Origin of the sequence: Oribacterium sp. C9 (genome assembly GCF_002007235.1) — a bacterium.
Lineage (GTDB): Bacteria > Bacillota > Clostridia > Lachnospirales > Lachnospiraceae > Oribacterium.
On record NZ_MUHW01000001.1, the window covers coordinates 173,014 to 228,839 of the forward strand.

Sequence of the window (55,826 nt, forward strand, 5' to 3'; positions counted from 1 at the left end):
ATCAGCTGCCGGATAATTTTTTGGAGGACATTAGCTTTATGAATATCACTATGATCGGTATGCCGGCATGTGGAAAATCAACCATCGGAGTCATGCTTGCCAAAAGATTCGGAATGAGCTTTGTGGATATAGACATTTTGATTCAGGAAAAGACCGGAAAGCTATTGAAGGAAATAATCGCTTCAGAAGGAAATGAGGGCTTTTTGAAGATAGAGGGAGATATAGCTGCAGAACTCAATGTGAAAAATTCTATTATCGCTCCGGGTGGTTCTATCTGCTATGAAGACTGGGCGATGGATCACCTCAAGGAAATAGGCAAGGTGGTCTATCTCAAGGTTTCGTATGAGGAAATGGAGAAACGGATCGGTAATGTCGTAGACCGTGGGGTTGCTATACCTGAAGGGTATACATTGAAGGATCTTTATGACGAAAGAACTGCACTCTATGAGAAATATGCGGATGTTACTATAGATGAAGAGGGAAAAAATCCGGCGGAAATAGTGAACGAACTTAAGCAGTGGATCGAGAAGCAGAAATAAATATCAGGTGTTAACATGTGATGATCTTAATGAAGGTTTATTCCATTTGGAATACATACCTGGATCATCACTTTTTTGTTATACACAATTTTGGTTCTGATACATGAAGTATGCTATCATAGTGAAGTGTAAAAAAATGACCAAAATCGGGAGGATACATTTTGGAGGAAAAGTTAAAGAAACGTCTGGTAATAGGAATACTGGCTCACGTTGATGCAGGTAAGACAACATTGTCCGAAAGTATCCTTTTTGAATCGGGAAAGATCAGAAGTCTGGGACGTGTAGATAACGGTAATGCTTATCTCGATACAAATCATATGGAAAAGGAAAGAGGAATCACCATTTTTTCAAAGATGGCAGCCTTTGACCTTAAAGATATAGCGGTATCCCTGCTGGATACCCCGGGACATGTGGATTTTTCAGCAGAAATGGAAAAGACACTTAGCGTACTTGACTATGCCATACTGGTGGTGAATGGCGCCGATGGCGTTCAGGGTCATACAGAGACCCTTTGGAGGCTGCTGGAGAGGTATAGTATACCGGTATTTATATTTGTCAACAAGATGGATCAGCCCGGAACAGATAAGGAAGAGCTTCTCAGAGATCTGGAAAAGCATTTTGGAAATTCCGCAGTTGATTTCAGCGATGCGGGTGTGTATTCCATGTCTGAAACTCTGAAGGAAAATATAGCCATATGTGACGAGCGGATCATGGAGAAGTATCTGGAGAAGGGAGAGCTGGATCCTAAGGATGTTAGAAATATGATATGGGACAGAAAGCTGTTCCCTGTATATTTCGGTTCGGCACTGAAGAATTTCGGAGTGAAAGAATTTCTTGACGGTATTTATACCTTCACAGAGATCCCGCTTTATCCAGATGCCTTTGGGGCAAAGGTTTTCAAGATAGCCAAGGATGATTCCGACAGAAGACTTACCTATATGAAGATAACAGGTGGAGAACTGAAGGTTAGAACCGAGATAGTACCTGATGAAAAGGTATCAGAGATAAGGATATACAGCGGTTCCAGGTATGTTAATGTTGACACCGCGGAGGCAGGCACTGTATGTGCAGTCCTTGGAGTCGGAAGCCTCAAGACAGGAGATTCGGTAGGATGTGAACCGAAGGGAAAGGAAATGTCCCTGAAGCCTGTCCTGGATTATCAGGTGGTTTCCCGGGATGTGGATTCTCTGGAGCTTTACAGGAAGCTTATGACCATCTCTGATGAATTTCCGGAGCTTCATATAAGCTGGGACAACGCTCTAAAGGAAATACACGTTCACCTCATGGGTGAAGTTCAGATAGAGATCCTAAAGAGAGTTGTGAAGGAACGTTTCGATATTGAGCTGGAACTTGGAGAAAGCAGGATACTCTATCTTGAGACCATAGCGGAGCCTGTTCTCGGAGTGGGACACTTTGAACCACTTAGACATTATGCTGAGGTGCTTCTTCTTATGGAGCCGCTTCCGAGGGGATCGGGGCTTCAGTTCAGGGCTGATTGTTCAACAGACGAGCTGGCGGTCAACTGGCAGAGACTTGTGCTCACACATCTCCGGGAAAAGGAGCATGTGGGAGTACTTACGGGAAGCGGAATTACAGATATAAGATTTACACTTATCGCAGGAAGAGCTCATAACAAGCATACAGAAGGCGGTGACTTTAGAGAGGCTACCTACCGTGCTGTAAGACAGGGCTTAAGAAAGGCGGTCAATGTTCTGCTGGAGCCCTACTATGCCTTCACCCTGGAAATTCCACAGGAATATGTTGGAAGGGCCATGACGGATCTTTCCAATATGAATGCTAAATTTGCCCCGCCTGAAATAAAAGATGACAGCTCGGTGATAGTTGGAACAGCGGCTGTAAAGGCAATGAGAGATTACCACAAGGAGGTAATGGTCTACAGTAAGGGAAGAGGGCATCTTTTCCTGAGGTTCAGCGGATATGACAAGTGCCATGATGCGGAATCTGTGATTCTTAACAGTGGCTATGATCCGGATGATGATATTCTTAATCCGAGCTCCTCAGTATTCTGTGCCCAGGGATCGGGTTATATAGTTCCTTTTGATCAGGTGGAGAGCTACATGCACGTGGAATCTCCTGTAGACCTTTATGAGGATGTGGAGAAAAGGGATTTTGAGGCCGATGCTGTCCGGATGGAGAGAAGTCGTGAAAAGAAAAGCGATCAAAAATATAAAAACGGTGGACAATATATAGCGGATCAGGAGCTTGAGGAAATATTCATACGTACATTTGGCCCTATAAAGAACAGGGCAAAGGAGGTCAATCTCGCCAGTGCGAGAACCATACGAGCCAAAGAAAAAGAGGCAAACAAGGCTCAGAACCATCGTGAGATAAAGACTTCCGAAAAGAAAAAAGAGTATCTTCTTGTGGATGGATATAACATCATATTTGCCTGGGATGATCTCTGCGAGCTGGCAAAAACAAATATAGACAGCGCCAGAAGTAAGCTTTTAGACATAATGTCTAACTATGCAGGATTCACAGGAAAGTCTGTGATAGTTGTATTCGATGCATATCGTGTGGCAGGACATCAGGTTGAGCAGATAAAGTATCATAACATCTTTGTTGTGTATACAAGAGAAGCCATGACTGCTGATGAGTATATTGAGGAAGAAACGCATGAACTGAAAAAACAGTATGATGTGACTGTTGCCACTTCGGATAAGGTGGTTCAGGTCATCACATGGGGTAAGGGTGCCGTGATACTTAGTGCCAAAAATCTTTTGGAAGAGGTTGAGCGTATTGACAGTATAGTGAGAAACGAACATCTCGGAAAGGATCCTGCAGCCGGCCCCATAGGGACAAGACTGGAGATACCTAAGGAAATCAGTGAAGATATCTAGAGAAAGGTAGCGGAAAACTATGCTTAAAAAGATATGGCTCAGGCTTTCCATAGACAGAAAGGTAAGGAGCTTTGCTCTTGTTGTCATAGTTATCATACTTGTATCCTCCGGCTTTTCCATGCTCACCATGGGATTTTCTTTGAAGGATTACAGCGAGATACTGGATGAAAATAAAATATGCCAGGAGTTTATGGATGCCATGGAGTCGGAGGGCAATGCTTTTCATTCGTACATAGCCCAACGTTCAGATACCAGCAGAGAAAACCTGGACAATGCTATAGCCCGTACAGAAAGAAGTGTCAATGAGCTGCCCTTTGATTATGAGATCATAGGTTCGGAAAGGTACGCCAGAACATGGAATATAAAGAGCGCATATGAGCAGTATAAGGCTTTCAGAGACGATATGATGAGTATCGGTGTCAACAAGCCCGGATTTGTCATGAGGCTGAGCGAATACAACAGGCGGGAAAAGTACCTGGAGCAGTATTCCAGGCGTCTTTTGCAGCTGACTGTTGAGGCCGGTTCGGATGCTTATACTGAAAAGCTGCCAACATTCAGGCTGCTTCCTTTTATACTGGCGAATTTTACCCTCATAATGCTTTTCATAGTATTCAGCGTAAGCCGTGCCATGACTGAGTCAATAGTAGTTCCGGTACTGAAGCTGTCACAGGAGGCGAGACGCATAGGACAGTCGGATTTCAGCGGTGAAGACATCAGCATAGAAAATCAGGACGAGATAGGAGATCTGGTAAAGATCTTCAACGGTATGAAGCATGCCACTGAGGATAATATCAACACTATCCGGGAGAATCACCGCATGACTGAACTGCTGCAGCAGGAAAAGATGGAAAATATCGAGATGGAAAAGCGCCTCGATATGAACAGGCTTGAGCTTTTGAAAAGTCAGATCAATCCCCACTTTCTGTTCAATACACTCAATATGATAGGTTCCATGGCGGAGCTTGAGGAGGCTGACACAACAGTGAAGATGACTCATTCTCTGGCTCAGCTTTTCAGATATAATCTGAGCACCAAGGAACAGGTGGTTCCTATAGAATCCGAGCTTATGATAGCTGAAAACTATATGTATCTTCAGAAGATGAGATTCGGCAGCAGGGTACAGTATGAAGTTATCAGACCGGAGGACGTAGGCAGTATAAGGATTCCTTCTTTTACCATGCAGCCTCTGGTGGAAAATGCTATAGTTCACGGAATATCCAAAAAGGAGCAGGGTGGAAAGGTAAGTGTAGACATTAGCATGAAGGATAAGGGGATGGTGGTCATCACCATATCGGACGACGGCCTAGGAATGAAAAAAGAGGTGCTTGAAGGGCTTTTGGAGAGGCTGAGGGAGCCGGATGAGAACCGCACTGCGAAAGTAGGAATAGGACTGGGAAATATCTACAGACGTATAGATACACTGTACAAGGGACAGGGTGGACTTGAAATCGAATCGGAGGAGGGCAAAGGAACAAGAATAGTTCTAAGTATCCCTCAGGAGGCAACATAATGTACAGAATACTTGTGGCAGATGATGAGAACATAGAGAGAAAGGTGCTTCTTAAAAAATTAAGAGCGAAATATGATGGGGTGGCTTTGTTTTATGAAGCGGAAAATGGAAGAGAAGCTCTTCAGAAATACAGAGAGGAGGCTGTAAAGATCCTTATACTTGATATCGAGATGCCCGGAGTTACAGGACTTCAGGCGGCTCAGGAAATAAGAAAGGAAGATAAGAATGCGGTGATAATATTTCTCACCGCATTCGATGAATTCAGCTATGCAAAAAAGGCGGTTTCTGTTCATGCTCTCGATTATCTTCTAAAGCCCTACGATGATAAGGAGCTTTTTTCATCTGTGGATACGGCCATGCACTATGTGGATGAAATAAGTCAGGGAAAGCTCAGATCGCTTCCTGTAAGCAAGGAAGAGTCTGGATATGCTATACCGGGAGAAACCGTAAAGTCAGGAGCTGTACAGGATAAGTCATCCATCATGAATGGTCATAAGCTTATGATGGATTATGTGGAAAAGCATTATACTGAGGATATCTCTGTCCAGGATATAGCAAAGGCACTGAACTATAGTGAGGCTTATTTCTGTAAGCTCTTTAAACAGAATTTCGGAACAAATTTCGTTTCCTTTCTTTCAGAATACCGCATAACCAGAGCCAAAGAACTGCTTTCAAGGACCTATGTTAACATAAAAGATATTGGCAGATCTGTGGGATACCCCGATTCCAATTATTTCGCGAAGGTATTTAAAAGAGTCACCGGAAAAAGTCCTTCTGAATACAGGACAGAGCTAATAGGAGAGTGATACTTTTGCTGCATGAATTAAAGACAAATGTCAGGGCATGCAGGCATGCGGACCATCCGTTTATTTAAAAATGTTAGATATGAAATACTATAGGAGCAGCTTTCTGTGCAAGGACAGAAGGCTGCTCTTTTGTTTAATTTGTACACATGGTAATTAAAAAAATAAATAAAATAGAAATGATAAGAAAATGTGCACAATTGAATGGCCATATATTTGTGCAAATGGCGAATTATACATAAATAAAACTCATAAGAGGACAAAATTCTTCTACAAATGCAAAAAATTTACCATCGAACAATGAAAGTGCTTACCATATAATTTTATCAGATAAACAAAGTGCCTGGGAGATAGGGCACAGGTTGAATAATGGAGGAAGTAACAGTATGAAGAAGAGAATTTTAAGTTCAGTTCTTGCGGCAACAATGGTAGCTACATCACTGGCAGCATGTGGCGGATCACAGAAGCCTGCAGAAACAGCAGCAGAGACAAAGGCTGAGGCAAAGGCCGAGACTAAGGCTGCTGAGGAGACAAAGGCAGCAGAAGAGACTAAGGCCGCTGAGGAAACCAAGGCCGAGACAGAGGCTGCAAAGGACGGAGAGTACAAGGTAAATGAGGCAGCAGCAGCTGACCCTGCAGTAGTTCTTACTATGGCAGAGGTTAACCCTGTAGATGATACTATCTGCGGAAAGATGGATAAGAAGTTCATCGAGGCGGTTGAGGCTATGTCAGGCGGATCTATCACCATTGATCTTCAGGGCTCAGGCGTACTTGGAAGTGAGTCTGATGTACTTGATTCCATGCTTGGCGGTGGCGGAGACATCGATATCTCACGTATCTCAGCATTTGCACTTACATCATATGGAGCTAAGAAGTCAGTACTTCTTTCTCTTCCATATACATTTGAATCAAGAGATCACTACTGGAATTTCGTAAACAGTGACCTCGGTAAGGAGATCCTTGATGAGTCAGAGAAGGAAGGCATCGGCGTTAAGGGCCTCTTCTATGGCGAGGAAGGTTTCAGACATTTCTTTACAGTTAAGGACAAGCCTGTTTCATCAGTAGAGGATCTTAAGGGAATGAAAATCAGAGTATCCAATGACCCTATCATGGTAAAGATGGTTGAGTCACTTGGTGCTACAGCTACATCTGTTTCCATGACAGAGCTTTATTCAGCACTTCAGACAAATACTGTAGATGGTGCAGGTCAGCCTATCGTTAACTACGCTTCAAACAGATTTGATGAAGTTGGTCCAAACCTTACACTTGACAGTCACACACTTGGTGCCATCGAGGTTGTAATCGCAGAGGATTCATGGAACAACAAGCTTACAGATAACCAGAGAGCTGTAATCGAAGAGGCTTCGAAGATCGCATCTGACTACTGCCATACAATCGCTGTTGAGACAGAGGCTAAGGTTCTTGAAGAGCTCAAGGCTCGTGGATGCAATGTAATCGAGATCACAGACATGGGTCCATGGGAGGAAGCTTGTAAGGCTATCGCTGAGGAGAATGCACAGGGAGATCTTGCTGACGTATATGCAAAGATCAAGGCTCTTGCATAATCTCTGAAACGTATTAAACAGCATGAGTTAAGGTGCTCTGCGACATATACATATGTCGGGAGCACCTTTTTTAAGAGAGGTGGCAAAAGTCTATGAAAACTTCGAATGCTGCGTCAGTTGTTGAGAAGGTCAGCACTGACGTTTCCAAATCAGAAGGAGGCTCTATGGCAGCAATACTGGAATTTTTAAAGAGAGCAAAACCTGTATATGACATGGTATATAAGACTACTATGCTCATATGCAAGCTGCTGTTGGTGGCAGACATTATAATCATGACATGGGTCGTTATAGCTAGATATCTGACATTCTTCCCTGCACCAAACTGGGGTGAGGAAGTTATACTTACGCTTATGGCATACATGTCGGTACTTTCCGCGTCACTTGCTATACGGCGCAATGCTCACATCAGGATGACTACCTTTGACCGTTATCTTCCTGTCGGTCTCGTTAAGTTCCTTGATCTCCTGTCAGATCTGTTCGTAATGGGACTTGCGCTTGTGATGCTTGTGGTAGGCTGGAAGTATGCTACAGGAATAGGCGCAAAGGGAACCTATATTTCCATGCCATGGCTCAGCAAGACATGGATGTACATGCCTATCCCTCTTGCAGGAGTTGCGATGATCTTCTTTGAGATCGAGAGGATCGTTGTAGATGTGGAACATATCCTTGATAAGAATTATGTACCTGATCTTGGATTTACACTTGATGAAAAAAAGGAGGATAAATAACTATGACAGCTAATACGATGGCGATAGCAGTTTTACTGGTATCCTTCTTTGTGATGATACTTCTTCGTTTTCCTATTGCTTATGCAGTTGCGTTATCATCTATCTTTTGTCTGACATATCAGGGGATACCGCTCAATACAGTTGCACAGCAGATGGTTAAAGGAATTTCTTCCTTCTCGCTTATGGCAGTACCTTTCTTTATCACCATGGGCGTACTCATGGGTACCGGTGGAATATCCGAAAAGCTTCTGGATCTTGCGGACGCATGCGTAGGCTGGATGACGGGTGGACTTGCCATGGTTAATATCGTGGCATCCTATTTCTTCGGTGGAATCTCAGGCTCTGCATCCGCAGATACAGCATCACTCGGTTCTCTTGAGATCCCGATGATGGTGGACAGAGGCTATGATGTGGATTTTGCGACAGCTGTAACCATTGCTTCCTCAGTAGAAGGAATGCTGGTTCCTCCATCACACAATATGGTAATCTATGCCACAACAGCAGGCGGAATTTCCATAGGCGCACTTTTCCTGGCAGGATATCTTCCGGGAGCTGTCCTCGCGATCTCACTTATGATAGGCTCATATATTATTTCTCTTGAGAGACATTATCCAAAGGGAGAGCCTTTCTCGGTAAAGATTCTTTTCAGACAGCTCACTACATCACTCTGGGCACTTCTTTCCATACTTATCGTAGTGGTTGGTGTAGTTGCAGGTATCTTTACCGCTACAGAGTCAGCAGCTATAGCAGTTATCTATTCACTTTTTGTATCTCTCTATATTTATAAGGGAGTTACCTGGAAGGGAGTATGGAAGTGCCTCAATTCATGCATTGATACATTATCCATAGTGCTTATCCTTATTTCCACATCTTCTGTATTCGGATACTGCCTTACGAGACTTCATGTACCTGATCTTGCAGCGAACCTTATCACCGGTGTTTCAGATAACCCTGTAGTGATAGCTATCCTGCTCAATATCATCCTTCTGGTGCTTGGATGTATAATGGATATGGCGCCTATCATCCTTATCTCAACACCTATCCTTCTTCCTATAGCACAGTCAATAGGTATAGATCCTGTTCAGTACGGAATCCTTCTTGTGCTTAACTGCGGTATCGGACTTCTCACACCGCCTGTTGGGGCAGTGCTTTTCATCGGTTCAGCCATTGCACACAGACCTATAGAAAAGGTTGTTGTAGCCATGGTACCGTTCTATGCAATGATGGTGATAGCCCTTCTTTGCATTACATTCATCCCGGAGGTATCACTCTGCATACCTAAGCTTTTTGGTTATGTCCAGACCGGAGCCGGAATCCTTGCTTCCATGGGATAGTGGAAAAGCGGCATATGCCATGAAGCATATTAATTAAGTGTACTAACTTTTTTTCATAAAAACTTCTCAGACAGGGCAGCGGATATATATATATATATATATATATATATATATATATATTCGCTGTCCTGTCGCGTTTTACGCTGCTCGATCTTCACAAACGATAATAAGGTGAGCACAACAAAAAATAGTGGTAGAATGTTCGGGGAATCTCGATGCACTTTTCTGCCCGCTGATCATAAGCAGCGATCAGAACAGCGTCTGTGAATAAGTGATTGCAGCCGAAACCGACTGTAATATAGGAGAGAAAATATATGGATAGATATTGGCGATACAATTTTCGGAGGATGGGAGCAGTGGTGCTTTTGCTTCTGGGTTCTGTGTTAATGACTTCGGCCTGCCAGATATCATCCTCCCGGTCAGGCGATTCGGACAAAAAATCAAAGGGGACACCGGAGTATGTGTTTACATATGCTGAGAATCAGACCAGTGATTATCCAACTACACAGGCTGCAAGATATTTTGCCGGGCTGGTCAATGATAAAACAGAAGGCCGCATAGAGATAAGGGTCTATCCGGGAGCGGAACTGGGAGATGAGGTATCTACTATGGAGCAGATGAAGTACGGAGGCATAGATTTTGCCAGAGGCTCACTATCGAGCCTTGCTGACTACAGTCCTGAATCAGTGGTGCTCCAGATGCCATATCTCTATCAGAATGCAGATCACATGTGGAGGGTTCTGGACGGAGAGATCGGGGCGGAGATAATGAGTTCATTTCAAGGCTCAGGACTCAAGGCTATGGCATGGTTCGACGCAGGAGTGAGGAATTTTTACACCATAGATAAGCCTATAAGCAGTCTGGAGGATATGAGAGGACTTGAAATACGAGTTCAGGATTCAAGTCTTGCAAAGGATATGGTAAGAGCACTTGGAGCAACCCCTGTACCTATCGTCTATGAGGATGTGGGAGACGCTCTTCAGACCCATGAGGTAGACGGAGCTGAGAATAACTGGTCGTCCTACGAAGCCATGAAACATGATGCATATGCCAGATATTACAGTCTGGATGAACATATGAGGATTCCGGAGCTCCTCATAATGAGTGAAGTCACCTGGGAAAAATTACCGGCAGAGGACAGAGATATCATACTTAAATGTGCTGTTGAAGCCGGAGAATATGAAAGAAGGCTCTGGAAAATGAGAGAGGACAGCTCAAGGCAGAAATGCATAAAGTCAGGAACGATTGAAATATCACTTTCCGACAGAGAAAAGCAGAGGTTCAGAAACGAGATGAAGGAGCTGTATGAGAAGTATTGCGGTGACTATATGGATATTCTGGAAAAGATAGCTTCCGCAGCCTCCCTTGCGTAATGCTGACCCCGATGATATAATCTGTAAATTATGACAGCGGCGTTGCTGCCAGAAAAATCATTTATTAAAGTACGGAATATCATACACTTCGTGCTTAAAACACTTTCACAGTAAGAAGGTATATATATGTATCAGATAAAATTCGATGAGCCTGTACATGTTCATTTTATTGGTATCGGCGGTATATCCATGAGCGGTCTTGCAGAGATCCTTCTTTCAAGACATTTTAAAATTTCCGGCTCGGACAGCAAGGAATCAGAGCTTACACAGAAGCTTGTGAGAGAAGGCGCTGTAGTTAACTACCCTCAGAAAGCCGAAAATATTACAGATGATATAGATGTGGTTGTTTATACAGCTGCTATCCATCCTGACAATCCGGAGTTTGCTGCGGCAAAGGATGCAGGTATTCCTATGCTCTCAAGAGCCGAGCTTTTAGGAGAACTCATGCGTAACTTTAAGCAGGCTATCAATGTTTCCGGCACACATGGAAAGACTACCACTACTTCCATGATAACGGAGATCCTTCTTGAGGCAGAGGCGGATCCTACAGTATCTGTAGGAGGCATGCTGAAGGATATAGGAGGAAATATCCGTGTCGGAGGACAGGATACTTTCGTTGTGGAGGCATGCGAGTATACCAACTCGTTTCTATCATTTTTTCCTACAATAGAGGTCATACTGAACGTCGAAGCAGATCATCTTGATTTCTTCAAGGATATAGATGATATACGCCACAGCTTCAGGCTCTTTGCCGAAAAGCTTCCTGAAGATGGTCTTTTGGTCATAAACAGCGACATAAAGCATTATGACTACTTTACTACAGGATTAAACTGCAGATGCATAACCTACGGTCACGATAAGGATTCAGACTATACAGCCAACTTCATAAGCTATGATAAATTGGCGCATCCGACTTATACACTTTTCTATAAGGGCGAGGAAATTGCCAAGGTTGAGCTTGGCGTCACAGGAGAACACAATATCTATAACTCCATGGCCGCAATTGCGGTCTGCAGAGATCTCGGTATAGATATGGACACCATTTTGAGGGGACTTCGCCGTTTCACAGGAACAGACAGACGTTTCCAGAAAAAGGGCAGCGTTAACGGATTCACAATTATTGATGATTATGCCCATCATCCTCAGGAGATAGCGGCAACCATTGAAGCTGCCAAGAAGTATCCTCACAGAAAGCTCTGGATAGCATTCCAGCCTCATACCTACAGTCGTACAGCGGCACTTCTTGATGACTTTGCCGGAGCGCTGAGTCAGGCGGATGAGATAGTTCTGGCGGATATCTATGCGGCTCGAGAGAAGAACACCATCGGTATAAGCTCTGATGATCTTCGTAAGCATATGCTGGAACAGAATACCAATGTATATTACATTCCTGAATTTGCTGATATAGAGAAGTTCCTTCTCGAACGTGTTAAGGAAGGTGACGTTCTCATCACCATGGGAGCAGGTAATATTTATGAAGTAGGAGAAGATCTCCTTAGACTGCCGGGTGCGGTTGTGGAGTAGTGATGATTGATCCTCGTATATAGATGGAAGCGGCTTATATGCCGCTTCTTTTTTTGTGTCCATACGTATCTATGTGTAAAAGTATATAATCCACAAATAAATTTTTTGACTTAAAAAAATGGTTAAAATATATGTAATTTTGGGATATAAGGTAAAAAAACGCATAAAAAAGATTATTTTGCCACCACTATAAGTGCTTTTTGAAAATAAAATAAATTTTTTTATTTCTGAAAATAAAGGAAATCCACCGTCTTGATGTGGATAACTAAGCATTGTACTTTTAAAATACAATTACACAAGGATATTGACATTGATTTTGCGTGTTTTTACACATTGTATTTAAATTGTGAACAAATTAAAATGATTGTAGGGCACTTGACATTTTAGTAGTGCACATTATCCACAGCAATGTGGATAAATATGGTGGATAAAGTTGTGGACTGGGATTATTGAAGCCCCATTTTTAGTGTGTTAATATCTAGGCACTGATGAGGGAGCAGTGTCTGTATTGCAGTGCAGGCACGTATGCTCGTGCGTTTTTGGGGGTTATGAGATGGGCACAAATATTGTTGATAATCTTGCGGTTCGAGCGACATGCATATCAGATGATTTTCTGGATAAGTATCTCGGAACTGCCAATGGAGACTATATTAAGGTCTATTTATATATATTGCGTCATAGGGGTGAGAAGTATTCTCTTGAGGAAGCTGCGGATTCACTGAATCTTACAGATAATGATATTGAGAGAGCTGTGAGATATTGGGAGAAGCTCGGTGTTTTCAAGAGCTCTGAAGGAGTAGCGGTTTCAGAAGAGGATGCAGCAGAAAAAGCTGAAGAGCATGCAGCATCCATGGAGCAGGTTGAGGACCAGTTCTTTAAGGCACAGGAGGCCATTGAGCATATCGAAGGCACAGTGGATGATATTCAGGATGACGAAGAGTTTAAGGGAATTCTTTTTGTAGCCAAGCACGTTCTTCCTACACTTCCGAGTATCAGACAGATAGAAGCTCTTGAGTATATGTATAAGGATCTCAACATGTCTGCAGATGTTATAGAGTATCTTCTTGAGTACTGTGCAAGTATAAAGAAGACTACATATAAGTACATGCAGGCTGTGGCTATAAACTGGCATGAGCAGGGAGTTGTTACACTTCAGCAGGCCAGAGAGCTGGTTAAGTCCTTTGAAGAGAAGGCTGTAAAGAAGGCGGCTCCGAAGCCGGTGGCAAAGACCAACAAATTTGTTAATTTCACTCAGCGTGCGGATGACCTTGATGGTCTGGTACAGACACGCCTTTTGAACAGGATGAATCATGTCATTGACTAATGCACAGTACAATCAGATTATGCGTGTCTACGATGAACGCCGGATGGAAGATAACAGAAATCTGGAGATGAGACGCAGCATGGTATATCGGAAGCTTCCGGAGCTTAAAGCCCTTGAGGATTATGTCCGTACGGAGTCTCTTAAAACCTTTCATCTTATGAAGGAGGGCAGAAAGGAAAAGCTGTCCGAGCTTAAAGCTTCCATAGAAAAGGTCCGTCAGCGTAAAAGAGATATACTGTCGGAGCATGGACTTCCTGAAGATTATCTGGAGCTTCATTACAGATGTCCTGATTGTAAGGATACGGGATTTATAAACGGCAGGAAGTGCCACTGCTTTATAGAGATGCAGATGAAGTATCTGTATCAGCAGTCAAACATCGATAAGATAGTTGAGAAACAGAATTTTGATTATTTTGATATCAACAGATACGATGATCAGGTGCCTATACTTGCAGATGGCAGGACCAACAGGGATTATATGAGAGAGATTCACAGGTCACTTCTTCAGTGGGTCAGAGACTTCGATAAAAAGGGAGGAAGTCTTATGTTCACCGGAAGTACCGGAACCGGAAAGACCTTTCTTATTAACTGTGTTGCGAAGGCTTTGATGGACAGCTTTCATTCTGTCATATATCTCACAAGTACGGATCTGTTTGAAAGCTTCTCCAAAGCTATGAGAAAGGATGATGAGGATCAGCAGGAAATTCAGGATGCTATATTGAATTGTGATCTTCTGGTCATAGACGATTTAGGGACAGAATTAAATAATAGCTATACAACATCAAAATTGTTCTATGTGCTTAACCAGCGTATGGTTTTTCACAAATCTGTGATCATTTCCACTAATCTGAGCTTAAATATGATCAGAGATTTGTACACGGAACGTATATCTTCACGAATTATATCCGATTATTACATCATTCCTCTATATGGAAATGATCAAAGACTGTATTGACAGCAATCAAACGATGAAGTAATTTATCTAGTGGTCATCAGAAAGATAGTAGATAAAAACTATGGTTTTTGTTGATTTATTTATAAAATGACAGATGTATACAGTTAGGACAGTTCTTAAGGAGGAGAAAAAGAAATGTCAGATTCCAGAACTTCAGAGTTTATTGAGCGTATTCCGGTTGGACCTCTTGCACTTATGCCACTTGACTCAATCATGCCTCTCGGACAGAGAGTAGATGAGTATTTATCAAAATGGCGCGGTCAGCGTGAGAGCGAGCATAAAGAGACTATCGCTTTCAACGGTTATCAGAAGGACAGCTACATCGTTAAGTCAAAGGTTTCCCGTTTTGGCTCAGGTGAAGCAAAGGCTAACATTTTAGAGACAGTTCGTGGTGTTGACCTCTACCTTATGGTTGATGTTATGAACTATTCACAGACATACAGCCTCTTCGGACAGATAAACCATATGTCTCCGGATGATCACTATGCTGATCTTAAGAGGGTGATCGCGGCAACAACAGGAAAGGCAAAGCGTATCAATGTTATCATGCCTTTCATGTATGAATCACGTCAGCATAAGCGTACAGGCCGTGAGTCTCTGGACTGTGCTATCATGCTTCAGGAGCTTCATGAGATGGGTGTTGAGAATTTTATCACATTTGATGCTCATGATCCTAGAGTCATGAATGCTATCCCTCGTGACAGCTTTGATAACATCTCATGTTCATATCAGTTCATCAAGGCTATCCTCAACAGCATCGATGATCTGGATATCGACAAGGATCATATGATGATCATTTCCCCTGATGAGGGTGGTATGGGAAGAGCTATCTACTATGCCAACGTTCTCGGAATCGACATGGGTATGTTCTACAAGCGCCGTGATTATGCACAGGTTGTAAACGGACGTAATCCTATCGTTGCTCACGAGTTCCTGGGAACAGACGTTGAAGGTAAGGATGTATTTATCATTGATGATATGATCTCCTCCGGTGAGTCATTGATCGATACAGCCAAGGAACTTAAGGAGCGCAAGGCCAAGAGAGTATTCGCATGCTGCACATTCGGTCTCTTCACTTCAGGATTTAACAAGTTCGATCAGGCGTATGCAAACGGCACACTTAACGGCGTTTACACCACAGATCTTATCTATCAGCAGCCTGAGCTTCTTACCAAGCCATGGTACAGAAGTGTAGACATGTCAAAGTATATTGCACTTCTTATTGATAGTCTGAATCACGATATGAGTATTTCTCCTATCCTTGATACTTCAACAAGAATCAACCAGAAGGTTGCTGCTTACAGAGAGCATCGTGCAGGTGTGAACAAGCAGATGGAACTGTCATTTGATTAAAATTGTTATATAATAGTACGAGACCATGGATTCTATATGATAAGGAAACACTTGGGTTTGTACAGAGATGAAGGGTCGTCCGGAAAGGACGGCCTTTTATTGTTTATGCCATAAGGCTTTCTGGCAGGCGTGCTGCTTGCATTAGAGAACGTCTGAAAAGTCTGAGTGGAATAGTGCGGCAGCAGATCTGCTGCGCGGATGTTACGATAAAGCTTGATTTTTTAAAGGAAAAGTTTTGACGAAGAACAGTTTTTCTAACAAGGTATATGTATTTACATTTCTTATGAGTGTGCTGGTGGTGTTGGTGCATTCCGTGAATTTTGCATCGGACAACAGTACTCTGCTCTTGATGATCCAGTCTTCTGATCTGAATAATATCGATCTCGGCGGGATGACAGGAATCGCTGCCCATATCGAGAACTTTTTTTCCAATGCCCTGGGACAGGCGGCAGTACCCGGATTCTTTATGCTTTCGGGATACATGTTTTATAGGACTCTGGGCGGATTTAGAGACATTGTCAGAAAATGGAAGAGCAGGTTCATGACACTTCTGGTTCCCTATGGGGCGTGGAACGTTATCTACTATATAATATATATTGTGATGGGGAGAGCTTCGGTAAGCATAGCGGAGCTAAACGCGGCGGTAACGAACTACAAGTACAATCCGGTGTTTTGGTACCTGTATCAGCTTATACTACTGACTGCTCTTGCCCCGGTTTTTTATCTGCTATTAAAAAGAGGGGTAGTAGCAGCTCTTGCGGGAGTCCTTTATATATGCTTTCTTATCAATGGAGGAGATATTCCGTTAATTAATGAAGACGCCTTGATTTATTATTTTACTGGGGGAGCACTTGCATGCTTCTTCGGCAGCTCTTTTGAAAATAGTAAAAAAACGGGACGCGTAGTTGGAGTGTTGCTTATAGCTCTAGTGTGGATCTCGCAGATATTTACAACTGTGGGGATGCAGAATTTTGTTGTGTCACCTGTGGACACAGGTCTCATGAATCAGCTTTCCTATTGGTATTTTGGTGGAGACATTTCCGTATTTATGAGTGGAGTGCTTGCTAAGCTCCCTAAAGATGTGTTAATTGATATTCTGTCAACGGGAGGACAGCTTGTAGTGAGCTCGTTGCGCCGTCTGCTGCTCTGCATCGGTATCTGGTTAGTGCTGCCTGAAAGGATGCCTGATGCCCGTGAAATCATGAAAAACAGTTTCTTTTTGTATGCAGTACATTTCCCGATTGCCAGAGGGGTGATATTTATGTTAGAGTACATGAACGTTGGCTATCATGGGTTTGCTGAAGAGGCATTCAGACTGGCGGCGTACTTTGCCACACCTGTGATAAGCATAGTTATTGCATACAGATTGAAGCTGATGCTTAAAAAATACATACCTTTTTCGTGGAAATTACTCAGTGGAGGGAGATAATCAGATGTTTATAGCAGATCATTGGAAAGACTATGAAGTGATTGATACAAGTTCAGGCGATAAGCTTGAAAGATGGGGAAAGTACATTCTCAGAAGACCGGATCCTCAGGTTATCTGGCAGACTCCTTTTAAAAATGCCGCATGGAAAAAGCTCAACGGACACTATCATCGTTCTGACAGAGGCGGGGGAGAATGGGAGTTTTTTGATCTGCCTAAGCAGTGGAAAATCTCATATGTCCTGGGCGGCGCAGGAAAGAGTTTCTCCAATCTTGCTCCGGAATCAAAGGAGACATACAGACCGGTTGAACCGGTATATGAGAATCTTTCAAAAGTACCGGAAAAGGATCGTACTCTTACATTCCATCTTAAGCCTTTTGCGTTTAAGCATACCGGTCTTTTTCCTGAGCAGGCAGCTAACTGGGACTGGTTCGCCAATGAGATAATGGGAGAAACGGAAAGACGAAAAAAACTTGGGATAGATGAGCCAGTAAAGGTGCTCAATCTCTTTGCCTATACAGGAGGTGCTACACTGGCTGCGGCTGCGGCAGGTGCGCATGTGACTCATGTTGATGCTTCAAAGGGAATGGTACAGTGGGCGAAGGAAAATGCCGAGGCGTCAGGACTTTCTCAGGCTCCTATCAGATGGCTGGTGGACGATTGCATGAAGTTTGTGGAAAGAGAGATACGTCGCGGAAACAAGTATGATGCTATCATCATGGATCCGCCGTCATATGGAAGAGGACCAAAGGGAGAGATCTGGAAAATTGAAGATGCTGTATATCAGCTCATTAAGCTTTCATCTGAACTTCTGACAGATAAGAGTATTTTCTTCCTTATTAATTCATATACAACAGGACTTCAGCCTGCTGTCATGAGCTATATGCTGGGTGTACTTATAAAGAAGAGATTTGGAGGAAGCATTCAGTCAGAAGAGGTTGGCCTTCCTGTTACTGAAACAGGATTGGTTCTTCCTTGCGGATGCTCCGGAAGATGGATGAAGAATGTCTGAAAACCATAGAAATACAAGGGTTTTAGGGCGAAACGGTGTAAGATAATCGTAATTTTTTCATGTTGATTGTTAATGGAATATAAATTGCAATTGATACACCCTAAAGTTATTATTATTACATCAAGCATTGATTTTTTTAGATTCAAGGCGGAATAAGGATTTTACGATGGTCTTCCGTGGAGATCATCAGGAGGGTGTTATATATGTTAAAAGAGAAACTTGCAAAACTGATGCTCGTAACCGGAGCATTGGCGGCAATTTCCGCCATCGAAGTTATGGCAGCAGGATGGACAACAAATGCGGGTGGAGAGCAAGTATATGTTCAGGACAGCGGTAGTGTTGTTACCAATTCATGGATAAAGGCCAACAGTAACGGTCAGGTCATATGGTATTATGCTACTCAGGACGGAACTCTTCGTAAGAACGGCTGGCAGAATGTTAACGGGTATGATTACTACTTCGATGAGAACGGTATCATGCAGACAGGATGGATAGATGACTATAAGTACTATTGCGATCCTAATTCCGGAGCGGCTGCCTCAGGCTGGAAGTATATAGCTATTCCGGATGAGATGATCTACCAGTACGCTAACGATTCTCACTATACGACCGGATCATATGCATGGTTTTATTTCGGAACCAGTAATAAGCAGAAGTATTGTGCACAGAATGAGAATGTCACAGTAAAGACCATAGATGGAGTAAAGTATGGTTTTGATGATAACGGTGTTATGCAGCTTGGGTGGACAAAGGTTACCGAGGCGAGTCCTGAGATAGCCGGATACATGTATTTTTCCGAGAAGACTGACGGAAACTTCAAGCAGGGACAGCAGATCTCAGGAACCTGGTACACCACCATAGGACCTGTGGTTTCATCAGGCACAGGATCATATGATGAGAGTCTTGCTACCGGAGATGTAGAGTACTTCTACTTCAAGGCAAACGGATATGTAGCGGCAGGATCCAGCTCGGCCTACCTTGTACAGTCAATCAATTCCAAGAAGTATCTTTTCAATGAAAAGGGAAATCCTGTTTACGGAATGCAGAAGGGCTATACAGAAAATGAATCGGAAACCTACTATTACTATTGCGGCTCAACAAAGAATGACTGCTCGGTAAAGACCGGAAGATTCTCCATGACAGAAGCGGATGGAGACAGGATCACATTCTATGCACAGTCAAATGGCAGAGGATATACCGGAGTTAAGGATGGATTCCTTTATTACAATGGAAAACTTCAGTGCGCTGATTCTGATTGCAAGTATATGGTATGTAACGTAAATGGTAAGGACTATGTAGTATCAACAAGCGGTGCGGTTCAGAAGAACAAGAATAATCTCAAGGATTCTGACGGAAATAAGGTATCTACCAATTCCGACGGAACACTTAAGGCAAATCTTGGCGGAAGCTTATCGACACTTACAGCTTCATCACCTGATATAGATGAAATAGATTGATAGCATAATGAAGATTTACAGAAGAGTTCGGACAGGGTCCGGACTCTTTTTTTGAACAAAAATTAAATAGGGGCTTGCAAATAAAAAAAGCTGATGTTATTATATGACACGCACGGCAGGGTGTGACCCTGCTGGGCGGTACATTAATAAAGATACGCACGGCTAGGTGGAAAATGCATAGGATTTTATACATTTTTTAGGAAAAACCGCTTGAAATCAGAAAAAGCCTGTGTTATCTTAGTATTCGCTGTGACATGATAGCGATGAACTGAAGATTACTTGCATGGACGAAAGCCAAGATCCGTACAGTATTATCTGAAAAGATCCAGTGAACCTTAGGGTTCCGCCTGAGAGCTGATACGGCAACCAAGTATAAGGCATGTAAGAGAACTTCACGGAGCGAATGTCTAGTTTAGAAACTGACGGCAGGTCACTGTACTACAATTTAATCCATTAAACAGCAAATGGATTTTTGATGCACAAAACATAATCTCACGATTGTTTTGCGTGCATATTAATGTACAGTCACCGACTTATCGTCAAATAACCGATAGGAGGCGACTTTTTTTATGGCAAGTCAAGTAATGAGAATCACACTCAAGGCGTACGACCACACACTTGTGGACGAATCAGCCGCAAAGATTGTGGAGAACTGCAAAAAGACAGGTTCACAGGTTTCCGGACCAGTACCTCTTCCAACAAAGAAGGAAGTTGTTACAATCCTTCGTGCTGTACATAAGTACAAGGATTCTCGTGAGCAGTTTGAGCAGAGAACTCACAAGAGACTTATCGACGTTATCAGTCCTAACCAGAAGACAATGGATGCTCTTCAGAGACTGGAGATGCCAGCAGGCGTTTACGTTGATATCAAGATGAAGAACAAGTAATGATTCTAGGATGAGTCTGAGACATCGGACTCCGCTGTAGAAAGGAGAACACATGAAGAAAGCTATTTTAGCTACAAAAGTAGGAATGACACAGATCTGGGATGCAGATGGTGTGCTTATTCCAGTAACTGTACTTCAGGCTGGCCCTTGTGTAGTAACACAGGTTAAGACAGTAGAGAATGACGGTTACGCAGCAATTCAGGTAGGCTTCCAGGACAAGAGAGAGAAGCTTGTCAACAAGCCACAGAAGGGTCAGTTCGATAAGGCTGGCGTACCTTGCAAGAGATTTGTCAAGGAGTTAAGACTTGAGGACGCTGAGAACTACAACGTTAAGGATGAGATTAAGGCAGACATCTTCGCTGAGGGTGACAAGGTAGACGTTACCGCTATTTCAAAGGGTAAGGGATTCGAGTCAGCTATCAGAAAGTATGGTCAGCACAGAGGACCTATGGGTCACGGTTCCAAGTTCCACCGTCATCAGGGTTCTAACGGTACATCTGCTACACCTTCAAGAGTACTTCCTGGTAAGGGAATGCCTTCACACATGGGTGCAGTAAAGGTAACAACTCAGAACCTTACAATCGTTAAGGTTGATGTTGAGAACAACCTGCTTCTTATCAAGGGAGCTGTACCAGGACCTAAGAAGGCTCTTATTACTGTTAAAGAAGCAGTAAAGGCCTGAGACGAAAGAAAGGAGGAACATATAGATGGCTAACGTATCAGTATTTGATATGCAGGGTAAGGAAGTTGGCAAGATGGATCTCGCAGATTCCGTATTTGGAGTTGAGGTTAACGAGCACCTTCTTCACCTCGCAGTTGTTGCTCAGCTTGCTAACAAGCGTCAGGGCACACAGAAAGCATTAACTCGTTCTGAAGTTTCAGGAGGCGGAAGAAAGCCTTGGAGACAGAAGGGAACAGGACATGCAAGACAGGGCTCTATCAGAGCACCGCAGTGGAAGGGCGGCGGAGTTGTATTCGCACCTACACCACGTGATTATACAACAACAATGAACAAGAAGGAAAAGAGAGCAGCTCTTAAGTCTGCACTTTCCAATGCTGTTGCTGAGAACAAGCTTATCGTAGTTGATGAGATCAAGTTCCCAGAGATTAAGACTAAGAACTTCCAGGCTATGCTTGATGCTCTTAAGGTTAATAAGGCATTCGTTCTTCTTGATTCTGCAGATAAGAGCGCAGTTCTTTCAGCTAGAAACATCGAAGATGTTAAGACAGCTGGTGTTAACGAACTCAATGTTTATGACGTACTTAAGTACCAGACAGTAGTTGCTACTAAGGCAGCTGTTGAGAAGATTCAGGAGGTATACGCATAATGGCAGATATCAAGTATTATGACGTTATTCTTCGTCCGGTTGTTACTGAGAAGTCAATGGGCGAGATGGCATCCAAGAAGTATACATTCCTTGTAAATCCTGAAGTAACAAAGTCTCAGGTTAAAGAGGCCGTTGAGAAGATGTTCGAGGGAACAAAGGTAAAGGCTGTTAACACAATGAACGCTGACGGAAAGACAAAGAGAAGAGGTCTCCGTTTCGGTAAGACAGCTAAGACAAAGAAGGCTATCGTTACATTAACAGAGGAGTCAAAGGACATCGAGATCTTCAAGGGTCTTTGATTCTGAGTTGACATAGCAGACACAGTCACGTGAAAAATTCTCTATTATACGTGACAACATTAAAGGAGAAAACAAGTCATGGGTATTAAGACATATAAACCTTATACACCTTCGAGAAGAAACATGACCGGTTCAGACTTTTCTGAGATTACAAAGAAGACTCCTGAGAGATCACTTCTTTCTACAGTTAAGGAGAACGCTGGTAGAAACAATCAAGGTAAGATCACTGTTCGTCACCAGGGTGGTGGAAACAGACAGAAATACAGAATCATCGATTTCAAGAGAAACACAAAGGATGGTATCCCTGCAACAGTAATCGGAATCGAGTATGATCCTAACAGAACAGCTAACATTGCACTTATCGCTTATGCTGATGGTTCAAAGGCATATATCCTTGCTCCTAACGGCCTTACAGACGGTATGAAGGTAATGAGCGGTCCTGACGCAGAGGCAAGAGTAGGTAACTGTCTTCCTCTTTCAAAGATTCCTGTAGGTACAAACGTACATGCTATCGAGCTTTTACCAGGTAAGGGCGCACGTATGGTTCGTTCAGCAGGTAATGCTGCTCAGCTTATGGCAAGAGAAGGAAAGTATGCAACTCTTCGTCTTCCATCAGGCGAGATGAGAATGGTTCCTATCGAGTGCCGTGCAACAATCGGTGTTGTAGGTAACGGCGATCACAACCTTATCAACATTGGTAAGGCTGGTAGAAAGAGACACATGGGATGGCGTCCAACAGTTCGTGGTTCTGTCATGAACCCTAACGATCACCCACACGGAGGTGGAGAAGGTAGAGCTCCTATCGGTAGATCTGGACCTTGCACACCTTGGGGTAAGCCAGCACTTGGTCTCAAGACACGTAACAAGAAGAAGGCTTCTAATAAGCTTATTATCAGAAGACGCGATGGTAGAGCCATCAAATAATTGAGGAGGAGAGAAAAATATGGCACGTTCAATTAAAAAAGGACCATTCATCGATGCTTCACTTAAGAAGGCAGTTGATGCAATGAATGCTTCCGGAAACAAGGCCGTAATTAAGACATGGTCTCGTCGTTCCACAATCTTCCCATCTTTTGTTGGTCACACGATTGCGGTTCACGACGGTAGAAAGCACGTTCCTGTATATGTTACAGAGGACATGGTTGGTCATAAGCTTGGTGAGTTCGTTGTAACAAGAACTTTCCACGGCCACAGCGGTAACGAGAAGAGAGCTTAAACTCGCGCATATTTGAAAGGAGGACATTTTAACAATGTCAAAAGGTCATAGATCTCAGATTAAGAGAGAGAGAAATGCAAATACTGTAAAGAGACCTTCAGCTACTCTTTCATATGCAAGAGTATCAGTTCAGAAGGCATGCTTCGTTCTTGATGCTATCAGAGGCAAGAATCTTGACGAGGCACTCGGTATTGTTTCATACAACCCTAGATATGCTTCTACATTAGTAAAGAAGCTTCTTGAGTCTGCTGCTGCTAACGCAGAGAACAACAACAACATGAACAGAGATAACCTCTATGTTGCTGAGTGCTATGCTGGTGCAGCTCCAACAATGAAGAGAATTCATCCAAGAGCACAGGGCAGAGCTTATAGAATCTTAAAGAGAAACTCACACATTACTGTAGTTTTAGACGAGAGAAAGTAAAAGGAGGCATATAAATGGGACAGAAAGTCAATCCGCACGGCATTAGAGTCGGCGTTATTAAAGATTGGGATTCCAAGTGGTATGCTGACAAGAAGAACTTTGGCGATACACTTGTTGAGGACTACAATATCAGAAAATTCCTGAAGAAGAGACTTTATTCTGCAGGCGTTTCAAAGATCGAGATTGAGAGAGCTGCAAACGACAAGGTTCGTGTAGTTATCTTTACAGCAAAGCCTGGCTTCGTAATCGGTAAGGGCGGCGCAGAGATCGAGAAGGTAAGAAAAGAAGTTCAGAAGTTTACTTCAAAGAACGTTAACATCGATATCAAGGAGATCAAGAGACCTGATCGTGATGCTCAGCTTGTAGCAGAGAACATCGCACTTTCTCTTGAGAACCGTGTATCTTTCAGAAGAGCTATGAAGCAGGCTATGCAGAGAACAATGAAGTCTGGCGTACTTGGTATCAAGGCTTCTGTAAGTGGCCGTCTTGGCGGTGCTGATATCGCTAGACGTGAGTTCTATTCTGAGGGTACAATTCCTCTTCAGACTTTAAGAGCTGATATCGACTACGGCTTTGCCGAGGCTGATACAACATATGGTAAGCTCGGTGTTAAGGTCTGGGTTTATAAGGGAGAAGTTCTTCCTGCCAAGAAAAACAAGGAAGGGAGCGATAAGTAATTATGTTAATGCCAAAGAGAACGAAGTATCGTAAGCAGATTCGTGGTAACATGAAGGGCAAAGCAACCAGAGGAAACAAGATTTCTTATGGTGAGTTTGGTATTGTCGCAACTGAGCCTTGCTGGATCAGATCAAATCAGATCGAGGCAGCCAGAGTAGCCCTTACAAGATACATTAAGCGTGGCGGTCAGGTTTGGATCAAGATCTTCCCTGACAAGCCAATCACAGCAAAGCCACTCGGAGTCAGAATGGGTTCCGGAAAGGGTGCTGTAGAATATTGGGTAGCAGTTGTTAAGCCAGGTAGAGTTATGTTTGAGATAGCAGGCGTACCTGAGGAGATCGCAAGAGAGGCACTTAGACTTGCATCACACAAGCTTCCTTGTAATTGCAAGATCGTTTCCAAGGCAGATCTGGAAGGCGGTGATAACTAATGAAGAAGAAAACCTACTTAGATGAGTTAAAGGCAAAGTCAACAGAGCAGCTTAATGCTGACCTTGTTTCAGCCAAGAAGGAACTCTTTAACCTGAGATTCCAGAACGCTACAAATCAGCTTGATAATACAGCTAGAATAACAGAGGTTCGTAAGAACATCGCGCGTATTCAGACAGTTATCACAGAGAAAGCTAAAGCGTGAGAAAGGAGAGCACAACAATGGAGAGAAATCTTAGAAAGACACGTACCGGTAAGGTCGTTAGTGCAAAGATGGACAAGACCATCGTTATCGCTATCGAAGATCACGTAAAGCATCCGGTAATCGGAAAGATCGTTAAGAGAACAGTTAAGATCTATGCTCATGACGAGAACAACGAAGCTGGTGTTGGCGATACAGTTAAGGTTATGGCTACAAGACCACTGTCAAAGACCAAGAGATGGAGACTGACAGAGATCGTTGAGAAGGCTAAATAATTAAGAGGCAAGGAAGGAGCATTATATGATTCAGCAGGAAACAAGACTTAGAGTTGCTGATAACACAGGTGCAAAAGAGCTTCTTTGCATCCGCGTTATGGGTGGCTCAACCAGAAGATATGCTGCAGTCGGAGATACAATCGTAGCATCTGTTAAGGATGCAATCCCTGGCGGACAGGTAAAGAAGGGCGATGTTGTTAAGGCTGTTGTTGTAAGAACAGTTGATGACATTCGTCGTAAGGATGGTAGTTACATCAAGTTTGATGAGAATGCAGCTGTTATTCTCAAGGACGATGGAACACCAAAGGGAACTCGTATTTTTGGACCGGTAGCTAGAGAGCTTCGTGATCATGGTTACATGAAGATCGTTTCACTCGCTCCGGAAGTACTGTAAGGAGGTTACCAGATGCGTAGAATTAAGAAAGACGATATGGTACAGATCATTGCCGGTAAGGACAATGGTAAGCAGGGTAAGGTTCTTAGCTTTGACCCAGCAACCAATAAAGTAGTCGTTGAAGGCTGCAATATGGTAACCAAGCACCAGAAGCCATCTCAGGCAAATCCTCAGGGTGGTATCCTTCATAAGGAAGCAGCTATCGACGCTTCTAATGTTATGCTCGTTGTAGACGGACAGCCAACACGTGTTGGTTTCGAAGTAAGAGACGGCAAGAAGGTTAGAGTTGCTAAGAAAACTGGTAAGGTTATTGACTAAGAGAAAGGAGGAATTTTAAAATGGCTAGATTAAAGGATCTTTACAATAGCGAAATCAAGGATGCTATGGTTAAGAAGTTCGGTTACAAGAATGTAAACGAGATTCCTAAGCTTGATAAGATCGTTATCAACATGGGAGTAGGAGAAGCTAAGGAAAATTCCAAGGTTCTCGACAGCGCAGTTCGTGATCTTGAGATCATTACAGGACAGAAGGCTGTAACAACTAAGGCAAAGAAGTCAGTCGCAAACTTCAAGATCAGAGAGGGACAGGCAATCGGTTGCAAGGTAACTCTTCGTGGTGAGAAGATGTATGAGTTTGCTGACAGACTTATCAATCTTGCGCTTCCTCGAGTTAGAGACTTCAGAGGCGTAAATCCTAATGCATTTGATGGCAGAGGAAACTATGCACTTGGACTCAAGGAGCAGCTCATTTTCCCTGAGATCGAGTTCGATAAGGTTGACAAGGTTAGAGGTATGGACGTTATCTTCGTAACAACAGCTAAGACTGACGAAGAGGCAAGAGAACTTCTCAGACTTTTCAACATGCCGTTCGCAAAGTAATCGGAGGGAAATATGGCTAAGTTATCAATGAAGTTAAAGCAGCAGAAGGCACCAAAGTTCTCTACCAGAGCTTATACAAGATGCAAGATCTGCGGAAGACCACACAGTGTACTCAAGAAGTATGGCATCTGCCGTATCTGCTTCCGTGAGTTAGCATACAAGGGTGAGATTCCAGGAGTTAAGAAGGCTTCTTGGTAAGTCTTTAAACTCTACTAGAGCCGATGGCAATGTTTTGGATTTATATCCAAAATGTTGTCAAAGGTGATAATTTCTGGATTGTATTCAAGGAAATACAAAAATATTTCTAAAAGATACGCCAGACCGGGTTGAAACTCGGAATAAAATGGTTATAATGTAAATGTTGCGCCACAGGAAGTACAGATTCAGTTCTGTACCATTCGATTAAGCATTTATCTTCTCCTGGAAGAGAGATGGACTGGTCGGGTGAGAACAACCTGGAGACGTGGCATTTGCTTTGTCCGAAAATATTTCGGATTTGTAACAAATTTATTTTTACACTATTTGAGAAAGGATATCCGTAAAAATGAGTATGAGTGATCCAATCGCAGATATGCTTACAAGAATTCGTAACGCAAATACTGCAAAGCATGACACAGTAACCATCCCATCATCAAAGATGAAAGTAGCTATTGCTGACATCCTTGTAAATGAGGGTTACATCGCAAAGTATGAGCTGGTTGATGGCGGTAAGTTCAAAGACATCAAGGTAACTCTGAAGTACGGCGCTACAAAGAACGAAAAGATCATCAGTGGTATTCGTAAGATTTCTAAGCCAGGTCTTCGTGTTTACGCAGGCAAGGAGAATATGCCATCTGTTCTTGGCGGTCTTGGTATTGCTATTGTTTCTACAAATCAGGGCGTTATGACTGATCGTGAGGCAAGAGCTAAGGGCGTTGGTGGAGAAGTTCTCGCATTCGTTTGGTAATTTAATTACTGACCGGAAACGGAATTATTCACAAATTGAAACTATTAAAATCTGAAAACTGTCGCTAGACAGAGAATTTAAGAGAGAGGAGACATAGTATGTCACGTATCGGAAAATTACCGGTAGCTATCCCAGCAGGCGTTACTGTTGAGATCAAGGACAACAACCTCGTAACTGTTAAGGGACCTAATGGTTCTCTTGAGAAGGCTTTCGCTTCTGAGCTTACACTTGAGCAGAAGGACGGAGAGGTTGTAGTTACAAGACCTAATGATAATAAGAAAGAGAAGTCCCTTCACGGACTTACAAGAGCACTTCTCCAGAACATGGTAGACGGTGTTTCTAAGGGATTCGAGAAGAAGCTCGAGATCAACGGTGTTGGTTACAGAGCTGCTAAGCAGGGTAAGACACTTACACTTACACTTGGCTATTCTCACCCTGTAACTATGGAAGATCCTGAGGGCGTTGAGACTGTTCTCGAGGGTACAAATACAATCTTCGTAAAGGGTATTGACAAGGAGAAAGTTGGTCAGTACGCAGCTGAGATCCGCAGCAAGAGAGGACCGGAGCCATATAAGGGCAAGGGTATCAAGTATGCTGATGAGACAATCAGACGTAAGGTTGGTAAGACAGGTAAGAAGTAATTAGGAGGAAAGTGAAATGGTAAGTAAGAGAAATAAAGCTGAACTTCGCCAGAAGAAGCACGTAAGACTTAGAAACCGTTTATCTGGTACTCCAGAGAGACCACGTCTTTCAGTGTTCAGATCTGACAAGCATATGTATGCACAGATTATTGATGACGTTGCAGGCAACACACTTTGCGCTGCTTCAACTCTTGATAAGGATGCAAAGTTAGATATCACAAATAACATTGAGGCTGCTCAGTACGTTGGTAAGGCCATCGCTGAGAAGGCTATGGCTAAGGGAATTAAGACTGTTGTATTTGACAGAGGTGGTTTCCTTTATCACGGTAAGGTTCAGGCTCTTGCAGATGCTGCTAGAGAAGCTGGCCTTGAATTCTAATCGAGAGGAGAAACAAGCAAGATGAAGCGTGAAAGAATTGATGTAAATCAGTTAGAATTAAACGACAATGTCGTAGCCATCAAGCGTGTTGCGAAGACTGTAAAGGGTGGTCGTACCATGAGATTCTCTGCTCTCGTAGTAGTTGGTGATGGCAATGGTCATGTAGGTTGTGGTATTGGTAAGGCAGTTGAGGTTCCTGAGGCTATCCGTAAGGCACGTGAGGCTGCTTGCAAGGCTATCGTTACAGTTCCTGTAACAGATGAGAAGTCTGTACCACACGATTATGTAGGTAAGTTCGGAAGTTCTACAGTACTTCTTAAGAAGGCACCAGAAGGAACCGGTATCATCGCCGGCGGTCCTGCTCGTTCTGTTCTTGAGCTTGCTGGTATCAGAAACATTCGTACAAAGTCTTTAGGTTCAAACAATAAGACAAACGTAGTTCTCGCTACACTTGAGGGTCTTACAGCAATGAAGACTCCTGAGGAGTTTGCTGCTCTTCGTGGTAAGACTGTAGCTGAGATTACAGGTTAATCAGGGAGGGTAAAGTAATGGCAGATAAGAAGTTAAAGATTACACTTGTAAAGTCTCCAATCGGTGCTATCCCTAAGCAGAGAGCAACTGTTCAGGCTCTTGGTCTCCGTAAGATTCGTCAGACTGTAGAGCTTCAGGACAATGGAGCTACAAGAGGTATGATTCAGAGAGTTAACCATCTTGTAAAAGTTGAAGAAATCTAAGGAGGCATACAATGGAGTTAGCTAATTTAAAGCCGGCTGACGGCGCTAAGCAGTCAAAGAACTTCAGACGTGGCCGTGGTCATGGTTCAGGAAACGGCAAGACAGCTGGTAAGGGCCATAAGGGTCAGAAGGCAAGATCTGGAGCACCAAGACCTGGTTTCGAAGGTGGTCAGATGCCTTTGTTCAGACGTATTCCTAAGAGAGGATTTACGGATCGTAATTCTAAGGTTATCACAGGTATCAACCTTTCTGTTCTTGAAGCAAAGTTCAACGATGGTGAGGAAGTTACTATCGAGGCTCTTCTTTCAAAGGGCGTTATCAAGAAGATTAACGATGGTGTTAAGGTTCTTGGAAACGGTGAGCTTACAAAGAAGCTTAACGTTAAGTTAACAGCATTCTCTGCATCAGCAAAGGAAAAGATTGAAGCTTTAGGCGGAACCTGTGAGGTAATCTAATGTTCAAATCACTACTAAATGCATTTAAGGTTAAGGATTTAAGAAATAGACTTATATTCGTTTTCCTGATGCTCGTAGTAATTAGGTTTGGATCGAATCTTCCTATTCCGGGTGTAAACTCAGAGTATTTTGCCGAGCTGTTTAACAGCATGGCTAACAATGATGCATTTGGTTGGTTTAATACGATGACTGGCGGCTCTTTCGAGCAGCTGTCAGTCTTCGCGTTGTCAATCACACCGTATATTACTTCATCCATCATCATCCAGCTTCTTGCAGTTGCCATTCCGGCTCTTGAAGAGTTGCAAAAGGATGGTGAAGAGGGAAGAAAGAAGCTTACCGAGTACACCAGATACGTTACCATCGGTCTTGCTCTTATCGAGTCAAGCGCTATGGCTATCGGATTTGGCGGACAGGGACTTCTCATCGGTTACGCTGATGCGAGCACAGTGAGAAAGATTGCTGATGTCGTTATCGCTGTTATTACGATGACTACAGGTTCAGCTCTTCTCATGTGGATTGGTGAGCAGATTACAGATAAGGGCATCGGAAATGGTATTTCCCTGGTGCTTCTTTTCAATATTCTCTCATCAGTTCCTAGTGATTTTCAGACTCTGTATGTAAGATTTATACAGGGAAAGAATGTTGCAACAATGGTTGTTGCTGCTATTATCATCGCAGCATGTCTTATCGCTCTTGTTGCATTTACAGTCGTTTTGACTGACGCAGAACGCAAGATACCGGTACAGTACAGCCGTAGAGTACAGGGCAGAGGTCTTGTTGGAGGACAGTCTTCATCAATTCCGCTCAAGGTTAATACAGCAAGTGTTATGCCTGTTATCTTTGCAAGTTCACTTATGACAATGCCCGTTGTAGTTGGACAGGTTCTGAACGTAAATTATGGTACAGTTGCAGGTCAGATCTTAAGAGGTCTTAATTCTGGCTCATGGTGTGATCCGGATGCTCCGATCTACAGCATCGGTCTTATCCTTTACATACTTCTTCTGTACTTCTTCGCATACTTCTATACATCGATTTCTTTTAATCCTTTAGAGGTTGCGAATAATATGAAAAAGCAGGGTGGTTTCATCCCGGGCATCCGTCCTGGAAAGCCAACCAGCGATTACCTTGACAGTATTCTTACTTATATTATTTTTATCGGTGCATCCGGCCTTGCCATAGTTGCCATCATTCCTATCTTTGTATCAGGAGTGTTCAATGTAGGCAGAATTTCTTTCGCAGGAACTTCACTGATCATCATAATCGGTGTAGTACTTGAGACATTGAAGGCTATTGAGTCACAGATGGTAGTAAGAAACTATAAGGGATTTTTAAACGACTGATGATATTAAGCCTCCTCTGAACATGATTTCGGGGAGGCTATAAGTGTTTATTTATCAGACTATATTGGAGGCCTTAAATGAAGATCGTAATGCTGGGAGCACCTGGTGCAGGTAAAGGCACACAGGCAATTAAGATTGCAGATAAGTATGGTATTCCACACATTTCAACCGGAGACATTTTCAGAGCAAACATCAAGGGTGGTACAGAGCTTGGAATGAAGGCTAAGTCCTACATGGATAAGGGTGAGCTTGTTCCTGATGAGGTAACCATCGGAATGCTTCTTGACAGAATTGCTCAGGATGATTGTAAGGATGGATATGTACTTGATGGTTTCCCACGTACTATCCCTCAGGCAGAGAGTCTTACAAAGGCACTGGCTGAAAAAGGTGATAAGATAGATTGCGCAATGGATATCGAAGTTCCTGATGAGGCTATCGTTCAGCGTATGTCAGGAAGAAGAGCATGTCCTAAGTGCGGTGCAACATATCATATTGTATATGCTGCTCCAAAGACAGAGAATGTTTGCGACAAGTGCGGATCAGAACTGATCATTCGTTCAGATGATAAGCCGGAGACAGTTCAGGATCGTCTCAATGTTTATCATAAGCAGACAGAACCACTTATTTCTTATTATAAGAACGCCGATGTACTTCGCGAGGTTGATGGTACAAAGGAGCTTCAGGAAGTATTTAATGACGTGGTTGCTATTCTTGAGAATAAATAAATGTAACACTTTGAGGATATAAGCTCAGTCGTTATATCTCGAACTGAGCCATATCCCTTTTTCTAAGTTTTGAGTCGGAAAGAAGTTATCAATGATAGAAATCAAATCAAAGCGAGAAATCGAATTGATGCGTGAGGCTGGAAAGATTCTTGCCGAAATGCATGAAAGAGTGGGTGAGAAGATCGCACCCGGAATCAGCACCGGAGAGCTTGATGAGTTTGCCGAGAAGACCATGCGCAAGCTTGGCGGTTTTCCAAGTATGAAGGGATTGTATGATTTTCCCGGATGCTGCTGTATATCATTAAATGAAGTAGTTATCCATGGTATACCTGATCGTCATCGTATATTAAAAGACGGAGATATCGTTTCGGTTGATACCTGCACCAGCTATCATGGCTACAATGCAGATGCTACCAGAACCTGGGCAGTGGGTAATGTTTCCGATGACGCTAAGAAAATCATGAAGGTTTGCTATGATGCATTCTGGAAGGGTGCTGAGCAGGCTGTGGAAGGAAATCATTTAAATGATATCTGCGCCACAATAGGAAATTATGTTGAGTCTCAGGGCTGCGGTGTTATCACAGATTACTGTGGACATGGTATCGGATCAGAGATTCACATGGATCCGGAGGTTCCAAACTATGATCTTCGAAGGAAGGGACCGAAACTTTGTGCAGGCATGGTACTTGCAGTTGAGCCTATGATCACACTTGGTTCACCGGCAGTACACACAGGCGCTGACGGATGGGCGGTTATTCCAGACGACGGCAGCATATCATGCCACTATGAAAATACGATTCTTATTACAGAGAACGGACCTGAGATCCTGACTCTGATTAAGTAAATAAGAAGAAACTGATTAAATAATGAAGAGGAGAACTGAATGTCAAAGTCAGATGTAATTGAGATTACCGGTAAAGTAATCGAAAAACTTCCGAATGCAATGTTTCAGGTTGAGCTCGAGAATGGCCATCAGGTACTTGCACATATTTCCGGAAAGCTTCGTATGAATTACATTAGAATTCTTCCGGGTGACAAGGTGACGATTGAGCTTTCACCGTATGACCTTTCAAAGGGCAGAATCATCTGGAGAGACAAATAAAGCCGAAAAAATCATTCTTACATTAGTTGAAAAAAGTCTTTACAAGTAAAGATGCTTTTGTTAGAATAATACGGCAACTTTGTTCGAATTCGTTATTAGAAAGGGGAATTACTATGAAGGTAAGATCATCAGTAAAGCCTATCTGCGAGAAATGCAAAGTCATTAAGCGTAAAGGCTCTATCAGAATTATCTGCGAAAACCCTAAGCACAAGCAGAGACAAGGTTAATTTTAACAGGAGGAAACAAAAATGGCTCGTATTGCAGGTGTCGATTTACCTAGAGAGAAGCGTATCGAGATTGGTCTGACATATATCTATGGTATCGGACAGTCTTCAGCTGATAAGATTCTCAAGGCAACAGGCGTTAACCCTGATACACGTGTTAAGGATCTCACTGACGATGAAGTAAAGGTACTCGCAAACTATATTGCTGAGAACCAGGTAGTAGAGGGTGATCTCAGAAGATCAACAGCTCTTGATATCAAGAGACTTCAGGAGATCGGATGCTTCCGTGGAATCCGTCACAGAAGAGGCCTTCCAGTTAGAGGTCAGAAGACAAAGACCAATGCTAGAACACGTAAGGGACCACGTAAGACTGTAGCTAACAAGAAGAAGTAATTAGCTTATTCTTGTAGGTAAGAAAGTCCAGATCAGAAATGATCGATCTGATTTTAGATCAGAAGTAACTATTGTGATCTTCATGTTTTAAATACAGGAAGACAGTTAAAGGAAAGTAGGTTAGTTTTAATATGGCTTCAGGTAAGAGAATAACAAAGAAGCGCGTAAAGAAAAACGTTGAACGCGGACAGGCACATATTCAGGCATCTTTCAACAACACTATCGTTACACTGACAGATGCAGAGGGTAACGCTCTTTCATGGGCAAGTGCCGGTGGTCTTGGATTCAAAGGTTCAAGAAAATCTACTCCATATGCAGCTCAGATGGCTGCTGAAACTGCTGTTAAGGCAGCTTTAGTACACGGCTTAAAGTATGTGGATGTTAGTGTTAAGGGACCAGGATCAGGACGTGAGGCAGCTATTCGTGCACTTCAGGCTAATGGTCTTGAGGTAACATCTATCAAGGATGTAACACCAGTTCCACACAACGGATGCCGTCCACCAAAGCGCAGAAGAGTATAATCTTTTTTTGGATTAGCTTAACGCAAAACTTAAAAGACATAGGCCGTAGTATGTATAAAATAACGGCAAATCTGTCCGAAGAAGTCTTAGGATGTAAAGGACGTATCACGTAATTTTTCATGATATTAATAAGGAGAGAGAATTATGGCAGTTGATAAAACTCCCGTACTTAAAAGATGCAGGTCACTTGGACTTGACCCTGTATTTTTAGGAATTGATAAGAAGTCAAACAGACAGCTCAGAAATCCTCGTCGTAAGATGTCAGAGTATGGTACTCAGCTTCGTGAGAAGCAGAAGGCTAAGTTCATCTACGGCGTTCTTGAGAAGCCTTTCAGAAATTACTATGCAAAGGCTAACAAGATGAAGGGCCAGACAGGTACAAACCTTATGGTTCTCCTTGAGTCACGTCTTGATAACGTAATCTTCAGAATGGGTCTTGCACGTACACGTCGTGAGGCACGTCAGATCGTTGGTCACAGACTCATTACTGTTAACGGTAAGGTTGTAAACATTCCTTCATACCTTATCTCAGCTGGTGATGTTGTTGCTGTTAAGGAGAACAAGAAGTCTCTTCAGAGATTCAAGGATATCCTTGAGGTAACAAACGGTCGTTTAACACCAGCTTGGCTTGATGCAGATCAGGAAAACTTAAAGGCTACTGTAAAGCAGCTTCCTACTAGAGAGGAAATCGACGTTCCAGTTAACGAGATGCTTATCGTCGAGTTGTATTCAAAATAATTAGCCTGCAATAAAGGAGGCATTGCATGTTCGATTTTGAGAAACCAAACATTGAGATTGTTGAGATTTCAGATGATAAGAAGTACGGCAGATTTGTTTGTGAACCTCTGGAAAGAGGCTATGGAACAACTCTTGGCAATGCTTTGAAACGTATCATGCTTTCTGCATTACCTGGTACAGCTGTATCTCAGGTGAAGATCAATGGCGCTGACAAGGATAGTGATACTATTCCTGGTGTCAAGGATTCCCTGACTGAGGTTATCATGAACCTCAAGAGTCTTGAAATTAAGAACACATCGTCCTCCGATGACCCGAAGATCTTATATCTTAGTTTTGATGGAGAGGGTGTAGTTACTGCATCTGATATCCAGCTTACAGAAGATATAGAGATTCTTAACCCGGATCAGAAGATTGCTGCTACTGATGGTACAGCCAACTTCGAGATGGAGATAACTGTTACTTCGGGCAGAGGCTATGTTGGTGCAGACAGATCAAAGACAAATGATCTTCCAACAGGAGTGATCGATGTTGATGCGATCTATACACCAGTTGAACGTGTAAATATGTCTATAAGCAATACTCGTGTAGGTAATATGACCGATTACGATAAGCTTACTATTGATGTATTTACAAACGGAACTATGAGTCCGGACGATGCTGTATCTGATGCAGCAAAGTTCCTTTCAGAGCACTTGACTTTCTTCGTTGAGCTCTCACAGAATGCTCAGAATGCTGAGGTTATGATCGAGAAGCCGGATGATGAGAAGGAAAAGGTTCTGGAAATGAATATTGACGAGCTTGAGTTATCAGTTCGTTCATACAACTGCCTTAAGAGAGCTGGAATTAATACAGTTCAGGAGCTTTGTGCAAAGACTCCTGAAGATATGATGAAGGTTCGTAACCTTGGTCGTAAGTCTCTTGAGGAAGTACTTGCAAAACTTAAGGAATTGAATCTTAGCCTTACTATAAGAGAAGAGTGATCTTCTCTTATAGTATGTAATCTGTGAAAAGCCACAGACGCTGAGAGGTATTTACCGGTAAGACTAAAAAGCACGGTGGAGGATTATAAAAATGGCAAAATACAGAAAGTTAGGTAGAGAGTCAAGACAGAGACAGGCTATGCTTCGTGCTCTTACAACATCTCTTATTCATAACGGTAGAATTTTCACAACTGAGGCACGCGCTAAGGAAGTTCGTAAGCAGGTTGAGAAGCTTATCGCTCTTGCAGTTAAGGAGAAGGACAACTTCGAAGAAGTAACTGTAAAGGCTAAGGTTGCTCGTAAGGATGCTGAGGGCAAGCGTGTTAAGGAAGTTGTAGACGGTAAGAAGGTTACAGTTTATGACGAAGTAGAGAAGACAATCAAGAAGGATAAGCCTTCAAGACTTGCTGCTCGTCGTCAGATCCTTGCATACCTTTACCCTGTAACTGAGGTTCCAACAGCTAAGGCTGGTCAGAAGAAGAATACCAAGAAGGTAGATCTTGCTGCAAAGCTTTTTGACGAGTACGGTGCTAAGTATGCTACACGTAACGGTGGTTATACACGTATCGTTAAGGTTGGCCTTAGAAAGGGTGACGCTGCAATGGAAGTTCTTCTCGAGCTCGTTTAATAGAGTCGGGAACGCCCGAGCGTTAGAAGATATTCAGAGAATCATCCAAGTGATGATTCTCTTTTTTTATTTCAGATAAAGTATATATAACATAGGTTGCATGATATAAGCACATTTATCAAGCATCTTAAAACATTTGTAAATTGAATGATGCTCAACAAAAGTTATACTTATTGTAAACAGTTATGTTAATTTGCGGGAGAAAAATATGAGTCTGAAGAAATGCTATAATTCTGTAATACATATTATCGTTATGATGCCACTATTTGTATTTCTTTTTTGCGGGACAACCTTCGCAGGTGATACAAGTGTAAGGATTAACTCGGTTCGTATTACAGTTTCTGACTATTTAAAGAATATTGAGATAGATGGTAATGAAGAGATTCCTTCAATATCAGAAAGTGATTTTTCTGTCCCGGACAACAATCAGTATGAAATAAGTAATGTCACATGGCTTGGCAATGATAGTCTTAATATCGGAGGAACACCGAATGTTGAGATATATCTGACATCGATGGAAAAGCAGCGTACCAACGACTATTACACTTATTACTATTTCAGCGGTACATATAACAGTCAAAATGTGCATGTAAATGGAGGAAACTTTGTATCAGCCAGACTGGAAGGTAATTATGCTCTCAGAGTTGTTATTTCTCTTAAGGGAATAAAAGGGACATATCAGTCTCCATCATCCCCTGCATGGAGTTATTCAACATTGGGACTTGCAGTATGGACAGCTCCTGCCAATACCTCGGGCTATTACAAGGTAAGTCTCTTCAGAGATGGTGTGAAGACAGCGAATATCATCACGGATCAGACCTCCTTGAATATGTATCCGTATATGGTCAGAACAGGCTCCTATCACTTTGAGGTATCTACGATACCATATACAGAAGCACAAAAAAACGGCAAGGAATCCGACGCAGTAGCATCATCCACTATAAATATCAATGAAGGTGAAACTTCCGACGGGTCAGGAACGTATAATGACTCTAAGTATCTTTTAAACAGCAATAATGTTTTAAACGGTGCTCAGCTAACGGGCAATATGAATATCACCAATACAGCAGTGAATTACAATTCCGGCACGACATATACGGTGTATAACTCACATACAGGTCAGACAACAACGCTTCCGGGATACGAGAACACAGTCGTATCCAACGGCAGTACCACAACAAACACCGGTTCCTATACCACAGGAAGCTGGTACAAGGAGGGAAATTACTGGTACTTCAAGACAGTCGATGGATCAAAGGTATGCAGCGACTGGCTGTTATGGAAGAATGCGTACTACAGATTTGATTCAGATGGAAAGATGCTGACAGGCTTCTATTACAAGGATAATTTTTCTACCTATTATCTTTCTAATAGCGGGGCTTTAAAGACCGGATGGGTATTGATCAATAATACATGGTACTATATGAACCCTCAGGTTGGCGAATATTATGGACTCATGTACAGAGATGCCGTTGTAAACATTGGCGACAAGAGCTATTATTTTGATGCTGATGGAAAGATGAGGACAGGGTGGGTGATCATAAAGGATGCTGACGGCATCGACCAGTATTACTACTTCTATCCGAAGACGGCAGAAAATGGCAATAATTATGGTCATATGGCGAAGGGTACAACCATACTCGATGGTTTCACCATAGCAGCGGATGGACATTGGATCCACTGATGACGGATCCTTCTGACGTCCTGCAGGCCATCATATAAATATTTAATAATTAAAGATAATAAAAACAGAAACAAGCTTGAATTAAACAGAGCAAAGGTATATGAATATAGGGCAGACCGCACGGTCTGCCCTTGTATTTTGTTAGCAATTAAAATATACTAAATCAGATTGACAACTAATAGTTCCTTTTTAGTTGACAACCTATTAATTGATATATTTGGATTTTTGAAAGAGTAGAATATAACAGTATGAGAAGCCTGTAATATTACTCTGAGATTTTATATTACATTTAAACAGACCGGGAGAATAAAGTGAAAATCATAGAAGCGATACATTTGGCATATGATTATATCCGTACAGATGAAAATGATAAGGTCGTGGAGAAGACCCGCGCTTTAAATGACGTAAATCTGTCAATTGAAGAGGGTACCTTTGTATGTGTGCTGGGACATAACGGCTCGGGTAAATCTACCCTTGCAAAGCTCATAAATGGCCTTAATCTGCCTTCTGAGGGTACCATGCTGGTAAGTTCCAGGGATACGAAAAATGAGAAGGAAATATGGGATATCAGAAAAGAAACAGGCATGGTTTTCCAGAATCCCGACAATCAGATCATAGCTTCTGTAGTTGAAGAGGATGTAGGATTCGGACCTGAGAATATAGGTATCCCCACAGAGGAGATCTGGGAAAGAGTAAACAGAGCTCTGAAAGCTGTAGGTATGGAATCATACCGAATGAAGTCGCCTAACAGACTGAGCGGCGGTCAGAAGCAAAGAGTTGCCATTGCAGGTACCATGGCTATGATCCCGAAGACCATAGTACTTGATGAGCCAACAGCCATGCTGGATCCGAACGGTCGCGCCGAGGTAATCCGTACTGTAAAGGAGCTTAACAAGACTCAGGGAGTAACCATTATACTCATAACCCATTATATGGAAGAAACTGTCGATGCGGATCGAATTATCGTTATGGATAAGGGGCAGATGGTCATGGATGGCACTCCAAAGGAAGTCTTTAAGAACGTAAGAGCTCTCAAAGATATAAGGATGGATGTACCGGAGGTAACTGAGCTTGCATGGATGCTTAAGAACGAAGGAATGCCAATTCCGGACTCTGTGCTGACGCGAGAAGAGCTTGTTACATATCTTCAGAAGTGCCTTCCGAAGCAGGCTGATTTCCAGCCGGACTTTGTTAAGAAAAAGCCAGAACACATGGACATAACCGATCCTGTGATGCGAGTGCGCAATTTAAGCCACGTATATCAGAAGGGTACAGCCATGGAAAGCTATGCACTTAAGGATGTTTCCTTTGATGTGCAGAGAGGCTCTATTGTTGGATTTATAGGGCACACCGGTTCCGGTAAGTCAACATTGACACAGCACCTTAATGGCCTTTTAAAGGCTACCGATGGCGTAATCGAGGTAAACTTCAGGGACAATTCTGATCTTTTCAAGGTACCAGGAAAAACAAAGACAAAGGGTGCCAATGCTGACACCACTGCTTTTCGTGGAGGAAAACTCATTTCTGATATGTCGGAGAGTATAAAGATGAACCCCGATAATTCATATAATGAAGGAGCAGACAAATCGAAAAATATCGCTGTATATAGAGAAGAGCCACTGCATGAAGGAATAGCCGCAGGAGACGGAACAGGCTTCGTAAATATCTATACCGAAGGATTTGATATGAAGCAGCTCAGGTTCAAGGTTGGTCTCGTATTCCAGTATCCTGAATATCAGCTGTTCGAGATCGATGTGCTGACGGATGTTATGTTCGGGCCAAAGAATCAGGGTCTTTCACAGGAAGAAGCACAGAGGAGGGCCGAGGAGGCGCTTCAGATGGTAGGACTGGGAAAGGAATTCTGGAAGAAATCTCCGTTTGAGCTCAGCGGAGGTCAGAAGAGACGTGTAGCCATTGCAGGTGTGCTGGCAATGCACCCTGAGGTACTCATACTTGATGAGCCTACAGCGGGTCTGGACCCGGCAGGAAGAGATGATCTTTTCAAACAGATCAGATCGCTTCATGACAAGGCGAAAATGACAATTATTCTGGTGTCACATTCAATGGATGACGTGGCCAGATATACAGATCAGGTAATAGTGCTCGATCATGGTGAACTCAGGATGACAGGAACACCGGAAGAGATCTTTAAGAGATATAAGGAACTGGAGGAAATGGGGCTGGGCGCACCTCAGATGACCTACCTCATTCATGATCTCAAGGATGTAGGCATTCGCTTTGAGGACAGACCTGACACGGTTGAAGAAATGGCAAATTGTATAGTTGATCTTTGGAAACGTTATAATAAGATAGCAGAAGCGGAAAAAGCTTCCGGAAAGGAGGCCGAGTAATGTTCAGAGAGATAACACTTGGACAGTATTATCCGGTTGATTCTGTTATCCACAGGCTTGATCCGAGAGTGAAACTCATGGGCACGCTGGTATTCCTGGTTGCTCTGTTTATAGTGAACAGCTGGACTATGTATGGTGTAGCAGCAATCGTACTGGCAGTACTTATAAAGTTAAGCAACGTTCCTTTTAAATTCATGACCAAGGGACTAAAGAGCATACTGATACTGCTGCTGATATCAGTCAGCTTTAACCTGTTCCTTACTCCGGGTGAGCCTCTCTTTCAGTTTGGTATCTTAAAGATCTCCCATGAGGGACTTGAGATAGCACTTAAGATGGGCATAAGACTGGTTCTTCTGGTGCTTGGCTCATCACTTATGACATTGACAACAACGCCTAATCAGCTTACCGACGGTATGGAAAAGGGACTGGGGATATTTAAGAAAATAGGAGTTCCTGTACATGAGATTTCCATGATGATGTCTATAGCGCTTAGATTTATCCCTATTCTTGTAGAGGAAACAGACAAGATCATGAAAGCTCAGCAGGCAAGAGGCGCTGATTTTGAGTCAGGAAATATCATAGACAGAGCAAAGGCGATGGTTCCTATACTTGTTCCGCTTTTCATAAGTGCATTCAGAAGAGCAAACGACCTTGCTATGGCTATGGAAGCTCGCTGCTATCATGGAGGAGAGGGCAGAACCAAGATGAAGCCGCTTAAGTATGAAGGAAGAGACAGAGCGGCATATCTTCTTATGATAATATATCTGGCGGTTTGTATCGCTTCCAGATTCGTAAAACTTATATAACGAAAAAATACGATACAAAAATCAGGATGATATTGAGGAAAATGCCTTGTGAAAAGACGCATTAAACTGACAATTTCATATGATGGCAGTAACTATAAAGGCTGGCAGATACAGAATCCGACCAGAGAGAGACCAGAGGGAGATAAGCCGACGATTCAGGGGATGCTGACCCTGGCAATAGGCAATCTGATTAAGGGAGAAGAAATTCTGCTTATCGGTGCCAGCAGAACAGACAGTGGAGTGCATGCAAGGGGTAATGTTGCAGTCTTTGATACAGAATCTTCCATACCTGCAGAGAACTTCCCCTTTGCCATAAACAGCTTTCTGCCGGAGGATATAAGAGTTCTGAAGGCGGAAGAAGTAGATCCGGACTTCAATCCCAGGTTTGTTCCCCATAAAAAGACCTATGAGTATAAGATAGATAACAGTCTTATACAGCTTCCTGTGAATAGATTGTACACATACAACTTTACATATGCTCTGGATCTCGAAAATATGCAAAAAGCTGCTGACTATCTTGTTGGAGAACATGATTTTACAAGCTTTGTAAATCCTGACAGTCAGGTTTTTGAACATGGAGGAGATGCTGTAAGAGAGATATACAGCGTTGAAATTCACGGAGAAATGATAAGTACTGGAGAAAATTCCAGTACTGTTAAAAAGTCAGAAAATACGAAATTTAGCGGTGAAAAGGTAGCTAAGAGCAGAAGAGTAAAGGAGTCTGAATCACAGCTTATCACCGTAAGGATAAGTGGTAATGGATTTTTGTACCATATGATACGTATCATAGTGGGAACTTTACTTCAGGTAGGGAACGGAAAAAGGTCTCCTGAAGAGATAAAGGAGATACTAAAGGTCAAAGACAGGACAAAAGCAGGTCCTACCGTGCCTGCAAAGGGACTCTGCCTTGTAGAACTTTGTTACCCCTAAAATGAAAGAGTGCTTGGGTCTGAAAGCTTCAGATCATAAGCACTCCGTTTTTATAGGTGGCTTTTTAATAATAGAAATACACATAATAAAGATTACAAGAGAAATAAAGGGAACAGTACTATGAAATATAAAGATATTAAAGGGTTTATCTTTGACATGGACGGAACGATGTTCGATACAGAAAGGGTGTATTATAAATTCTGGAAAGTTACAGCCGAGGAGCGCGGATTCATTATTACCGATGAAATGATAGATAAGATGAGAGGGGCTTCTGTCGAGAATATAGGGGTACTTTTCAAAAAAATTAATCCTGATTTTGACTATATGGAGGAACGTGCGATCAGAAAAGGACATATATATGACTATTTAAGGGAGCATGGGATACCAAAAAAGGAAGGGCTGGACGAACTGTTTTCATGGCTCATGGAAAAGGGATATAAGCTGGCTCTTGGATCCTCTTCCATAAAAGAACAGGTCATGATGTACCTGGACGAAACAGATTATACTGGAAAATTTGACTATATATGTGCCGGCGATATGATCAGTAACGGCAAGCCTGCACCGGATATTTATCTGCACTGTGCTGAAAAACTGGGACTAAATCCTGAGGAATGCATAGTTGTTGAGGATTCACCTAATGGAATAAGGGCCGGATATGCTGCAGGATGTAAGGTTTTCGGCATCAAGGACATGAGCGAGCTTACGGAGGTCAGGGAAATGCTTACAGAAGAGCCGGAGACATTGACAGATATCATAAGGATATTTGAGGAGAGTTAGTCTTTCGGGAAAAGAATGCGTCGAGAACAGTTGTGATAATGATTTGTATAGTAGTGATTTCTTTATACGGAAGAGAACATAACAGATATCTGTAGACATTTCTAAATGGAATCTGATGATTAAGATTGTAAAGAGAAAATAAAATGTTTACAGCTGTATTGACAGCATTTGCAATTCAAAATATAATACATGATGCTGTCTGATAAAACGGCGTAGTTTCTATGCTGTTAAGACAGGTAACTATTTACAGCAGGGTTCGATATAGAGCCCGGGCTACATTAAATACTGAAATCAGTCTCAGAGTGGACCACTTGCAAAGCTGATAAGCTGTTTTGACGGTTTGTCATGATGCTGGCCGTAAGCTTTCCATAAGGAAGCGAGCATATAACCCGATGCAGGCAAGCAGGCAGAAGTTCTGTTTTGGACAGAGACCAGAGTAAGTAGCCTTATAACAGGAGGTTGTTATGAATTCATACGTAGCTACAGCTTCTACTATTGCACAGGACAGAAAGTGGTATGTAGTAGACGCAGAGGGTAAGACACTTGGTCGTCTTGCATCAGAAGTTGCTAAGGTTCTTCGCGGAAAGAACAAGCCAACTTACACACCATTCCTTGATTGCGGAGATTACGTAATCATCGTTAACGCAGAGAAGATCGCTGTTACAGGTAAGAAGCTTGATCAGAAGATTTATCGCACACATTCCAGATATGTTGGTTCAATGCGTGAGACAACACTTCGTGATCTCAAGGCTAAGAAGCCTGAGAAGGTAATCGAGTATGCTGTTAAGGGTATGCTTCCTCACGGACCATTAGGCAGACAGATGTATAAGAAGCTTTTCGTATACGCTGGCGCAGACCACAAGCACCAGGCTCAGAAGCCTGTTGAGCTTACAATCTAAGGGAGGATATCAAAATGGCTACAAACAGAAATTACGGAACAGGTAGAAGAAAGTCTTCTGTTGCAAGAGTTTACATTATGCCTGGAACAGGTAAGATCACAATCAACAAGAGAAGCCTTGACGAGTACTTCGGTCTTGATACACTGAAGCTTATCGTTAATCAGCCACTCGTTCTTACACAGAATGTTGGCAAGCTTGATATTCTTGTTAACGTACACGGTGGTGGTACAACAGGTCAGGCTGGTGCTATCCGTCACGGTATCTCAAGAGCACTTTGCGAGATGGATATCGAGTACAGACCAGTTCTCAAGAAGGCTGGATTCCTTACAAGAGATCCAAGAATGAAGGAGAGAAAGAAGTACGGTCTCAAGTCCGCACGTCGTGCTCCTCAGTTCTCAAAGAGATAATCTTTGGAGAATCGAAAAGAATTCACAAACCTCAGAAACCTCGTGTTTCTGGGGTTTTTCTTTACTCAGAAACGCTGTGGGATGGTATGAAAATCAAGAAATTTTAGACGGTAATAAGCAAGTAATAAGCAGGTAAGAAGCAAAATTCGTATTTGCTTCAAATCTGATTTATCGCTTCCAATAGGGCTTTTACATCAAGGTGTGTGTACACCTTTTCGGTGAGAGACATGGCTCCGGAATGACCAACTATGCTTTTTATCATAGTCGGATCCACATGTGCTTCTGCTAACATAGAGATGCAGGTATGTCTGGTATCGTGTGGATTATGATCTAAGCCAATATTTTCCATTAAGGCATTCCAATATGTTGTGTGGTAGTTCCAGTAAGCAAAGTGTTCGTTATCCGGTGTATGAAGAAGGTATTCACAATCGGAACTTTCGTACCAGGACTTGTAGAAGGGCAATACTTTGTCTGCTATCGGAACTCTTCTTATGCCGCTTTTGGTTTTGCTGGCAACTACATCGAAGTACTGTTCTTCAAGATTCACATTCTCTTTCTTTAGATCCAGAAATTCCGTTATTCTGCAACCGTTATAGATAAGCATTAAAACAATTTGGATGAATGGGTCATCCTTCATAGTCCAAAGTTTATCCACTTCACTTCTTGTAAACTTATTGTGATCACGTTTGTCCGGATTTTTGTCACTGTGTTTTAGGATATCCACATAAGTTGAGTAATCCTTGATGCATATGTCATTCTGCATGGCATATTTGTAAAGCTGATTGAACAAGGTTTTTATTTTCTTTAGTGTAGGAAAATTCTTGTTGCAAGAATCTATCACATATTGCAGGTCGGCAAGCTTTATGTCCCTAAAAGGCTTTTTGTATAGCGTTCCGCATACGTTATAGGACGCTTCATAGCCATGAATATTGGACTTGGATATCGTGGGAAATTTACTTTTTGACCAATATTCATATACATCCTGAAAAGTCAGCCTTGCAAGTTTAGTATCAAATGGGTTCCGGTGATAATCCGCCAACATTTGCTGACCTTCAGCACGTGTGCTGGCATAGCCCACAATAATGTACTTTTGTACCTGCTTTTCCTTTACAGGATCAAATTCCCATCCATCGGTAATTCGTACCATGTAGGGTTTTCTTCGTTTACCAGACATTTTAAAAACACTTCCATATCCGTTTGGTGATTTCAAATTTTCAAACCTCCTATGTTTTATTTACCCAGGATATTTATGATAAAAGGACTTAACCTTCATCAACGCTTTTATCTTTTAACGTGATGTTTGAATAATATGAGAGCTCAGTCTCAAACCAGTGATCGAATTGCGCCTTAGAATGTGCTGTGTTATCAAGATTTTCTATTTCATCAGAATATCTCTCAAGAAACAGGCAAAGATCCTGGTTTAATTCCGCATCTTTGTTGTTTCCGTCAAATTTAAGGGTACAACTCCATTCCCCATCATTATCAGGTTTCTTAACAGTAACATCGAAATGTATACCAGCTTTCTTATTTAGTTCGTTAATTACATAAAGCACATCGGATAATGTTTCGAGATGTATTTCCTGTTTCTGATATCCGATAAGATGTGATGGAGAAACATTCAAAACTTTAGCGATTTCATTGAGCATAGCGAAAGATGGCTCTATTTCTCCGCTTTCATATTTTTGAACAGTGCGCATTGTCTTGCCAAGTCTGTCAGCAAGTTCAGTCTGATTCATGCCTGCAGCTTTTCTTGCGTCTCTTATTTTTATTCCTAAATCTGTTTTTTCTTTCATGATATTCACCTCGTAACTGAATTGTAACATGAAGCTGTGCGAATTGTAAAGACGTTATACGAACCAAAACGTCGTAAACGTGTTGACATATGAAATAAAAGGGTATATCATCAAAATGCGAACAAATAGTTCGTAAATCAAAAGAAGGGAGAAATATATGACAGAAGCACAAAACTATCAGGAGATTCCACATTTTACAGGAAGAAACGTATCCATTGCGGAGATTGCAGATGCAATGCATAAGGACAGGCAATTTGTAAGGGTTGGGATTCAGAAAGGATATCTGAAATTTGGGGTTGCCTTTAAACCGGAAAATTCCACCGAATATAGTTATTACTGTCCTGATAAAAGGGTATGGGAAGAAATCGGATACTTTTGTCCGGAAGCAGGTTAATGGCAAAAAAATAGACTTACCTGTTCGCACCAGATAAGTCTACAAGTAAAAGCCGGAGCCTTTATCAAATTCATTAAGAGTATAACAAGACCTCCGGCTTTACACAACAGATAAAGAATGTAAGGAGGGTAAAAATGGAAGAATTAAAGACTGAATTGAAACTGATTCAAATGTCATCCATTGAAGCAGAAGAAGTTTCATGGCTGTGGTATCCGTTTATACCATTCGGAAAGCTGACCATAATTCAGGGAGATCCTGGAGATGGTAAGACAACGATGGTTTTGAATATTGCAGCTAAACTCTCAAAGGGTGAAACCTTTGATGATCATATGATCGGCGGTGATCCGATCAATATCATATATCAGACTGCTGAGGATGGACTTGCAGACACGGTAAAACCCCGTTTGGAGTCGGCAGGGGCAGATTGTACACGTATAAGTGTAATAGATGAGAGTGATAAATCGCTTTCCATGGCGGATTCGAGAATAGAAGAAGCGTTGATACAGACAAAAGCAAAGCTACTGATATTGGATCCGATACAGGCATATCTTGGTGGTGAAATGGATATGAACCGGGCCAATGAGGCCAGAGATATGACTAAACGACTCGGAGCTTTAGCTGAAAAATATTAATGCGCAATTGTCCTTATCGGTCATATGAATAAGGCATCCGGAAATAAAGCGGCTTACCGGGGAATGGGATCAATAGACTTCTACGCTGTAGCACGAAGTGTACTTCTTGTTGGAAGAATTGAAGGGGAACCTAACTTGAGAGCAATGGTTCAAATAAAGAATAATCTGGCAGCATTTGGCAATTCAAAAGCATTTGAACTATCAGAGGAAGGTTTCACCTGGATTGGTGATTACGAAATAACAGCGGATGAAGTGCTTGGGGGAGTTATGCCAAGGGCGAATAAGCAGGAGAAGGCGAAAGAGATATTAAGAAAAATGGCTGAAACACGAAGTTTGGTTCCGAGTAGTGAAATAATGGAACATGCCAAAGAAGAAGGCATATCAAAGAGAACTATGGAAAATGCAAAAAAGGAACTTGATATAAAAGCCAAGAAGCAAAATAACGTTTGGTATTGGAATTTGGATAACTATAGACATTAAGGAAGAATGCAACAATGCAGGTTGTAAGGGATTGCGGACTTAAACAGTGCAAGGTTGCAAAGTTGTAAATACTCTGCATTGTTGCGGACTTGAAGGAAAGGATATGAAATGAAGAATGTACTTATTTCAAGAGAACTGTTTCTGATGATTCTGAAATATCATTTATTTGGGATAGAAAGATTTGATGAAGATATCAGAAAGGGATTAAAAGACAAACTGCATAGCATGGAAAGACATGATACTTACAGTAAGTCGAAAACGGCACCAACGGAAGCAGAAAGGGAGAAATCTCGCAAGGAGTATTTGGATATGATCGGGATGCATCAGGATTACAGATGGTGATTCTGCTTACAGAGATAGTACGAGCGTGTGAAACACGCTTGTTGATAATCCGGCAAAAATGCTTATCGATTATGCGGAGCGGAACTCCGCGAACATAATCGATAACCCCCTATGGATAATGACACTACGTATCATTATCCGGGGGCTCTGCGAGGCGGATAGAGCCATTCTATATGCATATGAATCAAGATGGAAAGGAGTTTGGATGATATCGTATTCGTTACATCTGTCAAATAAAAAGCATGCATTGAACACTGTAAAAAAGGTTAGTACTGCTAGTAAACATAATATGAGACAATTTAAAAGCGAAGATTATTGCAAAGATAATATCATTGTAATAAGGGGAAGTGATAATATCCTTGAGGATGTGAAGAAAAAGTATCATGAAGAATTTGATGAAGCATTGGTTAAGTACAATGAGGGTAAAAGATCAGACCGTAAGATACAGGATTACCTAAAATATGTGTCGGAAAGTGGGAAGAACGATGTGGCAGCGGAGATAATAATTCAGCTGGGAGATGAAGAATTTTGGCATGACAAGTCGATGAATCTGCAGAGAAAGATGGTTCCGATACTTGAAGAACAGGTCCGGCATCTGGAGGAACTTGTTCCGGATTTCAAAATAGTATCAGCTGTGGTTCATCTGGATGAACATTCACCCCATGCTCATATCATTGGGGTTCCGATAGGACGAGGATATAAGCGTGGAATGGAGAAACAGGCAGCCAAAACCAAGGTTTTTACTCAGGACACTCTGAAAACACTTCAGGATCAGATGCACAAGCATGCTGAGAGGGATATGGAAGCTCACCCGGAGATTTTTGAGGGAGAAAGTCTGAAAGAAATCGAACAGGGTAGGAACAGTGACTGGTCGAAGGAATTCTACATTACAGGTTCTTATTGCAGGCTGAAAGCAGAGAAATCAACAGGCAAAAAAATAGAATATTGAAAAATGCAGATATTGTATATAAGCATAAGCTGAGAAATGGTGATAATACACCATTAGCTAAAAGGACTAATGACTTTAGCAAGCTTGAAAAGGCTTGTAATTCATATTGTAATTAATAGAGTTAGTTCTCCTTCCTGCCGTCACCGAGAGCCCTGGGCTGCTCCCGGTAAGAAACAGGTAATAAGCAAAAACTTCTGAAAATGGCGGAATTTCAAGCTTTTCACCATGCCCTCAGTTCTCAAAGCGATAATCGTTGGAGAATCGAAAAGAGTTCACAAACCTCAGAAACCTCGTGTTTCTGGGGTTTTTCTTTTATCTATAATTGTATTAAGTAGTGGTGAAACGCAGAAAATTTTGTACCGTAAACAGCGAGTAAACAGCAGGTAGTTCCACCATTTACAACTGATTTTGGTGCGAATATTACACTCGGTGAAAATGTCTATATAAATGCATTTGTTTCCATGCAGGATCAGGGGGGTATCTATATAGAAGATGGGGCATTGATAGGACATCATGTGGTGCTTGCAACCTTGAATCATGAACTGAATGAGGCGCATCGACATGATCTGATAGCAAAGCCGATACATATCGGTAAAAATGCATGGATAGGAGCCCGTTCAACAATACTTCAGGGCGTTACTGTTGGAGATAATGCAGTCATAGCTGCAGGAGCGGTTGTGACTAAGGATGTACCTGCCAATAGTATTGTTGGGGGTGTACCTGCCCGACTTATAAAAAGAATTGATGAATAAAAAACATCACATGTACAAGTAAAATTAATGTCCTACATCAACTTATATATTCATGTATGCACATGAGTATAAATTTTTTCATGGATTCTATAAAATCAACCGGTATGTCCTTAAAACCTGCCAGTTTAGATGCTTCCTTTGCTATTGGATTTACGGTACATACGCCGTTAAGTCCTAGAGCATGGAAGAATACACTTGAATAAACCTTTGCAAATGTATCTGGCGTGCAATTCAGATACTCTGCAAAGTGTTCAATTACCATTCCGTTATATCTATAAAAAATTTTTTTGAATTTTACCAGTTTTTCCAGTGAAACGTTCGTTTCCAAAATCACCTGTAGAAGACTGTAGTAAGTAAGATAATCCTTGTTGCTGTTTATTATTCCTGCCCATATAGAGGATATTGTTTCGTGATCAAAATTAGAACCAATTGGGCAGGCAGTGATTATTTCATTACTTTGCTTTATGTGTTTATCGGCAAGTATTTCGAGAATTATTTCTTCCTTTGTTGATACATATTTATATAATGTAGCACGAGACCAACCAAGACTGCTGGCTATGGTTGCAAGAGAAATCTCGTGATAAGAAGTTTCCAGAATCATTTTTTCGGTTATATCTTTTATCTCTTTTAATCGTTCTTCCCTTTGTTCATCTGAACGGGCTCTTACAAAATCAGGCATTACTATCCCCTCTAAATCCATTGACTGATACTTGTTAGATACTAACATAAAATTTAAATGTTGACAATAATACATATAGATGCTAATGTGCCATATAACAGTACACAGTGTATTCTAAAAACAAAGGAGAACTTGAAGATGAAAAGAAAGATAATAATGATATTACTTGCCATGACACTTGCAACAACCGCTATTGTAGGATGTGGAGCACAGGCTGCAGGCAATAATGAAGATGTAACAATATCAGATACAAAAGAAACTGAAAATGATGAGGAGGAACAGGACCTTATGAACGTAGTCAATACTGATAATAAAAATCTTGCAACACGTATTTCAGAGGAAGAAGATCATTATATATTTGAAATTGAGGATGGAGTCACAAGAGAAAAAGTTTATTACAAAAATCGATTTGGTATAGAGATTGCAGCAGATCTTTATAAACCTGCTGACTTTGATGAGAATAGTTCTTATTCAGCTATTGTAGTAGGACCTCCTTTTGGTGGTGTCAAAGAACAGGGACCCGGAGTATACGCAAATCAGCTTGCAAAAAGAGGCTTCGTTGCTGTAGCGTTTGATCCTTCATTTCATGGTTACAGTGGAGGTGAGGTTAGATACTCAGGCTCATCATCCACATATGTAGAAGATTTCAGCGCCGGTGTGGATTATCTTGGGACTCTTTCATATGTAGACAGAGAAAAGATAGGCGCGATCGGAATATGTGGATCCGGTGGATTTGCAATATCAGCTGCATCCCTTGACCCAAGAATAAAAGCAGTTGCTACAAGTGCTCTTTATGATATAGCAGGGAATATGAATGCACTTCCGACAGAAGCGAGAAATCAGATGTTGTCCCAGGCTGCTGATATGAGATGGGCAAGAGTTGATGGAAGCACTGAGACTTGGCTCAAGTCATATCCTGATGAGCCTGCTGAAGAAATTCCGGATGGCCTCGATGCAAATAGCGCAGAGTTCTTTGAATTTTACGGTACTTCAAGAGGCTGGCATGAAAATGCACTTGGAAATGTGACAATGGAATCCATGATGGATCTTATGACACTGCCTACAACTGGTCATGTGTCTGAAATAGTCCAGCCTGTTTTAATGATTACCGGAGATATTGCCCACAGCAAGAGCTTTACAGATGATATCTACAATCAACTGACAGGTAATAATAAAGAACTGATAGTTGTAGAGGGTGCACGACACATAGATCTTTATGATGATGTGGAAAAGATTCCATTTGATGATATTGCACGATTCTTTAATAATGCCTTTGATGGTGAATAAAATGATAAAGGAAATACTTAGGAACGTCGATTGGATTACAACCATTGAAATTGCATAAAACTAATAAGAATTTACAGATTGTCCTCACCTTATTTTTCAGCTCAAGCTCGGCAAGATGAATCAAAATTAAAATGAATCCTTCACTTGGTTGAGAAATTTCTCGGCTATAGGCGTAAAGGTCTGGTATTTGTTCCAAATCAGGTACAACTTTGTTTCCTGCTTTGGAGATAGCGGTCTGAATACAAGGTCGCTTTCTTCGGAACAGTTAATGAGATGTTCAAAAGTAAGAAGAATTCCAAGACCTTCTTTTGCGAACATGGAGGCATTATAAGAAAGCCGGAAAGAGCCTTCCAGATGGAGCTTGGGATGGTGTTCTCCGGCCCATTCAGGTATTTCAATATTCCAGCTTTGTTCAGAGCAGTAGAGCGGCTGTCCGATGAGGTCAGTTGCTTTAATGCTCTTTTTCTTTGCCAGAGGATGGCTTTTTAACATAACTGCTCCCCATCGATCGGAATCGGGGAAAACGATATATTCATATTTGTCCGTGTTTGGCGTTTCGCATATTACTCCAAAATCCAGAAGTCCTTTATCGAGTTTTTCGGTTACCTGTTCAGTGTCTCCGCTGGTGATGTGATAGGTAAAGCCTGGATATCTATCCTTCAGTTTTTTTATCTCACGGGCAAGCAGACTGATCTGATAGGATTCCGCCAGACCAAAATAGATATCTCCGCCGGTGATGTCATCTAAAGAAATGAATTCCTGCTCAATTTTATCGGCCATTGCTACAAGATCTTCTGCTCGGTCGCGAAGAAGCATTCCTTCGTCTGTGAGTTTGATAGAAAAGCTGTGTCGGGTAAAGAGCTTTTTGCCAAGTTCATCTTCCAGGGCTTTAAGTGTTTTCGATAATGTTGGTTGAGTCACATGAAGGATTTCTGCAGCATGGGACATGTTTTCTTCTCTGGCTACCGCAAGAAAGTAACGAAGGTTTTTTATTTCCACTTTTTTCTCCTCTCGCAATGGACTTGAAATGCAATATGATATGCCAAAATGAAATATCATGATATTCATTTTATTCATTAGCGTATTTCATGTCAATCAATTATGCTGATTATAGAAGGTAAAAACAACGAATTTATGCGGAGAATTGGCGATGGAATTGAAAACGATGATCGACTGTCTGTCTGATGTCGGATGCGACGATAAGCAGAAAGAAATGGCGAAGCTGTTTTTTGAATTTGGGCAGAAGTCTGAGTTGATCGGATATCTGAAGAAATGTAGATGCAGTCTGATAGAAGAAATGCATGAGAGCCAGAAAAAAGTAGACCGCATGGATTATCTGATTCGGCGGGCAGAAAAGGAAGCAGAATAATAACACAACCCACAGGAGGATGGAGCAATGATCAGAAAAGAAGAACTTAAGCTGGTGCAGGAATGGGATAAGACTTTTTCAAAGAGTGATAAGGTAGAGCACAGCAAAGTAACCTTTGTGAACAGATATGGAATTACCCTTGCAGCAGATATGTATGTCCCCAAAAATGCGGAAGGAAGGCTTCCGGCAATCGCTGTCAGTGGACCATTTGGTGCAGTTAAAGAGCAGTGCAGCGGATTATATGCGCAGACCATGGCAGAGAGAGGCTTCATTACAATCGCGTTTGATCCTTCTTTTACCGGTGAAAGTGGCGGAAACGTAAGATATATGGCATCGCCTGATATCAATACGGAAGATTTCATGGCGGCAGTGGACTTCCTTTCTCTGAATGAGAAAGTAGATCCTGAGAGGATCGGAATCCTTGGAATATGTGGCTGGGGCGGAATGGCCATCAATACGGCTGCACTTGATACAAGGGTAAAAGCGACTGTGGCTTCCACTATGTATGATATGACAAGAGTAAATGCAAACGGATATTTTGACTCTGCAGATTCTGAGGAGGCCAGATATGAAGCGAAGAAAGCACAGTGTGCACAGCGCTTGGAAGATCTGAAAAATGGTGAATATAAGCAGGGCGGTGGAGTGGTAGATCCGCTTCCTGAGGATGCGCCGTTTTTTGTCGTGGACTATCATGATTATTACAAGACTGATCGAGGGTATCATGTAAGATCACTTAATTCCAACGGCGGCTGGAATGTGATTGGATGCGAGTCGTTTGTAAACCAGCCGATTCTGAAGTACAGCAACGAGATCAGAAGCGCAGTTCTTCTTATTCACGGAGAAAAAGCACATTCTTGTTATTTCTCAAAAGACGCATATGCTGCAATGATAAAAGGCAGTAAGTATGCTGATAATAAGGAACTTATGATCATTCCTGATGCTGTTCATACCGATTTGTATGATGGTGGTGGAAAGAATGCGATTCCTTTTGATAAGTTGGAGAGTTTCTATAGGGAGTATCTGAAATGAAAAGAACGGTTTTCTTTATAGCTTCGGTGATGCTATGTATCTCGATAGTCTTTGGCTGTGGCAATATTGCAACGAAAGCGGAACCGACGCCTGCTGTTAGCGTGGATAATAATAGACCATCTGAGGAAAAGGCTAATGAACAGGTGACCGAAGAAGTAAAACCGAATGCAACAGAGGAGGATACAGATCCGGAGCCGGAAGGAGAGTTAGGCATGGTCATGATAATCGGTGATACAAAAGTGGATGTTATCTGGGAAAACAATGCTTCTGTAAATGAACTGAAAGAACTTGCGTCAGAGGGACTTGAAATCTCAATGTCTATGTATGGTGGATTTGAACAGGTTGGATCTCTCGGCAAGAGCATCACTCGTAATGACGAACAGACAACTACGTCGGCAGGGGACATTGTCCTTTATTCGGGAAATCAGCTGGTAGTTTTTTATGGTTCCAATTCATGGTCGTACACAAGACTTGGAAAGATCGATCTGTCCAAAGAAGAACTGACAAAGCTACTTGGTAACGGAGATGCTACCATTTCACTTAGCATGGAATAAGGAGGGCAAATGGCTAAAAATGTACTTATAATTGAAACAAGCTTCAGGGCAAATAGCAATTCCGACAGACTTGCAGAGAGCTTTGCAGAAGGCGCAAAAGCGGCTGGGAATGATGTTGAAATTATTTCACTTAAAGGAAAGAACATCGGCTTCTGTACCGGGTGCTTTGGGTGCCAGAAGATAGGATATTGTGTGATCAAAGATGATGCAAATGAAATCACTGAGAAGATCCTTGAAGCTGATGTAGTCGTTTGGTCCACGCCAATTTACTACTACGAGATGAGTGGACAAATGAAGACCATGATAGACCGGGCAAATTCTCTGTATCCCAGGGATTACAAATTTAGAGAGGTTTATCTTTTGTCTGTTGCGGCTGAAGATGAAGATTATGTCGATAAGAATGCTGCCGGCGGTGTACAAGGTTGGGTGGACTGCTTTGAAAAAGCAGTGTTTAAAGGAAAAGTCTTTGCTGGTGGTGTAAATGATCCGGATGAGATTGAAGGCCATAAGGCTTTAGGTGAAGCCTATTCTATGGGGAATACAATCTAAGTGATGGTGCGTAAATCCGAAGATAATCTTACAATAATACTTGTATGGACCTTGCTCTTTAGAAAAAATAATAGAATTGCTGTCAGCCGCATACCGTAGCCCTGAGCTTTCTACCGTACGCAGCAGGTAAACAGCAACTCGACCTACAAATGCCACAAACAAGGCACTTAAGGCAGTGAAAAAGTGTTCAAAGAGATAATCTTCGAAGAATCGAAAAGAATTCACAAACCCCGGCAACCGATATGGTTCCGGGGTTTTTCTTTTTGGAGAATATGATTTCTAATAAAAAGGGGAACCGGATTGTTCCGATTCCCCTTCAAGTATGCATTTATTTCATCAACATTTCTGTAAGTTCGGGATTATCCAAAGCCTTTTCGATAATCTTTGCCAAAACGCTGGTATAACCTTTTCCTAAAGCCTTAGCTTTTCGAACTGCTCTCGGAGATAATCTCAGAGTTACATTCTGTTTTTGATTACTTTCACGTTCCTCTTTGATAAGTTCAGACACCCTTCTGAACTGTGAAAGCTCTTCTTTGGAAAGAATTGGATTATCTTCATCGAATACATATTCAGTCTTTTCTGCC

68 protein-coding genes and 1 pseudogene (1 of these 69 running past the window's edge) are annotated in these 55,826 nt (G+C 42.1%); 64 read left to right on the top strand and 5 right to left on the bottom strand.

The features are described 5' to 3' along the window. The first annotated feature begins 38 nt into the window (after window positions 1-38). The 53 genes from BXO88_RS00745 (at window position 39) to rpsI (ending at window position 44,433) form a co-directional block, all read left to right on the top strand. On the top strand, window positions 39-539 hold the full coding sequence (locus BXO88_RS00745) for a shikimate kinase (protein ID WP_078035883.1): 501 nt from the start codon (window positions 39-41) through the stop codon (window positions 537-539). Between the two features lie 161 nt (window positions 540-700). Further along, entirely contained in the window at window positions 701-3,400 is a 2,700-nt protein-coding gene (locus tag BXO88_RS00750) for a translation factor GTPase family protein (RefSeq protein WP_078035884.1), read from the top strand. A 19-nt stretch (window positions 3,401-3,419) separates the two neighbouring features. Continuing rightward, window positions 3,420-4,910 carry a sensor histidine kinase gene (locus BXO88_RS00755; RefSeq protein ID WP_078035885.1) on the top strand — a complete coding sequence of 497 codons (1,491 nt, stop codon included), beginning with the start codon at window positions 3,420-3,422 and terminating at the stop codon, window positions 4,908-4,910. After that, a complete protein-coding gene (locus tag BXO88_RS00760; protein WP_078035886.1) occupies window positions 4,910-5,716 on the top strand; it encodes a response regulator transcription factor in 807 nt (268 codons plus the stop codon). The genes BXO88_RS00755 and BXO88_RS00760 overlap by 1 nt, the downstream gene beginning before the upstream one ends. 383 nt (window positions 5,717-6,099) lie before the next feature. After that, on the top strand, window positions 6,100-7,278 hold the full coding sequence (dctP, locus tag BXO88_RS00765; protein WP_078035887.1) for a TRAP transporter substrate-binding protein: 1,179 nt from the start codon (window positions 6,100-6,102) through the stop codon (window positions 7,276-7,278). 164 nt (window positions 7,279-7,442) lie between these two features. Beyond that, complete coding sequence (locus BXO88_RS00770; RefSeq protein WP_078035997.1) at window positions 7,443-8,006, top strand: TRAP transporter small permease; 564 nt, start codon at window positions 7,443-7,445, stop codon at window positions 8,004-8,006. A 2-nt stretch (window positions 8,007-8,008) separates the two neighbouring features. Beyond that, window positions 8,009-9,340, top strand: a complete 1,332-nt coding sequence (locus BXO88_RS00775) for a TRAP transporter large permease (RefSeq protein ID WP_078035888.1) — start codon at window positions 8,009-8,011, stop codon at window positions 9,338-9,340. Window positions 9,341-9,654: 314 nt separating this feature from the next. Then, complete coding sequence (locus BXO88_RS00780; protein WP_242945118.1) at window positions 9,655-10,713, top strand: TRAP transporter substrate-binding protein; 1,059 nt, start codon at window positions 9,655-9,657, stop codon at window positions 10,711-10,713. A gap of 126 nt (window positions 10,714-10,839) precedes the next feature. Beyond that, the gene (murC, locus tag BXO88_RS00785) at window positions 10,840-12,237 is read left to right on the top strand and encodes a UDP-N-acetylmuramate--L-alanine ligase (RefSeq protein WP_078035890.1); all 1,398 of its coding nucleotides are present in this window, start codon (window positions 10,840-10,842) and stop codon (window positions 12,235-12,237) included. Between the two features lie 553 nt (window positions 12,238-12,790). Beyond that, a complete protein-coding gene (locus tag BXO88_RS00790; protein WP_078035891.1) occupies window positions 12,791-13,561 on the top strand; it encodes a DnaD domain-containing protein in 771 nt (256 codons plus the stop codon). Continuing rightward, window positions 13,548-14,516: an ATP-binding protein gene (locus tag BXO88_RS00795; RefSeq protein WP_078035892.1), complete on the top strand. Its 969-nt coding sequence runs from the start codon at window positions 13,548-13,550 to the stop codon at window positions 14,514-14,516. Before BXO88_RS00790 ends, BXO88_RS00795 begins: the two co-directional genes overlap by 14 nt. A 135-nt stretch (window positions 14,517-14,651) precedes the next feature. After that, window positions 14,652-15,869, top strand: coding sequence for a ribose-phosphate pyrophosphokinase (locus BXO88_RS00800; RefSeq protein WP_078035893.1), 1,218 nt, complete (start codon window positions 14,652-14,654; stop codon window positions 15,867-15,869). A gap of 235 nt (window positions 15,870-16,104) precedes the next feature. Continuing rightward, window positions 16,105-17,298 carry an acyltransferase family protein gene (locus BXO88_RS00805; protein ID WP_078035894.1) on the top strand — a complete coding sequence of 398 codons (1,194 nt, stop codon included), beginning with the start codon at window positions 16,105-16,107 and terminating at the stop codon, window positions 17,296-17,298. Window positions 17,299-17,302: 4 nt separating this feature from the next. After that, the gene (locus tag BXO88_RS00810; RefSeq protein ID WP_078035895.1) at window positions 17,303-18,307 is read left to right on the top strand and encodes a class I SAM-dependent methyltransferase; all 1,005 of its coding nucleotides are present in this window, start codon (window positions 17,303-17,305) and stop codon (window positions 18,305-18,307) included. Window positions 18,308-18,510: 203 nt separating this feature from the next. Then, window positions 18,511-19,764: a hypothetical protein gene (locus BXO88_RS00815; RefSeq protein WP_078035896.1), complete on the top strand. Its 1,254-nt coding sequence runs from the start codon at window positions 18,511-18,513 to the stop codon at window positions 19,762-19,764. A 569-nt stretch (window positions 19,765-20,333) separates the two neighbouring features. Next, on the top strand, window positions 20,334-20,651 hold the full coding sequence (gene rpsJ, locus BXO88_RS00820; RefSeq protein WP_029199705.1) for a 30S ribosomal protein S10: 318 nt from the start codon (window positions 20,334-20,336) through the stop codon (window positions 20,649-20,651). A gap of 52 nt (window positions 20,652-20,703) precedes the next feature. Further along, window positions 20,704-21,333, top strand: a complete 630-nt coding sequence (gene rplC / locus BXO88_RS00825; RefSeq protein WP_036607906.1) for a 50S ribosomal protein L3 — start codon at window positions 20,704-20,706, stop codon at window positions 21,331-21,333. Between the two features lie 25 nt (window positions 21,334-21,358). After that, the gene (gene rplD, locus BXO88_RS00830) at window positions 21,359-21,979 is read left to right on the top strand and encodes a 50S ribosomal protein L4 (protein WP_078035897.1); all 621 of its coding nucleotides are present in this window, start codon (window positions 21,359-21,361) and stop codon (window positions 21,977-21,979) included. Then, a complete protein-coding gene (gene rplW, locus BXO88_RS00835) occupies window positions 21,979-22,278 on the top strand; it encodes a 50S ribosomal protein L23 (protein WP_044996696.1) in 300 nt (99 codons plus the stop codon). The genes rplD and rplW overlap by 1 nt, the downstream gene beginning before the upstream one ends. A gap of 78 nt (window positions 22,279-22,356) precedes the next feature. Beyond that, window positions 22,357-23,202, top strand: a complete 846-nt coding sequence (gene rplB / locus BXO88_RS00840; RefSeq protein ID WP_078035898.1) for a 50S ribosomal protein L2 — start codon at window positions 22,357-22,359, stop codon at window positions 23,200-23,202. A gap of 19 nt (window positions 23,203-23,221) precedes the next feature. After that, window positions 23,222-23,494 (top strand): 30S ribosomal protein S19, encoded by a 273-nt coding sequence (gene rpsS / locus BXO88_RS00845; RefSeq protein WP_036607915.1) that lies wholly within the window; start codon window positions 23,222-23,224, stop codon window positions 23,492-23,494. Between the two features lie 34 nt (window positions 23,495-23,528). Then, window positions 23,529-23,918, top strand: a complete 390-nt coding sequence (gene rplV, locus BXO88_RS00850) for a 50S ribosomal protein L22 (protein ID WP_036607917.1) — start codon at window positions 23,529-23,531, stop codon at window positions 23,916-23,918. Window positions 23,919-23,932: 14 nt separating this feature from the next. Further along, the gene (gene rpsC / locus BXO88_RS00855; RefSeq protein ID WP_036607919.1) at window positions 23,933-24,595 is read left to right on the top strand and encodes a 30S ribosomal protein S3; all 663 of its coding nucleotides are present in this window, start codon (window positions 23,933-23,935) and stop codon (window positions 24,593-24,595) included. Between the two features lie 2 nt (window positions 24,596-24,597). After that, window positions 24,598-25,026 carry a 50S ribosomal protein L16 gene (gene rplP, locus BXO88_RS00860; protein ID WP_036607922.1) on the top strand — a complete coding sequence of 143 codons (429 nt, stop codon included), beginning with the start codon at window positions 24,598-24,600 and terminating at the stop codon, window positions 25,024-25,026. After that, complete coding sequence (rpmC, locus tag BXO88_RS00865) at window positions 25,026-25,229, top strand: 50S ribosomal protein L29 (RefSeq protein WP_029199696.1); 204 nt, start codon at window positions 25,026-25,028, stop codon at window positions 25,227-25,229. Before rplP ends, rpmC begins: the two co-directional genes overlap by 1 nt. Window positions 25,230-25,246: 17 nt before the next feature. After that, the gene (rpsQ, locus tag BXO88_RS00870) at window positions 25,247-25,501 is read left to right on the top strand and encodes a 30S ribosomal protein S17 (RefSeq protein WP_036607924.1); all 255 of its coding nucleotides are present in this window, start codon (window positions 25,247-25,249) and stop codon (window positions 25,499-25,501) included. A gap of 25 nt (window positions 25,502-25,526) precedes the next feature. Continuing rightward, window positions 25,527-25,895, top strand: coding sequence for a 50S ribosomal protein L14 (gene rplN, locus BXO88_RS00875; RefSeq protein ID WP_044996662.1), 369 nt, complete (start codon window positions 25,527-25,529; stop codon window positions 25,893-25,895). Window positions 25,896-25,907: 12 nt separating this feature from the next. Beyond that, on the top strand, window positions 25,908-26,213 hold the full coding sequence (gene rplX, locus BXO88_RS00880) for a 50S ribosomal protein L24 (protein WP_036607929.1): 306 nt from the start codon (window positions 25,908-25,910) through the stop codon (window positions 26,211-26,213). Between the two features lie 20 nt (window positions 26,214-26,233). Then, window positions 26,234-26,773 carry a 50S ribosomal protein L5 gene (gene rplE, locus BXO88_RS00885; protein ID WP_078035899.1) on the top strand — a complete coding sequence of 180 codons (540 nt, stop codon included), beginning with the start codon at window positions 26,234-26,236 and terminating at the stop codon, window positions 26,771-26,773. 12 nt (window positions 26,774-26,785) lie between these two features. Beyond that, a complete protein-coding gene (locus tag BXO88_RS00890; RefSeq protein ID WP_029199691.1) occupies window positions 26,786-26,971 on the top strand; it encodes a type Z 30S ribosomal protein S14 in 186 nt (61 codons plus the stop codon). A gap of 346 nt (window positions 26,972-27,317) precedes the next feature. Next, window positions 27,318-27,719 (top strand): 30S ribosomal protein S8, encoded by a 402-nt coding sequence (gene rpsH, locus BXO88_RS00895; RefSeq protein ID WP_036607934.1) that lies wholly within the window; start codon window positions 27,318-27,320, stop codon window positions 27,717-27,719. Window positions 27,720-27,817: 98 nt separating this feature from the next. After that, window positions 27,818-28,360 (top strand): 50S ribosomal protein L6, encoded by a 543-nt coding sequence (gene rplF, locus BXO88_RS00900; RefSeq protein ID WP_078035900.1) that lies wholly within the window; start codon window positions 27,818-27,820, stop codon window positions 28,358-28,360. Window positions 28,361-28,376: 16 nt separating this feature from the next. Continuing rightward, complete coding sequence (rplR, locus tag BXO88_RS00905) at window positions 28,377-28,739, top strand: 50S ribosomal protein L18 (RefSeq protein WP_078035901.1); 363 nt, start codon at window positions 28,377-28,379, stop codon at window positions 28,737-28,739. 21 nt (window positions 28,740-28,760) lie between these two features. Then, window positions 28,761-29,270: a 30S ribosomal protein S5 gene (gene rpsE / locus BXO88_RS00910; RefSeq protein ID WP_036607943.1), complete on the top strand. Its 510-nt coding sequence runs from the start codon at window positions 28,761-28,763 to the stop codon at window positions 29,268-29,270. Between the two features lie 17 nt (window positions 29,271-29,287). Beyond that, window positions 29,288-29,473 carry a 50S ribosomal protein L30 gene (gene rpmD, locus BXO88_RS00915; RefSeq protein ID WP_029199686.1) on the top strand — a complete coding sequence of 62 codons (186 nt, stop codon included), beginning with the start codon at window positions 29,288-29,290 and terminating at the stop codon, window positions 29,471-29,473. 11 nt (window positions 29,474-29,484) lie between these two features. Next, window positions 29,485-29,928 (top strand): 50S ribosomal protein L15, encoded by a 444-nt coding sequence (gene rplO / locus BXO88_RS00920; protein ID WP_078035902.1) that lies wholly within the window; start codon window positions 29,485-29,487, stop codon window positions 29,926-29,928. Further along, window positions 29,928-31,268, top strand: a complete 1,341-nt coding sequence (gene secY, locus BXO88_RS00925) for a preprotein translocase subunit SecY (protein ID WP_078035903.1) — start codon at window positions 29,928-29,930, stop codon at window positions 31,266-31,268. The genes rplO and secY overlap by 1 nt, the downstream gene beginning before the upstream one ends. Window positions 31,269-31,345: 77 nt before the next feature. After that, window positions 31,346-31,993, top strand: a complete 648-nt coding sequence (locus BXO88_RS00930) for an adenylate kinase (RefSeq protein ID WP_078035904.1) — start codon at window positions 31,346-31,348, stop codon at window positions 31,991-31,993. 91 nt (window positions 31,994-32,084) lie between these two features. After that, window positions 32,085-32,837, top strand: coding sequence for a type I methionyl aminopeptidase (gene map, locus BXO88_RS00935; protein ID WP_078035905.1), 753 nt, complete (start codon window positions 32,085-32,087; stop codon window positions 32,835-32,837). A gap of 39 nt (window positions 32,838-32,876) precedes the next feature. After that, window positions 32,877-33,095, top strand: a complete 219-nt coding sequence (infA, locus tag BXO88_RS00940; RefSeq protein WP_007157657.1) for a translation initiation factor IF-1 — start codon at window positions 32,877-32,879, stop codon at window positions 33,093-33,095. Between the two features lie 113 nt (window positions 33,096-33,208). Then, window positions 33,209-33,322 carry a 50S ribosomal protein L36 gene (rpmJ, locus tag BXO88_RS00945; protein ID WP_003022746.1) on the top strand — a complete coding sequence of 38 codons (114 nt, stop codon included), beginning with the start codon at window positions 33,209-33,211 and terminating at the stop codon, window positions 33,320-33,322. 21 nt (window positions 33,323-33,343) lie between these two features. Beyond that, a complete protein-coding gene (gene rpsM, locus BXO88_RS00950) occupies window positions 33,344-33,712 on the top strand; it encodes a 30S ribosomal protein S13 (RefSeq protein ID WP_036607957.1) in 369 nt (122 codons plus the stop codon). A gap of 131 nt (window positions 33,713-33,843) precedes the next feature. Continuing rightward, window positions 33,844-34,233, top strand: a complete 390-nt coding sequence (rpsK, locus tag BXO88_RS00955) for a 30S ribosomal protein S11 (protein WP_036607960.1) — start codon at window positions 33,844-33,846, stop codon at window positions 34,231-34,233. A gap of 144 nt (window positions 34,234-34,377) precedes the next feature. Continuing rightward, complete coding sequence (gene rpsD, locus BXO88_RS00960) at window positions 34,378-34,971, top strand: 30S ribosomal protein S4 (protein ID WP_044996443.1); 594 nt, start codon at window positions 34,378-34,380, stop codon at window positions 34,969-34,971. Between the two features lie 26 nt (window positions 34,972-34,997). Further along, entirely contained in the window at window positions 34,998-35,951 is a 954-nt protein-coding gene (locus tag BXO88_RS00965; RefSeq protein WP_078035906.1) for a DNA-directed RNA polymerase subunit alpha, read from the top strand. Window positions 35,952-36,042: 91 nt separating this feature from the next. Further along, the gene (locus tag BXO88_RS00970; RefSeq protein WP_036607965.1) at window positions 36,043-36,579 is read left to right on the top strand and encodes a bL17 family ribosomal protein; all 537 of its coding nucleotides are present in this window, start codon (window positions 36,043-36,045) and stop codon (window positions 36,577-36,579) included. A gap of 208 nt (window positions 36,580-36,787) precedes the next feature. Next, the gene (locus BXO88_RS00975) at window positions 36,788-38,263 is read left to right on the top strand and encodes a hypothetical protein (protein ID WP_078035907.1); all 1,476 of its coding nucleotides are present in this window, start codon (window positions 36,788-36,790) and stop codon (window positions 38,261-38,263) included. A gap of 311 nt (window positions 38,264-38,574) precedes the next feature. Continuing rightward, window positions 38,575-40,614, top strand: coding sequence for an energy-coupling factor transporter ATPase (locus BXO88_RS00980; protein ID WP_078035908.1), 2,040 nt, complete (start codon window positions 38,575-38,577; stop codon window positions 40,612-40,614). Further along, complete coding sequence (locus BXO88_RS00985) at window positions 40,614-41,420, top strand: energy-coupling factor transporter transmembrane component T family protein (RefSeq protein ID WP_078035909.1); 807 nt, start codon at window positions 40,614-40,616, stop codon at window positions 41,418-41,420. The genes BXO88_RS00980 and BXO88_RS00985 overlap by 1 nt, the downstream gene beginning before the upstream one ends. Window positions 41,421-41,468: 48 nt before the next feature. After that, window positions 41,469-42,350 carry a tRNA pseudouridine synthase A gene (locus BXO88_RS00990; protein ID WP_078035910.1) on the top strand — a complete coding sequence of 294 codons (882 nt, stop codon included), beginning with the start codon at window positions 41,469-41,471 and terminating at the stop codon, window positions 42,348-42,350. Between the two features lie 120 nt (window positions 42,351-42,470). After that, window positions 42,471-43,127 carry an HAD family hydrolase gene (locus BXO88_RS00995; RefSeq protein ID WP_078035911.1) on the top strand — a complete coding sequence of 219 codons (657 nt, stop codon included), beginning with the start codon at window positions 42,471-42,473 and terminating at the stop codon, window positions 43,125-43,127. Between the two features lie 464 nt (window positions 43,128-43,591). Beyond that, complete coding sequence (rplM, locus tag BXO88_RS01000) at window positions 43,592-44,026, top strand: 50S ribosomal protein L13 (RefSeq protein ID WP_036607976.1); 435 nt, start codon at window positions 43,592-43,594, stop codon at window positions 44,024-44,026. Between the two features lie 14 nt (window positions 44,027-44,040). Beyond that, window positions 44,041-44,433 carry a 30S ribosomal protein S9 gene (gene rpsI, locus BXO88_RS01005; protein ID WP_036607980.1) on the top strand — a complete coding sequence of 131 codons (393 nt, stop codon included), beginning with the start codon at window positions 44,041-44,043 and terminating at the stop codon, window positions 44,431-44,433. Window positions 44,434-44,590: 157 nt separating this feature from the next. Here the strand turns inward: rpsI and BXO88_RS01010 are convergent, their stop codons facing one another. Further along, window positions 44,591-45,643 carry a tyrosine-type recombinase/integrase gene (locus BXO88_RS01010; protein WP_044996490.1) on the bottom strand — a complete coding sequence of 351 codons (1,053 nt, stop codon included), beginning with the start codon at window positions 45,641-45,643 and terminating at the stop codon, window positions 44,591-44,593. 52 nt (window positions 45,644-45,695) lie between these two features. Continuing rightward, entirely contained in the window at window positions 45,696-46,226 is a 531-nt protein-coding gene (locus BXO88_RS01015; RefSeq protein WP_049932680.1) for a helix-turn-helix domain-containing protein, read from the bottom strand. A gap of 157 nt (window positions 46,227-46,383) precedes the next feature. Here BXO88_RS01015 and BXO88_RS01020 point away from each other — a divergent pair, with 157 nt between their 5' ends. The 6 genes and pseudogenes from BXO88_RS01020 (at window position 46,384) to BXO88_RS01045 (ending at window position 49,775) form a co-directional block, all read left to right on the top strand. Further along, the gene (locus BXO88_RS01020; protein ID WP_078035913.1) at window positions 46,384-46,620 is read left to right on the top strand and encodes a hypothetical protein; all 237 of its coding nucleotides are present in this window, start codon (window positions 46,384-46,386) and stop codon (window positions 46,618-46,620) included. Window positions 46,621-46,754: 134 nt separating this feature from the next. Beyond that, window positions 46,755-47,732 (top strand): annotated as a pseudogene (locus tag BXO88_RS17100) (AAA family ATPase). Window positions 47,733-47,840: 108 nt separating this feature from the next. Continuing rightward, complete coding sequence (locus tag BXO88_RS01030; RefSeq protein ID WP_044996485.1) at window positions 47,841-48,074, top strand: hypothetical protein; 234 nt, start codon at window positions 47,841-47,843, stop codon at window positions 48,072-48,074. A 58-nt stretch (window positions 48,075-48,132) separates the two neighbouring features. After that, window positions 48,133-49,023, top strand: coding sequence for a plasmid recombination protein (locus BXO88_RS01035; RefSeq protein WP_078035914.1), 891 nt, complete (start codon window positions 48,133-48,135; stop codon window positions 49,021-49,023). Continuing rightward, a complete protein-coding gene (locus BXO88_RS17210; protein WP_442944893.1) occupies window positions 49,020-49,139 on the top strand; it encodes a type III toxin-antitoxin system ToxN/AbiQ family toxin in 120 nt (39 codons plus the stop codon). The genes BXO88_RS01035 and BXO88_RS17210 overlap by 4 nt, the downstream gene beginning before the upstream one ends. 345 nt (window positions 49,140-49,484) lie before the next feature. Continuing rightward, on the top strand, window positions 49,485-49,775 hold the full coding sequence (locus tag BXO88_RS01045) for an acyltransferase (RefSeq protein ID WP_078035916.1): 291 nt from the start codon (window positions 49,485-49,487) through the stop codon (window positions 49,773-49,775). Window positions 49,776-49,812: 37 nt separating this feature from the next. Here the strand turns inward: BXO88_RS01045 and BXO88_RS01050 are convergent, their stop codons facing one another. Beyond that, window positions 49,813-50,454: a TetR family transcriptional regulator gene (locus BXO88_RS01050; RefSeq protein ID WP_168171584.1), complete on the bottom strand. Its 642-nt coding sequence runs from the start codon at window positions 50,452-50,454 to the stop codon at window positions 49,813-49,815. Between the two features lie 138 nt (window positions 50,455-50,592). Here BXO88_RS01050 and BXO88_RS01055 point away from each other — a divergent pair, with 138 nt between their 5' ends. After that, the gene (locus BXO88_RS01055) at window positions 50,593-51,741 is read left to right on the top strand and encodes an alpha/beta hydrolase (RefSeq protein WP_078035918.1); all 1,149 of its coding nucleotides are present in this window, start codon (window positions 50,593-50,595) and stop codon (window positions 51,739-51,741) included. 126 nt (window positions 51,742-51,867) lie between these two features. Here the strand turns inward: BXO88_RS01055 and BXO88_RS01060 are convergent, their stop codons facing one another. Further along, window positions 51,868-52,740: a LysR family transcriptional regulator gene (locus BXO88_RS01060; RefSeq protein ID WP_078035919.1), complete on the bottom strand. Its 873-nt coding sequence runs from the start codon at window positions 52,738-52,740 to the stop codon at window positions 51,868-51,870. A gap of 151 nt (window positions 52,741-52,891) precedes the next feature. On the opposite strand from BXO88_RS01060, the gene BXO88_RS01065 reads away from it, so the two are divergent. From BXO88_RS01065 to BXO88_RS01080, 4 genes are read left to right on the top strand one after another with little or no spacing between them, the layout of a single operon-like run. After that, the gene (locus BXO88_RS01065; RefSeq protein ID WP_078035920.1) at window positions 52,892-53,110 is read left to right on the top strand and encodes a hypothetical protein; all 219 of its coding nucleotides are present in this window, start codon (window positions 52,892-52,894) and stop codon (window positions 53,108-53,110) included. A gap of 27 nt (window positions 53,111-53,137) precedes the next feature. After that, window positions 53,138-54,139, top strand: a complete 1,002-nt coding sequence (locus BXO88_RS01070; RefSeq protein WP_078035921.1) for an alpha/beta hydrolase — start codon at window positions 53,138-53,140, stop codon at window positions 54,137-54,139. Next, a complete protein-coding gene (locus BXO88_RS16775) occupies window positions 54,136-54,693 on the top strand; it encodes a cyclophilin-like fold protein (RefSeq protein WP_242945119.1) in 558 nt (185 codons plus the stop codon). The genes BXO88_RS01070 and BXO88_RS16775 overlap by 4 nt, the downstream gene beginning before the upstream one ends. Before the next feature lie 9 nt (window positions 54,694-54,702). Next, window positions 54,703-55,242 carry a flavodoxin family protein gene (locus BXO88_RS01080; protein WP_078035922.1) on the top strand — a complete coding sequence of 180 codons (540 nt, stop codon included), beginning with the start codon at window positions 54,703-54,705 and terminating at the stop codon, window positions 55,240-55,242. 328 nt (window positions 55,243-55,570) lie between these two features. Here BXO88_RS01080 and BXO88_RS01085 read toward each other — a convergent pair whose 3' ends face one another. Beyond that, on the bottom strand, window positions 55,571-55,826 hold the 3' portion of the coding sequence (locus BXO88_RS01085; RefSeq protein ID WP_242945120.1) for a BrnA antitoxin family protein. It continues 80 nt past the right edge of the window; 256 of the gene's 336 nt are visible here — the last part of the coding sequence; its start codon lies off the right edge, out of view; its stop codon occupies window positions 55,571-55,573.

Excerpts from the sequence above, each read along its gene's own strand:
- rpsH (WP_036607934.1), top strand. The coding sequence starts at position 27,318 with ATGAGTATGAGTGATCCAATCGCAGATATGCTTACAAGAATTCGTAAC.
- rplM (WP_036607976.1), top strand. The coding sequence starts at position 43,592 with ATGAATTCATACGTAGCTACAGCTTCTACTATTGCACAGGACAGAAAG.
- rplD (WP_078035897.1), top strand. The coding sequence starts at position 21,359 with ATGGCTAACGTATCAGTATTTGATATGCAGGGTAAGGAAGTTGGCAAG.
- BXO88_RS01045 (WP_078035916.1), top strand. The coding sequence starts at position 49,485 with ATGCAGGATCAGGGGGGTATCTATATAGAAGATGGGGCATTGATAGGA.
- BXO88_RS00985 (WP_078035909.1), top strand. The coding sequence starts at position 40,614 with ATGTTCAGAGAGATAACACTTGGACAGTATTATCCGGTTGATTCTGTT.
- BXO88_RS00930 (WP_078035904.1), top strand. The coding sequence starts at position 31,346 with ATGAAGATCGTAATGCTGGGAGCACCTGGTGCAGGTAAAGGCACACAG.
- rplB (WP_078035898.1), top strand. The coding sequence starts at position 22,357 with ATGGGTATTAAGACATATAAACCTTATACACCTTCGAGAAGAAACATG.
- BXO88_RS01070 (WP_078035921.1), top strand. The coding sequence starts at position 53,138 with ATGATCAGAAAAGAAGAACTTAAGCTGGTGCAGGAATGGGATAAGACT.
- rpsJ (WP_029199705.1), top strand. The coding sequence starts at position 20,334 with ATGGCAAGTCAAGTAATGAGAATCACACTCAAGGCGTACGACCACACA.
- rplC (WP_036607906.1), top strand. The coding sequence starts at position 20,704 with ATGAAGAAAGCTATTTTAGCTACAAAAGTAGGAATGACACAGATCTGG.
- rplO (WP_078035902.1), top strand. The coding sequence starts at position 29,485 with ATGGAGTTAGCTAATTTAAAGCCGGCTGACGGCGCTAAGCAGTCAAAG.
- BXO88_RS00810 (WP_078035895.1), top strand. The coding sequence starts at position 17,303 with ATGTTTATAGCAGATCATTGGAAAGACTATGAAGTGATTGATACAAGT.
- rpmJ (WP_003022746.1), top strand. The coding sequence starts at position 33,209 with ATGAAGGTAAGATCATCAGTAAAGCCTATCTGCGAGAAATGCAAAGTC.
- rplE (WP_078035899.1), top strand. The coding sequence starts at position 26,234 with ATGGCTAGATTAAAGGATCTTTACAATAGCGAAATCAAGGATGCTATG.
- rpsE (WP_036607943.1), top strand. The coding sequence starts at position 28,761 with ATGAAGCGTGAAAGAATTGATGTAAATCAGTTAGAATTAAACGACAAT.
- rpmC (WP_029199696.1), top strand. The coding sequence starts at position 25,026 with ATGAAGAAGAAAACCTACTTAGATGAGTTAAAGGCAAAGTCAACAGAG.
- BXO88_RS00760 (WP_078035886.1), top strand. The coding sequence starts at position 4,910 with ATGTACAGAATACTTGTGGCAGATGATGAGAACATAGAGAGAAAGGTG.
- BXO88_RS01015 (WP_049932680.1), bottom strand. The coding sequence starts at position 46,226 with ATGAAAGAAAAAACAGATTTAGGAATAAAAATAAGAGACGCAAGAAAA.
- secY (WP_078035903.1), top strand. The coding sequence starts at position 29,928 with ATGTTCAAATCACTACTAAATGCATTTAAGGTTAAGGATTTAAGAAAT.
- BXO88_RS00970 (WP_036607965.1), top strand. The coding sequence starts at position 36,043 with ATGGCAAAATACAGAAAGTTAGGTAGAGAGTCAAGACAGAGACAGGCT.
- rplW (WP_044996696.1), top strand. The coding sequence starts at position 21,979 with ATGGCAGATATCAAGTATTATGACGTTATTCTTCGTCCGGTTGTTACT.
- BXO88_RS01055 (WP_078035918.1), top strand. The coding sequence starts at position 50,593 with ATGAAAAGAAAGATAATAATGATATTACTTGCCATGACACTTGCAACA.
- BXO88_RS01065 (WP_078035920.1), top strand. The coding sequence starts at position 52,892 with ATGGAATTGAAAACGATGATCGACTGTCTGTCTGATGTCGGATGCGAC.
- BXO88_RS01035 (WP_078035914.1), top strand. The coding sequence starts at position 48,133 with ATGCTTATCGATTATGCGGAGCGGAACTCCGCGAACATAATCGATAAC.
- BXO88_RS01050 (WP_168171584.1), bottom strand. The coding sequence starts at position 50,454 with ATGCCTGATTTTGTAAGAGCCCGTTCAGATGAACAAAGGGAAGAACGA.
- rplR (WP_078035901.1), top strand. The coding sequence starts at position 28,377 with ATGGTAAGTAAGAGAAATAAAGCTGAACTTCGCCAGAAGAAGCACGTA.
- rpsS (WP_036607915.1), top strand. The coding sequence starts at position 23,222 with ATGGCACGTTCAATTAAAAAAGGACCATTCATCGATGCTTCACTTAAG.
- BXO88_RS01020 (WP_078035913.1), top strand. The coding sequence starts at position 46,384 with ATGACAGAAGCACAAAACTATCAGGAGATTCCACATTTTACAGGAAGA.
- BXO88_RS00995 (WP_078035911.1), top strand. The coding sequence starts at position 42,471 with ATGAAATATAAAGATATTAAAGGGTTTATCTTTGACATGGACGGAACG.
- rpsM (WP_036607957.1), top strand. The coding sequence starts at position 33,344 with ATGGCTCGTATTGCAGGTGTCGATTTACCTAGAGAGAAGCGTATCGAG.
- rpsC (WP_036607919.1), top strand. The coding sequence starts at position 23,933 with ATGGGACAGAAAGTCAATCCGCACGGCATTAGAGTCGGCGTTATTAAA.
- BXO88_RS01030 (WP_044996485.1), top strand. The coding sequence starts at position 47,841 with ATGAAGAATGTACTTATTTCAAGAGAACTGTTTCTGATGATTCTGAAA.
- BXO88_RS00965 (WP_078035906.1), top strand. The coding sequence starts at position 34,998 with ATGTTCGATTTTGAGAAACCAAACATTGAGATTGTTGAGATTTCAGAT.
- rpsK (WP_036607960.1), top strand. The coding sequence starts at position 33,844 with ATGGCTTCAGGTAAGAGAATAACAAAGAAGCGCGTAAAGAAAAACGTT.
- rpmD (WP_029199686.1), top strand. The coding sequence starts at position 29,288 with ATGGCAGATAAGAAGTTAAAGATTACACTTGTAAAGTCTCCAATCGGT.
- murC (WP_078035890.1), top strand. The coding sequence starts at position 10,840 with ATGTATCAGATAAAATTCGATGAGCCTGTACATGTTCATTTTATTGGT.
- map (WP_078035905.1), top strand. The coding sequence starts at position 32,085 with ATGATAGAAATCAAATCAAAGCGAGAAATCGAATTGATGCGTGAGGCT.
- BXO88_RS00780 (WP_242945118.1), top strand. The coding sequence starts at position 9,655 with ATGGATAGATATTGGCGATACAATTTTCGGAGGATGGGAGCAGTGGTG.
- rplX (WP_036607929.1), top strand. The coding sequence starts at position 25,908 with ATGCGTAGAATTAAGAAAGACGATATGGTACAGATCATTGCCGGTAAG.
- rplP (WP_036607922.1), top strand. The coding sequence starts at position 24,598 with ATGTTAATGCCAAAGAGAACGAAGTATCGTAAGCAGATTCGTGGTAAC.
- BXO88_RS00890 (WP_029199691.1), top strand. The coding sequence starts at position 26,786 with ATGGCTAAGTTATCAATGAAGTTAAAGCAGCAGAAGGCACCAAAGTTC.
- BXO88_RS00745 (WP_078035883.1), top strand. The coding sequence starts at position 39 with ATGAATATCACTATGATCGGTATGCCGGCATGTGGAAAATCAACCATC.
- BXO88_RS16775 (WP_242945119.1), top strand. The coding sequence starts at position 54,136 with ATGAAAAGAACGGTTTTCTTTATAGCTTCGGTGATGCTATGTATCTCG.
- BXO88_RS00790 (WP_078035891.1), top strand. The coding sequence starts at position 12,791 with ATGGGCACAAATATTGTTGATAATCTTGCGGTTCGAGCGACATGCATA.
- dctP (WP_078035887.1), top strand. The coding sequence starts at position 6,100 with ATGAAGAAGAGAATTTTAAGTTCAGTTCTTGCGGCAACAATGGTAGCT.
- BXO88_RS00770 (WP_078035997.1), top strand. The coding sequence starts at position 7,443 with ATGGCAGCAATACTGGAATTTTTAAAGAGAGCAAAACCTGTATATGAC.
- infA (WP_007157657.1), top strand. The coding sequence starts at position 32,877 with ATGTCAAAGTCAGATGTAATTGAGATTACCGGTAAAGTAATCGAAAAA.
- rpsD (WP_044996443.1), top strand. The coding sequence starts at position 34,378 with ATGGCAGTTGATAAAACTCCCGTACTTAAAAGATGCAGGTCACTTGGA.
- BXO88_RS00975 (WP_078035907.1), top strand. The coding sequence starts at position 36,788 with ATGAGTCTGAAGAAATGCTATAATTCTGTAATACATATTATCGTTATG.
- rpsQ (WP_036607924.1), top strand. The coding sequence starts at position 25,247 with ATGGAGAGAAATCTTAGAAAGACACGTACCGGTAAGGTCGTTAGTGCA.
- rplF (WP_078035900.1), top strand. The coding sequence starts at position 27,818 with ATGTCACGTATCGGAAAATTACCGGTAGCTATCCCAGCAGGCGTTACT.
- rplN (WP_044996662.1), top strand. The coding sequence starts at position 25,527 with ATGATTCAGCAGGAAACAAGACTTAGAGTTGCTGATAACACAGGTGCA.
- BXO88_RS00755 (WP_078035885.1), top strand. The coding sequence starts at position 3,420 with ATGCTTAAAAAGATATGGCTCAGGCTTTCCATAGACAGAAAGGTAAGG.
- BXO88_RS00795 (WP_078035892.1), top strand. The coding sequence starts at position 13,548 with ATGTCATTGACTAATGCACAGTACAATCAGATTATGCGTGTCTACGAT.
- BXO88_RS01080 (WP_078035922.1), top strand. The coding sequence starts at position 54,703 with ATGGCTAAAAATGTACTTATAATTGAAACAAGCTTCAGGGCAAATAGC.
- BXO88_RS00775 (WP_078035888.1), top strand. The coding sequence starts at position 8,009 with ATGACAGCTAATACGATGGCGATAGCAGTTTTACTGGTATCCTTCTTT.
- rpsI (WP_036607980.1), top strand. The coding sequence starts at position 44,041 with ATGGCTACAAACAGAAATTACGGAACAGGTAGAAGAAAGTCTTCTGTT.
- BXO88_RS00815 (WP_078035896.1), top strand. The coding sequence starts at position 18,511 with ATGTTAAAAGAGAAACTTGCAAAACTGATGCTCGTAACCGGAGCATTG.
- BXO88_RS00800 (WP_078035893.1), top strand. The coding sequence starts at position 14,652 with ATGTCAGATTCCAGAACTTCAGAGTTTATTGAGCGTATTCCGGTTGGA.
- rplV (WP_036607917.1), top strand. The coding sequence starts at position 23,529 with ATGTCAAAAGGTCATAGATCTCAGATTAAGAGAGAGAGAAATGCAAAT.